A 56472-nucleotide genomic window follows, 5' to 3' on the forward strand; every position below is an offset into this window, starting at 1 on the left:
AGTGGGTGATAGCCCCGTACACGAAAATCTCTTGTCAATGAAATCGAGTAGGACGGAGCACGAGAAACTTTGTCTGAACATGGGGGGACCATCCTCCAAGGCTAAATACTACTGACTGACCGATAGTGAACCAGTACCGTGAGGGAAAGGCGAAAAGAACCCCGGAGAGGGGAGTGAAATAGAACCTGAAACCGTATGCGTACAAGCAGTGGGAGCCTACTTTGTTAGGTGACTGCGTACCTTTTGTATAATGGGTCAGCGACTTATATTCAGTGGCGAGCTTAACCGAATAGGGGAGGCGTAGCGAAAGCGAGTCTTAATAGGGCGTTTAGTCGCTGGGTATAGACCCGAAACCGGGCGATCTATCCATGGGCAGGTTGAAGGTTAGGTAACACTGACTGGAGGACCGAACCGACTACCGTTGAAAAGTTAGCGGATGACCTGTGGATCGGAGTGAAAGGCTAATCAAGCTCGGAGATAGCTGGTTCTCCTCGAAAGCTATTTAGGTAGCGCCTCATGTATCACTCCAGGGGGTAGAGCACTGTTTCGGCTAGGGGGTCATCCCGACTTACCAAACCGATGCAAACTCCGAATACCTGGAAGTGCCGAGCATGGGAGACACACGGCGGGTGCTAACGTCCGTCGTGAAAAGGGAAACAACCCAGACCGTCAGCTAAGGTCCCAAAGTCATGGTTAAGTGGGAAACGATGTGGGAAGGCTTAGACAGCTAGGAGGTTGGCTTAGAAGCAGCCACCCTTTAAAGAAAGCGTAATAGCTCACTAGTCGAGTCGGCCTGCGCGGAAGATGTAACGGGGCTCAAACCATGCACCGAAGCTACGGGTGTCATCTTACGATGACGCGGTAGAGGAGCGTTCTGTAAGCCTGTGAAGGTGAGTTGAGAAGCTTGCTGGAGGTATCAGAAGTGCGAATGCTGACATGAGTAACGACAATGCGAGTGAAAAACTCGCACGCCGAAAGACCAAGGTTTCCTGCGCAACGTTAATCGACGCAGGGTTAGTCGGTCCCTAAGGCGAGGCTGAAAAGCGTAGTCGATGGAAAACAGGTTAATATTCCTGTACTTCCAGTTATTGCGATGGAGGGACGGAGAAGGTTAGGCCAGCCTGGCGTTGGTTGTCCAGGTTTAAGGTGGTAGGCTGAAATCTTAGGCAAATCCGGGATTTCAAGGCCGAGAGCTGATGACGAGTTGCCTCTAGGCGACGAAGTGGTTGATACCATGCTTCCAAGAAAAGCTCCTAAGCTTCAGATAACTGGGAACCGTACCCCAAACCGACACAGGTGGTTAGGTAGAGAATACCAAGGCGCTTGAGAGAACTCGGGTGAAGGAACTAGGCAAAATGGCACCGTAACTTCGGGAGAAGGTGCGCCGGCGAGGGTGAAGGACTTGCTCCGTAAGCCCATGCCGGTCGAAGATACCAGGCCGCTGCGACTGTTTATTAAAAACACAGCACTCTGCAAACACGAAAGTGGACGTATAGGGTGTGACGCCTGCCCGGTGCCGGAAGGTTAATTGATGGGGTTAGCGCAAGCGAAGCTCTTGATCGAAGCCCCGGTAAACGGCGGCCGTAACTATAACGGTCCTAAGGTAGCGAAATTCCTTGTCGGGTAAGTTCCGACCTGCACGAATGGCGTAACGATGGCGGCGCTGTCTCCACCCGAGACTCAGTGAAATTGAAATCGCTGTGAAGATGCAGTGTATCCGCGGCTAGACGGAAAGACCCCGTGAACCTTTACTATAGCTTTGCACTGGACTTTGAATTTGCTTGTGTAGGATAGGTGGGAGGCTTTGAAGTGGGGACGCCAGTTCTCATGGAGCCATCCTTGAAATACCACCCTGGCAACTTTGAGGTTCTAACTCAGGTCCGTTATCCGGATCGAGGACAGTGTATGGTGGGTAGTTTGACTGGGGCGGTCTCCTCCCAAAGAGTAACGGAGGAGTACGAAGGTGCGCTCAGACCGGTCGGAAATCGGTCGTAGAGTATAAAGGCAAAAGCGCGCTTGACTGCGAGACAAACACGTCGAGCAGGTACGAAAGTAGGTCTTAGTGATCCGGTGGTTCTGTATGGAAGGGCCATCGCTCAACGGATAAAAGGTACTCCGGGGATAACAGGCTGATACCGCCCAAGAGTTCATATCGACGGCGGTGTTTGGCACCTCGATGTCGGCTCATCACATCCTGGGGCTGAAGCCGGTCCCAAGGGTATGGCTGTTCGCCATTTAAAGTGGTACGCGAGCTGGGTTTAGAACGTCGTGAGACAGTTCGGTCCCTATCTGCCGTGGACGTTTGAGATTTGAGAGGGGCTGCTCCTAGTACGAGAGGACCGGAGTGGACGAACCTCTGGTGTTCCGGTTGTCACGCCAGTGGCATTGCCGGGTAGCTATGTTCGGAAGAGATAACCGCTGAAAGCATCTAAGCGGGAAACTTGCCTCAAGATGAGATCTCACTGGGATCTTGAATCCCCTAAAGGGCCGTCGAAGACTACGACGTTGATAGGTTGGGTGTGTAAGCGCTGTGAGGCGTTGAGCTAACCAATACTAATTGCCCGTGAGGCTTGACCATATAACACCCAAGCAATTTGCGCGTAAGAAGCCAAATTGTGGTGGTGAAGACGAAAGAACCGAAAGTTCGCAACATCACAAATATCGCATATCCGAATTCGCTGGGCTGTCCATCTGGACATTCTGGCAACAGAATTTCTTGACGACCATAGAGCATTGGAACCACCTGATCCCATCCCGAACTCAGCAGTGAAACGATGCATCGCCGATGGTAGTGTGGGGTTTCCCCATGTGAGAGTAGGTCATCGTCAAGATTCATTTCGCAAAACCCCTATCTGCGCATGCAGGTAGGGGTTTTGTCTTTGTGGTGCAAAAATTCCCGGGCATACGCAGCCCCTGTGGGAGCGGGCGCGCCCGCGAACACCGGCAAAGCCGGTGCCATTCACCGCGTCGCCTGTTTCGCGGCGGTTCGACGCTTCGACTTGCCCGCTCCCACACCGATCATGTCAGCCTGATGGCATTCTTACAGGCTTGTGCGATCCCTGTGGGAGCGGCCGTTCGCCGCCGCCGGCAGCCCTTTTCCTATGCAAGCCAACAGCCCATAGCTATCATGCCTGCCTTATTCCAAGTCGAGACTGGCATGCTGAAGTTGTTGAATCTCCTCAAGGATGGTCGGTTCCATTCCGGAGAAGCTCTGGGGTCGGCCCTCGGGGTAAGTCGCAGCGCCGTTTGGAAGCAGCTGCAGCATCTGGAGAGCGAACTGAACCTCACCATTCACAAGGTTCGTGGGCGCGGCTATCAGTTGGCGGCGCCACTGGCTTTGCTCGATGCACAAGCGATTGCCGGGTTTGCCGAAGGCGAGCAGTGGCCCGTTTTCATCCACGAAACCATCGACTCGACAAATGCCGAAGGCCTGCGGCTCGCCGGGGAAGGGCAGAACGCTCCATTCCTGGTCCTGGCCGAGCGCCAGAGCGCCGGCCGTGGTCGTCGCGGTCGGCAGTGGGTCAGTCCGTTTGCCGAAAACCTCTATTACAGCCTGGTACTCCGTGTGGATGGTGGCATGCGCCAGCTCGAGGGCTTGAGCCTGGTGGTGGGGTTGGCGGTAATGCGTACCCTGCAGGCGTTTGGGGTTAAGGATGTGGGGCTCAAATGGCCCAACGATGTCCTCGTTCGCGGGCAGAAGATCACCGGTATCCTCCTGGAGTTGGTGGGTGACCCGGCAGATGTCTGTCATGTGGTGCTGGGTATCGGCATCAATGTGAACATGCAGGTCAACGATCAGGTCGACCAGGTGTGGACCTCGATGCGCCGCGAAGTAGGGGCGGCAGTCGACCGTAACCGGCTGGTAGCGTTGCTCAGTCAGCAATTGCAGCACGAATTGGCACGGCATCGTCGCTACGGGTTTGCCGCATTCCAGGAAGAATGGGAGCAGGCGCACCTCTGGCAGGGGCGCAATGTTTCTCTGGTTGCCGGTAGCACGCGTATTGATGGCGTGGTTCTTGGCGTCGACGGGCAGGGCGGCTTGCGCCTTGAGGTGGACGGGGTGGAAAAGAGCTTCAGTGGTGGTGAGCTCAGTTTGAGGTTGCGTGATGATTCTTGAGCTCGATTGCGGTAACAGCTTCATCAAGTGGCGGGTAATCCACGTCGCTGATGCAGCGATTGAAAGCGGCGGTATCGTCGACTCCGATCGGGCGCTGGTGGCCGAAGTGGCTGCACTGGCTTCGGTGCGTCTGACCGGCTGCCGCATTGTCAGTGTGCGCAGTGAGGAAGAAACCGATGCGCTTTGCGCGTTGATTGCCCAGGCATTTGCCGTGCAAGCGCGCGTGGCGCACCCGGCTCAGGAAATGGCGGGTGTGCGCAATGGCTATGACGACTACCAGCGCCTGGGCATGGACCGTTGGTTGGCGGCGCTCGGAGCATTTCACCTGGCCAAGGGCGCTTGCCTGGTCATCGATCTGGGCACCGCTGCCAAAGCGGATTTCGTTGCGGCGGACGGTGAGCACCTGGGGGGCTACATCTGCCCGGGTATGCCATTGATGCGTAGCCAGTTGCGTACTCACACCCGACGTATCCGTTATGACGATGCCTCGGCCGAGCGTGCATTGGCCAGCCTGGCGCCAGGTCGCTCGACGGTCGAGGCGGTCGAGCGCGGTTGCGTGTTGATGCTCCAGGGTTTTGCGCGTACCCAGCTCGAGCAGGCGCGTGCGTTGTGGGGGGAGGATTTCACGGTGTTCCTCACAGGTGGCGATGCGCCGCTGGTTAGGGAGGCCGTGCCCCAGGCGCGTGTCGTGCCTGACCTGGTTTTCGTAGGCCTGGCTATGGCCTGCCCATTGGATTGAGGTGCCTATGCGTTGGTTGTTTCTGCTGTTACTGGTGCTCAACGTCTTCTATTACGTGTGGCACCAGCAGGAAGCCCCGCTGAAGGTCAAGGAAGTCGCGCCCCTGTCGCTGTACAAGGGGAATCAGCAAGAAATCCGCCTGTTGCGCGAAACGGGGGTGTCGGCGCCACCCAAGCGCCGGGATGAGTGCCTGGTGGTCGGTGGCGTGATGGGGCAGGGCCAGCTCGATGCACTGCGTCAGCGCCTGTTGAGCCTGGATATTGCCACGCTGCCGGTGGTGGGGCAGCTGCCAGGGGCGGATGGTCGTTGGCTCAAGGTTGCCCCGGAAAGCGAGCGTTTGCTGGACCAAACCGTGCTAGCGACTCTTTCCAACGATTTCAAAGACTTAAAACACAAAATTATTTTCTGCCAGGGTATTGCAACTGGCGAATAGCTTGATAGAATGGCGCCCGCTTCACAGGGAACACCACTCAGGTGGCAGAACTGGAAGCGGTGTCAAAGCAGCTAAGTTTCAGATTTGATTGAAAAAATTTGAAAAAACGCTTGACACCAGGACGGCAGACAAATAGAATGCCGGCCACATCTGGAGGGATTCCCGAGCGGTCAAAGGGGACGGACTGTAAATCCGTTGCGAGAGCTTCGAAGGTTCGAATCCTTCTCCCTCCACCAGTTTTAGCGAGAGCCGCAAGCTCCGCGGGTATAGTTTAGTGGTAGAACCTCAGCCTTCCAAGCTGATGATGCGGGTTCGATTCCCGCTACCCGCTCCAAGTTTGCTGGATTTTGCACAAAGTGTTTCGCTCTTGTAGCTCAGTTGGTAGAGCACACCCTTGGTAAGGGTGAGGTCAGCGGTTCAAGTCCGCTCAAGAGCTCCATATAAACAAGGCAGATATGAAAATATCTGCCTTTGTTTTATCAGCGCAAGACTATTTCTTCTGCGGAGGATTGTATCGATGGCTAAGGAAAAGTTTGATCGTTCCCTTCCCCACGTTAACGTCGGCACTATCGGCCACGTTGACCACGGTAAGACCACTCTGACCGCAGCTCTGACTCGCGTCTGCTCCGAAGTTTTCGGTTCGGCAGTCGTTGAGTTCGACAAGATCGACTCGGCTCCGGAAGAAAAAGCGCGCGGTATCACCATCAACACCGCTCACGTCGAGTACAACTCGAACATTCGTCACTACGCTCACGTTGACTGCCCAGGTCACGCTGACTACGTGAAGAACATGATCACCGGTGCTGCCCAGATGGACGGCGCGATCCTGGTTTGCTCGGCCGCCGATGGTCCGATGCCACAAACCCGTGAGCACATCCTGCTGTCCCGTCAGGTAGGCGTTCCTTACATCGTGGTCTTCCTGAACAAGGCTGACCTGGTAGACGACGCCGAGCTGCTGGAACTGGTCGAGATGGAAGTTCGCGACCTGCTGTCCACCTACGACTTCCCAGGCGACGACACCCCGATCATCATCGGTTCGGCTCGTATGGCCCTGGAAGGCAAAGACGACAACGAAATGGGTACTACCGCTGTCAAGAAGCTGGTAGAAACTCTGGATGCCTACATCCCTGAGCCAGTTCGTGCCGTTGACCAGCCGTTCCTGATGCCGATCGAAGACGTATTCTCGATCTCGGGTCGTGGTACCGTTGTTACCGGTCGTATCGAGCGTGGTATCGTCCGCGTTCAGGATCCGCTGGAAATCGTTGGTCTGCGTGACACCACCACCACCACCTGCACCGGTGTTGAGATGTTCCGCAAGCTGCTGGACGAAGGCCGTGCTGGCGAGAACTGCGGCGTTCTGCTGCGTGGTACCAAGCGTGACGACGTTGAGCGTGGCCAGGTTCTGGTCAAGCCAGGTTCGGTCAAGCCGCACACCAAGTTCACCGCAGAAGTCTACGTTCTGTCGAAGGAAGAAGGCGGTCGTCACACTCCGTTCTTCAAAGGCTACCGTCCTCAGTTCTACTTCCGTACCACTGACGTGACCGGTAACTGCGAACTGCCGGAAGGCGTTGAAATGGTAATGCCAGGTGACAACATTCAGATGACTGTTACCCTGATCAAGACCATCGCAATGGAAGACGGTCTGCGCTTCGCTATCCGTGAGGGCGGTCGTACCGTCGGCGCCGGCGTCGTAGCAAAAATTATTGAATAAGTAGTTGATTTACTTGATCAGGCCGGTATAATGGCCGGCCTGATACAGCGTTACAGGTCAGTAGCTCAATTGGCAGAGCGACGGTCTCCAAAACCGTAGGTTGGGGGTTCGATTCCCTCCTGACCTGCCATTTCACCTCGGTGTGATGGCTTTCTTCTCACAGGATCCTCCTCGATGACTCCCAAAACTGAAGCCCAAGAATCGCGTTTTGATCTGTTCAAGTGGCTGGCTGTAGTGGCTTTGGTGGTTGTCGGTGTAGTGGGTAACCAGTATTACTCCGCCTCCCCGATCCTGTATCGCGTCCTCGCACTTCTCGTCCTGGCTGCTGTCGCGGGCTTTGTAGCTCTGCAGACTGCGAAGGGCAAGTCGTTCTTTGCGCTGGCGAAGGAAGCTCGTACCGAGATTCGTAAAGTCGTGTGGCCGACCCGCCAGGAAACCACCCAGACCACGCTGATTGTCGTGGCTGTCGTGCTGGTTATGGCACTGCTGCTGTGGGGTCTTGATTCCCTGCTCGGCTGGGCGGTCTCCTTGATCGTTGGCTAAAGGTGTCCCGTGGCTAAGCGTTGGTATGTTGTGCATGCTTACTCGGGTTACGAGAAGCATGTAATGCGCTCCCTGATCGAGCGCGTCAAGCTGGCTGGCATGGAAGACGGTTTCGGCGAGATCCTGGTCCCGACCGAAGAAGTCGTCGAAATGCGCAACGGCCAGAAGCGCAAGAGTGAGCGTAAATTCTTCCCTGGCTATGTACTGGTCCAGATGGAGATGAACGAAGGGACTTGGCACTTGGTCAAGGACACCCCTCGTGTGATGGGCTTTATTGGTGGCACCGCAGACAAGCCTGCGCCGATCACCGATAAAGAAGCAGAGGCTATCCTGCGTCGCGTTGCCGACGGTAGCGACAAGCCGAAGCCGAAGACGCTGTTCGAGCCGGGTGAAGTGGTTCGAGTCATTGACGGTCCGTTCGCTGACTTCAATGGTAGTGTCGAAGAGGTTAACTACGAAAAGAGTCGCCTGCAGGTAGCGGTGCTCATTTTCGGTCGCTCTACTCCGGTGGAGCTCGAGTTCAGCCAGGTCGAAAAGGTCTAGGCGGACGAAGCATCCCATACCCCGCAGCCCTGTGTGCTGCGGGGTTTTGTCGTCACTGGGATAAAACGCAAGTCATCCGGGGAGCCAACAGGCGTTCGTACCCGATTTTGGAGTAGCTCATGGCTAAGAAGATTCAGGCTTACATCAAGCTGCAAGTTAAGGCCGGCCAGGCCAACCCAAGCCCACCCGTTGGTCCAGCACTGGGTCAACACGGTGTGAACATCATGGAATTCTGCAAGGCCTTCAACGCCCGTACCCAGGGTCAAGAAGCCGGCCTGCCGACTCCTGTGATCATCACTGTCTACAGCGACCGTAGCTTCACCTTCGAGACCAAGAGCACCCCTGCCTCGGTTCTGCTGAAGAAAGCTGCTGGCCTGACCAGTGGTTCGGCTCGCCCGAACACCGTTAAAGTCGGTACCGTTACCCGTGCTCAGCTGGAAGACATCGCCAAAGCTAAACAGGCTGATCTGACTGCCGCTGACCTGGACGCTGCTGTACGCACCATCGCTGGCTCTGCCCGCAGCATGGGCCTGAACGTGGAGGGTGTGTAATGGCTAAGCTGACCAAACGCCAAAAGGCAATCGCCGAGAAAATCGAAGCAGGCAAGGCCTACAACTTCGAAGAAGCGGCCACTCTGCTGGCTTCGCTGCCGGCTGCCAAGTTCGTAGAGTCCTACGACATCGCCGTTAACCTCGGTGTTGACCCGCGTAAATCCGACCAGGTCGTACGTAGCGCTACCGTGCTGCCGCACGGCACTGGCAAGACCGTTCGCGTTGCTGTCTTCACCCAGGGTCCAGCTGCTGAAGCCGCTCTGGCTGCCGGCGCTGACCGCGTAGGCATGGACGATCTGGCTGCCGAAATGAAAGGCGGCGACCTGAACTATGACGTCGTTATCGCATCGCCTGATGCCATGCGCGTTGTAGGTCAGCTGGGTCAGGTTCTGGGTCCTCGCGGCCTGATGCCTAACCCGAAAGTTGGTACCGTGACCCCAGACGTAGCCGGCGCCGTCAAGAACGCCAAGGCTGGTCAGGTTCGCTACCGTACCGACAAGAACGGTATCATCCACACCTCCGTTGGCAAGGTCGGCTTCGAAGCCGGCAAGCTGAAGGAAAACGTTGAAGCCCTGATCGCTGATCTGAAGCGTATCAAGCCAGCTTCCTCGAAAGGTATCTACGTCAAGCGCGTTACCCTGAGCACCACCATGGGCCCAGGTCTGGTCATCGATCAGAGCTCGCTGAACGTGTAAGAACATGGTGGCGCGACCTGTCGCGCCACCAGCAAAAATTGGGGTCCCTGCCTGGCGGGGGCTATCCAAGACCGTAGGCGGCGCAAGCCTTAAAACACCAGCCCACGCAGATGGTGCTCCCGATTCGTTACCGAATCAGACACCAAAACGACATCCGGCTCCGGCCAGATGAAACGGTAAAAACCAGGAGTAAACCCGTGGCAATTAAACTCGAAGACAAGAAGGCCATCGTCGCTGAAGTCAACGAGGCTGCCAAAGTCGCTCTGTCCGCTGTCGTGGCTGATGCCCGTGGTGTGACTGTAGGCGCAATGACCGGACTCCGTAAAGAGGCCCGCGAAGCTGGCGTTTACGTACGTGTCGTACGTAACACCCTGCTGAAGCGCGCTGTTGAAGGCACCGAATTCTCGATCCTCAACGACGCGTTCAAAGGCCCGACCCTGATTGCTTTCTCCAACGAACACCCGGGCGCTGCTGCTCGTCTGTTCAAAGAGTTCGCCAAGGGTCAGGACAAGTTCGAGATCAAGGCAGCTGCGTTTGACGGCAAGTTCCTTGCCGCTAACCAGATCGACGTGCTGGCAACCCTGCCAACTCGCGACGAGGCTATCGCACAGCTGATGAGCGTAATCCAAGGTGCAACCAGCAAGCTGGCTCGTACCCTGGCAGCTCTGCGCGACCAGAAAGAAGCTGCTGCTGCCTAAGGCACGCGCAACTCTTTCAAAATCATACGTTTAATTTGATGGCTGCGTAGGCTGTCACCCCAATACAGGATTGAAGTCATGTCTCTGACTAACGAGCAAATCATCGAAGCAATCGGCCAGAAAACTGTTCTGGAAATTGTTGAACTGATCAAAGCGATGGAAGAAACCTTCGGCGTTACCGCTGCTGCCGCTGTTGCCGCTGGCCCAGCCGCTGGCGCTGCTGCCGCTGTTGAAGAACAGACCGAGTTCAACGTCGTTCTGACCGAAGCTGGCGACAAGAAAGTAAACGTGATCAAGGCCGTTCGTGAACTGACCGGTCTGGGCCTGAAAGAAGCCAAAGAGAAAGTCGACGGCGCTCCTCAGGTTATCGCTGAAGGCGTTTCGAAAGAAGCCGCTGAAGACGCGAAGAAGAAGCTGGAAGAAGCTGGCGCTAAAGTCGAGCTGAAGTAATCTCGACCTTGCGACTCCAGTCCGAGCGTTGAGCGAAGGGCTGATGGCTGGTGGCTTATGCCACCGGCCTTTTTCCGTTATTGGTGGCCGGTCAGGCCGGCCCCGATAACAAGCTGCAAGACACCCATGTGGGTGGCGCAAACCAAGGGGTTTGCACGATTTTCTGGCTGCTCCCGCCGGGAGAAGCCAAACAAGCAGGTGACCAAGCTGGGGAACGCTGATGGCTTACTCATACACTGAGAAAAAACGTATCCGCAAGGACTTTAGCAAGTTGCCGGACGTCATGGATGTGCCTTACCTCCTGGCCATCCAGCTGGATTCGTATCGCGAATTCCTGCAAGCGGGAGCATCCAAGGATCAGTTCCGCGACGTCGGCCTGCACGCGGCCTTCAAATCGGTATTCCCGATCATCAGCTACTCCGGCAATGCTGCCCTGGAGTACGTAGGCTATCGCCTGGGCGAACCCGCCTTCGATGTGAAGGAATGTGTCCTGCGTGGCGTGACCTTCGCGGTCCCACTGCGGGTCAAGGTGCGCCTGATCATCTTCGACAAGGAATCGTCGAACAAAGCGATCAAGGACATCAAAGAGCAAGAAGTCTACATGGGTGAAATCCCCCTGATGACTGAGAACGGTACCTTCGTTATCAACGGTACCGAGCGTGTGATCGTTTCCCAGCTGCACCGTTCGCCTGGTGTGTTCTTCGACCACGACCGTGGCAAGACTCACAGCTCCGGCAAGCTGTTGTACTCCGCTCGCATCATCCCTTACCGTGGCTCCTGGCTGGACTTCGAGTTCGATCCGAAGGACTGCGTATTCGTACGTATCGACCGTCGCCGCAAACTGCCGGCCTCGGTGCTGCTGCGTGCCCTGGGTTACAGCACTGAAGAAGTGCTGAACACCTTCTACACCACCAACGTGTTCCACATTTCCGGCGAGAAACTCAGCCTGGAACTGGTACCGCAGCGTCTGCGTGGTGAGGTTGCAGTCATGGATATCCATGACGAAACCGGCAAAGTCATCGTCGAGCAGGGCCGCCGTATTACCGCGCGCCACATCAACCAGCTCGAGAAGGCCGGCGTCAAGCAGCTGGACGTTCCTATGGAATACGTCCTGGGCCGCACTACCGCCAAGGCTATCGTGCATCCGGCTACCGGCGAGATCCTGGCCGAATGCAACACCGAGATGACCACCGAACTGCTGATCAAGGTCGCCAAGGCACAGGTTGTCCGTATCGAGACCCTGTACACCAACGACATCGATTGCGGTCCGTTCATCTCCGATACCCTGAAGATCGACACCACCAGCAACCAGCTGGAGGCCCTGGTCGAGATCTACCGCATGATGCGTCCTGGCGAGCCGCCAACCAAGGATGCTGCCGAGACCCTGTTCAACAACCTGTTCTTCAGCGCCGAGCGTTACGACCTGTCCGCCGTTGGCCGCATGAAGTTCAACCGTCGTATCGGTCGTACCGAGATCGAAGGTTCGGGCGTGCTGAGCAAGGAAGATATCGTCGAGGTTCTGAAGACCCTGGTCGACATCCGTAACGGCAAAGGCATCGTCGACGACATCGACCACCTGGGTAACCGTCGCGTACGTTGCGTCGGCGAGATGGCCGAGAACCAGTTCCGCGTTGGCCTGGTGCGTGTCGAGCGCGCGGTCAAGGAACGCCTGTCGATGGCGGAAAGCGAAGGCCTGATGCCGCAAGACCTGATCAACGCCAAGCCGGTTGCGGCGGCGGTGAAAGAGTTCTTCGGCTCCAGCCAGCTGTCCCAGTTCATGGACCAGAACAACCCGCTCTCCGAGATTACCCACAAGCGCCGCGTCTCCGCACTCGGCCCAGGTGGTCTGACCCGTGAGCGTGCCGGCTTCGAAGTCCGTGACGTACACCCGACCCACTACGGCCGTGTGTGCCCGATCGAGACCCCTGAAGGTCCGAACATCGGTCTGATCAACTCCCTGGCTGCCTATGCCCGCACCAACCAGTACGGCTTCCTGGAAAGCCCGTACCGCGTGGTGAAGGAAGGCGTGGTCAGCGACGACATCGTGTTCCTGTCGGCCATTGAAGAAGCGGATCACGTCATCGCCCAGGCTTCGGCCGCGATGAACGAGAAGAAGCAGCTGATCGATGAGCTGGTAGCTGTTCGTCACCTGAACGAATTCACCGTCAAGGCGCCGGAAGACGTCACCCTGATGGACGTTTCGCCGAAGCAGGTTGTTTCCGTCGCTGCGTCGCTGATTCCGTTCCTCGAGCACGACGACGCCAACCGTGCATTGATGGGTTCGAACATGCAGCGTCAGGCTGTACCGACCCTGCGCGCCGACAAGCCGCTGGTAGGTACCGGCATGGAGCGCAACGTTGCCCGTGACTCCGGTGTCTGCGTGGTTGCTCGCCGCGGTGGCGTGATCGACTCGGTCGACGCTAGCCGTATCGTTGTTCGCGTTGCTGACGACGAAGTTGAAACCGGCGAAGCAGGTGTGGATATCTACAACCTGACCAAGTACACCCGTTCGAACCAGAACACCTGCATCAACCAGCGTCCGCTGGTGAGCAAAGGTGACAAGGTTCAGCGTGGCGACATCATGGCCGATGGCCCGTCCACCGACATGGGTGAACTGGCACTGGGTCAGAACATGCGCATCGCGTTCATGGCGTGGAACGGCTTCAACTTCGAAGACTCCATCTGCCTGTCCGAGCGTGTGGTTCAGGAAGACCGCTTCACCACCATCCACATCCAGGAACTGACCTGTGTGGCGCGTGACACCAAGCTTGGCCCAGAGGAAATCACTGCGGACATCCCGAACGTGGGTGAAGCCGCACTGAACAAGCTGGACGAAGCCGGTATCGTCTACGTGGGTGCCGAAGTCGGCGCTGGCGACATCCTGGTCGGCAAGGTAACGCCAAAAGGCGAAACCCAGCTGACTCCGGAAGAAAAACTGCTGCGCGCAATCTTCGGTGAGAAGGCCAGCGACGTTAAGGATACCTCCCTGCGCGTGCCAACCGGCACCAAGGGTACCGTCATCGACGTACAGGTCTTCACCCGTGATGGCGTCGAGCGCGACAGTCGCGCCCTGGCCATCGAGAAGATGCAGCTGGACGAGATCCGCAAGGACCTCAACGAAGAGTTCCGCATCGTCGAAGGTGCAACCTTCGAGCGTCTGCGTTCTGCCCTGAACGGCCAGGTGGTCGACGGTGGCGCGGGCCTGAAGAAAGGCACCGTGATCACTGACGAAGTACTGGACGGTCTGGAGCATGGCCAGTGGTTCAAACTGCGCATGGCCGAAGATGCACTGAACGAGCAGCTGGAAAAGGCTCAGCAGTACATCGTCGATCGTCGCCGTCTGCTGGACGACAAGTTCGAAGACAAGAAGCGCAAGCTGCAGCAGGGTGATGACCTGGCACCGGGCGTACTGAAGATCGTCAAGGTTTACCTGGCAATCCGCCGTCGCATCCAACCGGGTGACAAGATGGCCGGTCGTCACGGTAACAAGGGTGTCGTCTCGGTAATCATGCCGGTCGAAGACATGCCGCACGACGCCAACGGTACTCCGGTCGATGTCGTACTGAACCCGCTGGGTGTGCCTTCGCGTATGAACGTCGGTCAGATCCTCGAAACCCACCTGGGCCTGGCGGCCAAGGGTCTGGGCGAGAAGATCGACCGCATGATCGAAGAGCAGCGCAAGGCCGCTGAACTGCGCGTGTTCCTGACCGAGGTCTACAACGAGATCGGCGGTCGTCAGGAAAACCTGGACGAGTTCACCGACGAAGAGATCCTGGCCCTGGCCCACAACCTGAAGAAGGGCGTGCCAATGGCTACCCCGGTCTTCGACGGTGCCAAGGAGCGCGAGATCAAGGCCATGCTGAAGCTGGCCGACCTGCCAGAGAGCGGCCAGATGGTGCTGTTCGATGGCCGTACCGGCAACAAGTTCGAGCGTCCTGTGACCGTTGGTTACATGTACATGCTCAAGCTGAACCACTTGGTGGACGACAAGATGCACGCGCGTTCCACTGGTTCCTACAGCCTGGTTACCCAGCAGCCGCTGGGTGGTAAGGCGCAGTTCGGTGGTCAGCGTTTCGGGGAGATGGAAGTGTGGGCGCTGGAAGCATACGGCGCGGCATACACCCTGCAAGAAATGCTCACAGTGAAGTCGGACGACGTGAACGGCCGTACCAAGATGTACAAGAACATCGTGGATGGCGATCACCGTATGGAGCCGGGCATGCCCGAGTCCTTCAACGTGTTGATCAAAGAGATCCGTTCGCTCGGTATCGATATCGATCTGGAAACCGAATAACACGTGACGCGAAGGGGAGTGGGGCAGGTAATGCCCGCTCCCTGCTCCGCCAGGAGGAAAGGCCTTGAAAGACCTACTGAATTTGCTGAAAAACCAGGGTCAAGTCGAAGAGTTCGACGCCATCCGCATCGGTCTGGCGTCGCCTGAAATGATCCGTTCGTGGTCGTTCGGTGAAGTTAAGAAGCCGGAAACCATCAACTACCGTACGTTCAAGCCTGAGCGTGACGGCCTGTTCTGCGCCAAGATCTTTGGCCCAGTCAAGGACTACGAGTGCCTGTGCGGCAAGTACAAGCGCCTCAAGCACCGCGGCGTGATCTGCGAGAAGTGCGGCGTTGAAGTTGCCCTGGCAAAAGTTCGTCGTGAGCGCATGGCGCACATCGAACTGGCCTCGCCGGTTGCCCACATCTGGTTCCTGAAGTCGCTGCCGTCCCGTATCGGCCTGCTGATGGACATGACCCTGCGTGACATCGAACGCGTGCTCTACTTCGAGAGCTACGTCGTTATCGACCCGGGCATGACCACCCTGGAAAAAGGCCAGCTGCTGAACGACGAGCAGTACTTCGAAGCGCTGGAAGAGTTCGGTGATGACTTCGACGCCCGCATGGGTGCCGAGGCTGTCCGCGAGCTGCTGCACGCTATCGACCTGGAGCACGAGATCGGTCGCCTGCGCGAAGAGATTCCGCAGACCAACTCGGAAACCAAGATCAAGAAGCTGTCCAAGCGCCTGAAGCTGATGGAAGCGTTCCAGGGTTCGGGCAACCTGCCTGAGTGGATGGTCCTGACCGTCCTGCCAGTGCTGCCGCCGGACCTGCGTCCGCTGGTACCGCTGGATGGCGGCCGCTTCGCGACCTCCGACCTGAACGACCTGTATCGTCGGGTGATCAACCGTAACAACCGTCTGAAGCGCCTGCTGGATCTGTCGGCGCCGGACATCATCGTGCGCAACGAAAAGCGCATGCTGCAGGAAGCGGTCGACGCCCTGCTGGACAACGGCCGTCGCGGTCGCGCCATCACTGGCTCGAACAAGCGTCCGCTGAAGTCCCTGGCCGACATGATCAAAGGTAAGCAAGGTCGCTTCCGTCAGAACCTGCTCGGTAAGCGTGTGGACTACTCTGGCCGTTCGGTAATTACCGTAGGCCCGACCCTGCGTCTGCACCAGTGCGGTCTGCCGAAGAAGATGGCCCTCGAGCTGTTCAAGCCGTTCATTTTCGGCAAGCTGGAAATGCGTGGTCTGGCGACCACCATCAAGGCTGCCAAGAAGATGGTCGAGCGCGAGCTGCCAGAGGTGTGGGATGTGCTCGCCGAGGTGATCCGCGAACACCCCGTGCTGCTCAACCGTGCGCCGACCCTGCACCGTCTGGGTATCCAGGCATTTGAACCGGTTCTGATCGAAGGTAAGGCTATCCAGCTGCACCCGCTGGTCTGTGCCGCGTACAACGCCGACTTCGACGGTGACCAGATGGCCGTTCACGTGCCGCTGACCCTGGAAGCCCAGCTCGAAGCGCGCGCGCTGATGATGTCGACCAACAACATCCTGTCGCCAGCCAACGGTGAGCCAATCATCGTCCCGTCGCAGGACGTGGTACTGGGTCTGTACTACATGACCCGTGAGGCCATCAACGCCAAGGGCGAAGGTCGCGTGTTCGCCGACCTGCAGGAAGTCGACCGCGTATTCCGCGCCGGCGAGGCTGCCCTGCACGCGAAAATCAAGGTTCGTATCAACGAAACCGTGAAAGAGCGTGATGGTTCCGTGGTCAAGAACACCCGCATCGTCGACACCACCGTCGGCCGTGCGCTGCTGTTCCAGGTTGTACCGGCAGGCCTGCCGTACGACGTGGTCAACCAGCCGATGAAGAAGAAGGCGATCTCCAAGCTGATCAACCAGTGCTACCGCGTGGTTGGTCTGAAAGAGACCGTGATCTTCGCTGACCAGCTGATGTACACCGGTTTCGCTTACTCGACCATTTCCGGCGTTTCGATCGGTGTTAACGACTTCGTTATCCCGGACGAGAAAGCTCGCATCATCGGTACCGCTACCGACGAAGTGAAGGAAATCGAGAGCCAGTACGCCTCCGGCCTGGTAACCCAGGGCGAGAAGTACAACAAGGTCATCGACTTGTGGTCGAAGGCGAACGACGAAGTGTCCAAGGCGATGATGGCCAACCTCTCGAAAGAGAAGGTCATTGACCGCGAAGGCAAGGAAGTCGAGCAAGAGTCCTTCAACTCGATGTACATGATGGCTGACTCCGGTGCGCGGGGTTCCGCAGCCCAGATCCGTCAGCTGGCCGGTATGCGTGGCCTGATGGCCAAGCCGGACGGCTCCATCATCGAGACGCCGATCACTGCGAACTTCCGTGAAGGTCTGAGCGTTCTGCAGTACTTCATTTCGACCCACGGTGCTCGTAAGGGTCTGGCGGATACCGCACTGAAGACTGCGAACTCCGGTTACCTGACTCGTCGTCTGGTGGACGTTGCCCAGGATCTGGTGGTTACCGAGATCGACTGCGGTACCGATCAGGGTCTGCTGATGACTCCGCACATCGAAGGCGGCGACGTTGTAGAGCCGCTGGGTGAGCGTGTACTGGGTCGTGTTATCGCCCGTGACGTGTTCAAGCCAGGCACCGAGGACGTCATCGTTCCGGCCGGTACCCTGGTCGACGAGAAGTGGGTCGAGTTCATCGAGCTGAACAGCATCGACGAAGTGATCGTGCGTTCGCCGATCAACTGCGAAACCCGCTACGGCATTTGCGCCAAGTGCTACGGCCGTGACCTGGCTCGCGGTCACCAGGTGAACATCGGTGAAGCTGTCGGCGTTATCGCCGCCCAGTCGATCGGTGAGCCGGGTACCCAGCTGACCATGCGTACGTTCCACATCGGTGGTGCTGCAAGCCGTACTTCGGCTGCCGACAGCGTCCAGGTGAAGAACGGCGGTATGGTGCGTCTGCACAACCTCAAGCAGGTTGAGCGTGCCGATGGCAACCTGGTTGCCGTATCGCGTTCGGGTGAGTTGGCCATCGCCGACGAATTTGGCCGTGAGCGTGAGCGTTACAAGCTGCCTTACGGTGCGGTGATTTCGGTCAAGGAAGGTGACAAGGTCGAAGCTGGCGCCATCGTCGCCAAGTGGGACCCGCACACCCACCCGATCGTTACCGAGCTGAAAGGTACCGTGACCTTCGTGGGCATGGAAGAAAACATCACCATCAAGCGTCAGACCGATGAGCTGACCGGCTTGACCAACATTGAAGTACTGGACGTCAAGGATCGCCCTGCCGCAGGCAAGGAAATCCGTCCGGCAATCAAGATGGTCGACGCCGCTGGCAAGGACCTGTACCTGCCAGGTACTGACGTACCTGCCCAGTACTTCCTGCCGGCTAACGCCCTCGTCGGCGTGGCTGACGGTGCTCAGATCGGCGTTGGTGACGTTATCGCGCGTATCCCGCAAGAAACGTCGAAGACCCGTGACATCACCGGTGGTCTGCCGCGTGTTGCCGACCTGTTCGAAGCGCGCCGTCCGAAAGAGGCCTCGATTCTGGCTGAAGTCAGCGGCACCATCGCGTTCGGCAAGGAGACCAAAGGCAAGCGTCGTCTGGTCATCACCCCGACCGACGGTAGCGATCCGTACGAAGAGCTGATTCCGAAGTGGCGCCACCTGAACGTCTTCGAAGGCGAACAGGTAAACCGCGGCGAAGTTATCTCCGACGGCCCGAGCGATCCGCACGACATCCTGCGTCTGCTGGGTGTGAGCGCGCTGGCGAAGTACATCGTCAACGAGATCCAGGACGTTTATCGTCTGCAAGGCGTTAAGATCAACGACAAGCACATCGAGACCATCCTGCGTCAGATGCTGCGCAAGGTCGAGATCTCCGAGTCGGGCGATTCCAGCTTCATCAAGGGCGACCAGATGGAACTGACCCAGGTACTGGTAGAGAACGAGCGTCTCGCCGCCGAGGACAAGTTCATCTCCAAGTTCACCCGCGTGCTGCTGGGTATCACCAAGGCGTCGCTGTCGACCGAGTCGTTCATCTCCGCGGCTTCCTTCCAGGAAACCACCCGCGTACTGACCGAAGCGGCGGTAACCGGCAAGCGCGACTACCTGCGCGGCCTGAAAGAGAACGTGGTCGTGGGTCGTCTGATCCCGGCCGGTACTGGTCTGGCCTACCACAGCGAGCGTAAGCGTCGCCGTGATGCCGACAAGCCGCTGCGTGTGAGCGCCAGTGAGGTGGAAGCCGCACTGACCGAAGCGCTGAACTCCAGCGGTAACTAAGTACAGGGCAGGGCCCCGGCAAGCCCCGAGCGATCAGTGGCGACATGAAATGTTGCCGATGATCGGGCGGGGAGGGCCGGGGCCTCGTCTTGACTGGGTGCAAGATCCTCTTTAGACTTTTGTACCCTTAAATTTGGTGAGGCTCCGTCTCGCCAATTTTTGGCTTTCTTGCAAGACAATAGAGTCGCAAGACAATCAGTGGAGCTAGTAGATGGCAACTATCAACCAGCTGGTACGTCAGCCGCGTAAGCGTTCGGTCGAGAAGTCCGACGTTCCTGCGCTGCAGAACTGCCCGCAGCGTCGTGGCGTGTGCACCCGCGTGTACACCACCACGCCGAAAAAACCTAACTCGGCACTGCGTAAAGTATGCCGTGTGCGTCTGACCAACGGTTTCGAGGTTTCCTCGTACATCGGTGGTGAAGGCCACAACCTGCAAGAGCACAGCGTCGTCCTGATCCGTGGCGGCCGTGTAAAAGACTTGCCAGGTGTTCGTTACCACACCGTTCGCGGCTCTCTGGATACTTCGGGCGTTAAAGGCCGTAACCAGGGTCGTTCGAAGTACGGTACCAAGCGTCCGAAGTAATCGGCCGTTTGCAGACATCCATTTTTTTGAGTCGATAAGAGTAAGGTCGGGCGTAGGTCGAATGACCTGGTCCCGGGCTAACCTGAAGACCGTTTGAGGGCTTATCATGCCAAGACGTCGTGTAGCAGCAAAACGTGAGATCCTTGACGATCCGAAGTACGGATCCCAGATCCTCGCCAAGTTCATGAACCACGTGATGGAAAGCGGCAAGAAGGCCGTAGCCGAGCGCATCGTTTACGGTGCCCTGGATACCGTCAAAGCACGCAAGAACAGCGATCCCCTGGAAATCTTCGAGAAAGCTCTCGACGCCATCGCTCCGCTGGTCGAAGTTAAGTCCCGCCGTGTCGGCGGTGCCACTTACCAGGTTCCGGTTGAAGTTCGTCCATCCCGTCGTAACGCTCTGGCAATGCGCTGGCTCGTAGACTACGCCCGCAAGCGCGGCGAGAAGTCGATGGCTCTGCGCCTGGCCGGCGAGCTGCTGGATGCTGCTGAAGGCAAGGGTGCTGCAGTCAAGAAGCGTGAAGACGTGCACCGTATGGCCGAGGCCAACAAAGCGTTCTCGCACTACCGCTTCTAATTCAAGCATCAATCATTTTGCGAGGGCTTTATGGCTCGTACTACAGCAATTAACCGCTACCGTAACATCGGTATCTGCGCCCACGTTGACGCGGGCAAGACTACCACTACCGAGCGGATCCTGTTCTACACAGGTCTGAGCCACAAGATGGGCGAGGTGCACGACGGCGCCGCGACCACCGACTGGATGGTGCAGGAGCAGGAGCGCGGTATCACCATTACCTCCGCTGCCGTTACCACCTTCTGGAAAGGTTCCCGTGGTCAGTACGACAACTACCGCGTAAACGTCATCGATACCCCCGGCCACGTTGACTTCACCATTGAAGTAGAGCGTTCGCTGCGTGTACTCGACGGCGCGGTCGTTGTGTTCTGCGGTACCTCCGGCGTTGAGCCGCAGTCCGAAACCGTATGGCGTCAGGCCAACAAGTACGGCGTTCCACGTGTTGTATACGTGAACAAGATGGACCGTGCTGGTGCCAACTTCCTGCGCGTTGTCGGCCAGATCAAGAACCGCCTGGGTCACACCCCGGTTCCGGTCCAGCTGGCTATTGGTGCAGAAGACGACTTCCAGGGTCAGGTCGACCTGATCAAGATGAAAGCCATCTACTGGAACGAAGACGACAAGGGCACCACCTACCGCGAGGAAGAAATTCCTGCGGATATGGTCGAGCTGGCTAACGAGTGGCGCAACAACATGGTTGAAGCCGCCGCCGAAGCCAGCGAAGAGCTGATGAACAAGTACCTTGAAGAAGGTGAGCTGACCGTCGAGGAAATCAAGGCAGGCCTGCGCGCGCGCACCCTGGCCAGCGAGATCGTTCCGGCTGTCTGCGGTTCGTCGTTCAAGAACAAGGGCGTTCCCCTGGTTCTCGACGCCGTGATCGACTTCCTGCCTGCTCCGACCGAAATCCCGGCGATCAAGGGTATCCACCCTGACCTGATCGACGTGCCGAAGGACGAAGTCAAGCCTGAGCAGTTCGACGAGCGTCACGCTGACGACAACGAGCCGTTCTCGGCTCTGGCGTTCAAGATTGCCACCGACCCGTTCGTTGGTACTCTGACCTTCGTTCGCGTTTACTCGGGCTTCCTGACCTCCGGTGACTCCGTCATCAACTCGGTCAAGGGCAAGAAAGAGCGCGTTGGTCGTATGGTGCAGATGCACGCCAACCAGCGTGAAGAGATCAAAGAAGTACGTGCGGGCGATATCGCCGCTCTGATCGGCATGAAGGACGTCACCACTGGTGACACCCTGTGCAACGCCGACAAGCCGATCATCCTCGAGCGTATGGACTTCCCAGAGCCTGTGATTTCGCTCTCCGTAGAGCCGAAAACCAAGGCTGACCAGGAGAAGATGGGTATCGCACTGGGCAAGCTGGCCCAGGAAGACCCGTCGTTCCGCGTCAAGACCGACGAAGAAACTGGTCAGACCATCATCTCCGGTATGGGTGAGCTGCACCTGGACATCCTCGTTGACCGCATGAAGCGCGAGTTCAACGTCGAAGCCAACATCGGCAAGCCGCAGGTTTCGTACCGCGAGAAGATCACCAAGTCCAACGTCGAGATCGAAGGCAAGTTCGTTCGTCAGTCGGGCGGCCGTGGTCAGTTCGGTCACTGCTGGATCCGTTTCTCGGAGCCGGATCAGGACGACAAGGGCAACATCACCGAAGGTCTGGTGTTTGCCAACGAAGTCGTTGGTGGTGTGATTCCTAAGGAATACATCCCTGCGATCCAGAAGGGTATCGAAGAGCAGATGAAGAACGGCGTTGTTGCCGGCTATCCTCTGATCGGCCTGAAGGCCGCGGTATTCGACGGTTCGTACCACGACGTCGACTCCAACGAAATGGCGTTCAAGATCGCTGCTTCGATGGCAACCAAGCAACTGGCCCAGAAGGGCGGTGGCGTGGTTCTCGAGCCGATCATGAAGGTCGAAGTTGTAACCCCGGAAGACTACCTGGGTGACGTGATGGGTGACCTGAACCGTCGTCGTGGTCTGGTCCAGGGTATGGATGAGTCGGTCTCTGGCCGTGTCGTCCGCGCTGAAGTTCCGCTCGGAGAAATGTTCGGTTACGCAACCGACGTTCGTTCCATGTCTCAGGGTCGCGCAAGCTACTCCATGGAATTCTCCAAATACGCCGAAGCTCCGTCGAACATCGTCGAAGCACTCGTTAAAAAACAAGGCTAATCCCCTTTAGGCAAGAGGTTCACTGTCGTGGCTAAAGAAAAATTTGATCGTTCCCTTCCCCACGTTAACGTCGGCACCATCGGCCACGTTGACCACGGTAAGACCACTCTGACCGCAGCTCTGACTCGCGTCTGCTCCGAAGTTTTCGGTTCGGCAGTCGTTGAGTTCGACAAGATCGACTCGGCTCCGGAAGAAAAAGCGCGCGGTATCACCATCAACACCGCTCACGTCGAGTACAACTCGAACATTCGTCACTACGCTCACGTTGACTGCCCAGGTCACGCTGACTACGTGAAGAACATGATCACCGGTGCTGCCCAGATGGACGGCGCGATCCTGGTTTGCTCGGCCGCCGATGGTCCGATGCCACAAACCCGTGAGCACATCCTGCTGTCCCGTCAGGTAGGCGTTCCTTACATCGTGGTCTTCCTGAACAAGGCTGACCTGGTAGACGACGCCGAGCTGCTGGAACTGGTCGAGATGGAAGTTCGCGACCTGCTGTCCACCTACGACTTCCCAGGCGACGACACCCCGATCATCATCGGTTCGGCTCGTATGGCCCTGGAAGGCAAAGACGACAACGAAATGGGTACTACCGCTGTCAAGAAGCTGGTAGAAACTCTGGATGCCTACATCCCTGAGCCAGTTCGTGCCGTTGACCAGCCGTTCCTGATGCCGATCGAAGACGTATTCTCGATCTCGGGTCGTGGTACCGTTGTTACCGGTCGTATCGAGCGTGGTATCGTCCGCGTTCAGGATCCGCTGGAAATCGTTGGTCTGCGTGACACCACCACCACCACCTGCACCGGTGTTGAGATGTTCCGCAAGCTGCTGGACGAAGGCCGTGCTGGCGAGAACTGCGGCGTTCTGCTGCGTGGTACCAAGCGTGACGACGTTGAGCGTGGCCAGGTTCTGGTCAAGCCAGGTTCGGTCAAGCCGCACACCAAGTTCACCGCAGAAGTCTACGTCCTGTCGAAGGAAGAAGGCGGTCGTCACACTCCGTTCTTCAAAGGCTACCGTCCTCAGTTCTACTTCCGTACCACTGACGTGACCGGTAACTGCGAACTGCCGGAAGGCGTTGAAATGGTAATGCCAGGTGACAACATTCAGATGACTGTTACCCTGATCAAGACCATCGCAATGGAAGACGGTCTGCGCTTCGCTATCCGTGAAGGCGGTCGTACCGTCGGCGCCGGCGTCGTAGCCAAAATCATCGAGTAATCACTCGACCGATTGAAAAAACCCCCGCTCAGCGGGGGTTTTTTTTATTGGGTTGACACTAAATTGGGGCGTCTATAGAATCACGCCTCCTTTTAGCGGGCGTAGTGCGTCCGTTGGGAACAGCCTGGAGTCTGAAATCCAATGCAAAATCAGCAAATCCGTATCAGGTTGAAGGCTTTCGACCATCGCCTGATCGACCAATCCACCCAGGAAATCGTGGAAACCGCGAAACGTACTGGTGCACAAGTGCGTGGTCCAATTCCACTGCCTACCCGCAAAGAGCGTTTCACCGTTCTGGTCTCCCCGCACGTCAACAAAGACGCGCGTGACCAGTACGAGATTCGCACTCATAAGCGTGTTCTGGACATCGTCCAGCCAACGGATAAAACCGTTGACGCGCTGATGAAGCTTGATCTGGCGGCAGGTGTGGAAGTACAGATCAGCCTCGGCTAAGACTTCGGTCTGGTCGTGTAACGCTCTGAAATGGGCGGCCATAGCGGGTGAAAGCCCCGTACACTCATGAGGTTTACAACATGACTATTGGTGTAATCGGTCGCAAGTGCGGTATGACCCGCATTTTCACCGAAGAAGGTGTCTCCATTCCGGTCACGGTCATCGAGATCGAGCCGAATCGTGTCACCCAGTTCAAAACTGAAGAAACCGATGGCTACCGTGCAGTGCAAGTCACTGTCGGCGAGCGTCGTGCTTCGCGTGTGACTGCCGCTCAGGCAGGTCACTTCGCCAAGGCCAACGTTGCCGCTGGTCGCGGTGTCTGGGAGTTCCGTCTTGAAGAAGGCGATTTCCAGGCTGGCGATCTGATCAAAGCTGAACTCTTCACTGCAGGCCAGCTGGTAGACGTTACTGGTCAGTCCAAAGGTAAAGGCTTCGCCGGTACCATCAAGCGCTGGAACTTCCGTGGCCAGGACAACACCCACGGTAACTCCGTGTCGCACCGTGTCCCAGGTTCCATCGGCCAGTGCCAGACTCCTGGTCGTGTGTTCAAGGGCAAGAAAATGTCCGGTCACATGGGCGCCGAGCGCGTGACTGTTCAGTCCCTGGAAGTAGTTCGCGTAGACGCTGAGCGCAACCTGCTGCTGGTCAAGGGTGCCGTTCCAGGCGCTACTGGCGGCGACGTGGTTGTACGTCCAGCTGTCAAGGCTCGCGGTTAAGGGGAAACTGACATGCAACTCAATGTAAATGACGCTCAGGCGATCGAAGTTTCCGAACTGACTTTCGGTGGCGAATTCAACGAGACGCTGGTACACCAAGCAGTCGTGGCCTACATGGCCGGCGGCCGTCAGGGCACCAAGCAGCAGAAGACCCGTTCCGACGTGGCTGGTGGCGGTAAGCGCCCATGGCGTCAGAAGGGTACTGGCCGTGCTCGTGCTGGTACCACTCGTGGTCCGATCTGGCGTGGCGGTGGTGTAACCTTCGCAGCTCGCCCTCAAGATCACTCGCAGAAGCTCAACAAGAAGATGTATCGCGCAGCCCTGCGCTCCATCCTCGCTGAGCTGGTGCGTAGCGACCGTCTGGTCGTGGTTCAGGACTTCGCTGTTGAAGCACCGAAAACCAAAGATCTGCTGAACAAGCTGAACGGCATGGGTCTGAACGACGTACTGATCGTTTCCGACGCTGTTGATCAGAACCTGTACCTGGCTGCTCGCAACCTGCCGCACGTCGACGTACGTGACGTACAAGGTTCCGACCCGGTCAGTCTGATCGCATACGAGAAAGTGTTGATCACTGTCTCGGCCGTGAAGAAATTCGAGGAGCTGCTGGGATGAACCAGGAACGCGTATTCAAAGTCCTCCTTGGCCCGCACGTTTCCGAGAAGGCTACCGTTCTGGCTGAGAAAAAAGGCCAGTTCGTATTCAAGGTTGCTACTGATGCAACCAAGCTGGAAATCAAGAAAGCTGTCGAAGGCCTGTTCAACGTAAAAGTTGAAAACGTGTCGACTGTTAACGTTCTGGGTAAAACCAAGCGTACCGCACGTGGTCTGGGCAAGCGTAATGACTGGAAGAAGGCGATCGTCTCCCTTCAGCCAGGCCAAGATCTCGATTTCAGCAGCAGTGCTGAGTAAGGAAGGGGTGCATCATGGCAATCGTTAAATGCAAACCGACTTCCCCTGGCCGCCGTTTCGTGGTCAAGGTGGTCAACCAGGAGCTGCACAAAGGCGCTCCTCACGCACCGCTGATCGAGAAGAAATCGAAGTCTGGTGGTCGTAACAACAATGGCCGCATCACCACTCGTCACGTTGGTGGTGGTCATAAGCAGCATTACCGTCTGGTCGACTTCCGTCGCAACGACAAAGATGGCATCCCAGCCACTGTCGAGCGTATCGAATACGACCCGAACCGTACTGCTCACATCGCCCTGCTGTGCTACGCAGACGGTGAGCGTCGCTACATCATCGCCCCTAAAGGCGTGAGCGCTGGCGACCAGCTGATCGCAGGTGCCCTGGCCCCAATCAAGGCCGGTAACTCCCTGCAGCTGCGCAATATCCCAGTAGGTAGCACCATTCACGGCATCGAACTGAAGCCGGGTAAAGGTGCTCAGATCGCTCGTTCCGCTGGTGCTTCGGCTCAGCTGATCGCTCGTGAAGGCGTCTACGTGACTCTGCGTCTGCGTTCCGGTGAGATGCGTAAAGTGCTGGCTGAGTGCCGTGCGACCCTGGGCGAAGTCTCGAACTCCGAGCACAGCCTGCGTTCGCTGGGTAAAGCTGGTGCCAAACGCTGGCGCGGCGTTCGCCCAACCGTTCGTGGTGTTGCCATGAACCCGGTTGACCACCCACATGGTGGTGGTGAAGGTCGTACCTCCGGTGGTCGTCATCCGGTATCGCCATGGGGCTTCCCAACCAAGGGTGCGAAGACCCGTGGTAATAAGCGTACCGACAACATGATCGTCCGTCGTCGCAAGTAACTAGAGGGATACGACAGTGCCACGTTCTCTGAAAAAAGGTCCTTTTATCGATCTTCACCTGCTGAAGAAGGTCGAAGTGGCGGTGGAGAAGAACGATCGCAAGCCAGTTAAAACCTGGTCGCGCCGTTCGATGATCCTGCCACAAATGGTCGGTCTGACCATCGCGGTACACAACGGTCGTCAACATGTCCCAGTTCTGGTGAACGAAGACATGGTCGGCCACAAACTGGGCGAGTTCGCCGGTACCCGCACCTATCGCGGGCACGTGGCTGACAAGAAAGCCAAGCGTTAAGGGGTAAGGAAATGGAAGTAGCCGCTAAGTTGTCGGGCGCTCGCATCTCCGCCCAGAAAGCCCGCTTGGTCGCCGACCAGATCCGCGGGAAGAAGGTGGGCGAAGCGCTCAACCTGTTGGCCTTCAGCAGCAAAAAAGCCGCTGAAATCATGAAGAAAGTCCTCGAGTCGGCCGTTGCCAACGCCGAACACAACGAAGGCGCAGACGTTGATGACCTGAAGGTCTCCACCGTTTTCGTCAACGAAGGGCGTTCGCTGAAGCGCATCATGCCACGTGCCAAAGGCCGTGCTGATCGCATCGTCAAGCGGTCTTGCCATATCACTGTCAAGGTTGCGGACAAGTAACGGAGTCGATCAGATGGGTCAGAAAGTACATCCCACTGGCATTCGCCTGGGAATCGTCAAGGAGCACACCTCCGTCTGGTACGCAGACGGTGCTACTTACGCAGATTACCTGTTGAAGGATCTGAAAACGCGTGAGTACCTCCAGGACAAACTAAAAAGCGCGTCCGTAAGCCGTATCGATATTCATCGTCCGGCTCAAACTGCACGCATCACCATCCACACCGCTCGTCCCGGTATCGTTATCGGTAAGAAAGGTGAAGATGTCGAGAAGCTGCGTCAGGACCTGACCAAGCAGATGGGTGTGCCTGTGCACATCAACATCGAAGAGATCCGCAAGCCGGAACTCGACGCTATGCTGGTTGCGCAGAGCGTAGCTCAGCAGCTGGAACGCCGCGTAATGTTCCGTCGCGCCATGAAGCGCGCCGTACAGAACGCCATGCGTATTGGTGCCAAGGGCATCAAGATCCAGGTGAGCGGTCGTCTCGGCGGTGCTGAGATTGCTCGTACCGAGTGGTATCGCGAAGGTCGTGTGCCTCTGCACACCCTGCGTGCCGATATCGACTACAACACCTACGAAGCTCACACCACTTACGGTGTGATCGGTGTGAAGGTTTGGATCTTCAAAGGCGAAGTTATTGGTGGTCGCCAAGAAGAACTGAAACCACAAGCACCAGCGCCTCGTAAAAAAGCTGCTAAGTAAGGGGTACGCCAAATGTTGCAACCAAAGCGTACAAAATTCCGCAAGCAGATGACTGGCCACAACCGTGGTCTGGCACTGCGCGGTAGCAAAGTCAGCTTCGGCGAATTCGCCCTGAAAGCTGTTGCTCGCGGTCGCCTCACCGCTCGCCAGATCGAGTCCGCACGTCGTGCGCTGACCCGTCACGTAAAACGTGGCGGTAAGATCTGGATCCGTGTGTTCCCGGACAAGCCGATCTCCAAGAAGCCTCTCGAGGTTCGTATGGGTAAAGGTAAGGGTTCCGTGGAATACTGGGTTGCCCAGATTCAGCCAGGCAAAGTCCTGTATGAAATCGAGGGTGTTTCTGAAGAGCTGGCGCGCGAAGCTTTCGCCCTGGCTGCTGCAAAGCTGCCTCTCGCCACCTCCTTTGTTAAGCGGACGGTGATGTGATGAAAGCGAATGAACTTCGTGAAAAATCGGCACAGCAACTGAATGAGCAACTGCTCGGCTTGCTGCGCGACCAGTTCAATCTGCGTATGCAGAAAGCAACTGGCCAGTTGGGGCAGTCGCACCTGCTCTCGCAAGTTAAGCGTGACATCGCTCGCGTGAAAACTGTGCTCAACCAGCAGGCAGGTAAGTGATCATGGCTGAAGCTGAAAAAACCGTCCGTACGCTGACTGGCCGTGTCGTCAGCGACAAAATGGACAAGACCATCACCGTTCTGATCGAGCGTCGCGTAAAGCACCCGATCTACGGTAAATACGTTAAGCGTTCGACTAAGCTGCACGCGCACGACGAAGCCAACCAGTGCAAGATCGGCGACAAGGTTTCCATCCGTGAAACCCGTCCGCTGGCCAAGACCAAGTCCTGGGCACTGGTTGAAGTCCTCGAACGCGCTGTTGAAGTCTAAGGGCTAGGGGTCGGAGAAATTTTATGATTCAGACTCAATCCATGCTCGATGTGGCCGATAACAGCGGCGCTCGTCGCGTCATGTGCATCAAGGTGCTCGGCGGTTCGCACCGCCGTTACGCCGGCATCGGTGACATCATCAAGGTAACCGTCAAGGAAGCAATTCCGCGCGGTAAGGTCAAGAAAGGCCAAGTGATGACCGCTGTTGTCGTGCGCACCCGTCACGGTGTTCGTCGCGCTGACGGTTCCATCATTCGTTTCGACGGCAACGCTGCTGTTCTGCTGAACAACAAGCAAGAGCCGATCGGCACTCGCATCTTCGGGCCAGTGACCCGTGAACTTCGTACTGAGAAGTTCATGAAGATCGTCTCGCTCGCCCCTGAAGTGCTGTAAGGAGATCCGACATGCAAAAGATTCGTCGTGACGACGAGATCATCGTGATCGCCGGCAAAGACAAAGGTAAGCGCGGTAAGGTGCTGAAGGTTCTGGCTGATGACCGTCTGGTCGTTGGTGGTGTGAACCTGGTCAAGCGTCATACCAAGCCTAACCCGATGGCGGGCGTACAGGGCGGTATCGTCGAAAAAGAAGCGCCTCTGCACGCTTCCAACGTTGCCATCTTCAACGGCGAAACCAACAAGGCTGACCGCGTTGGTTTCAAAGTAGAAGACGGTAAAAAAATTCGTGTCTTCAAGTCGACCCAAAAAGCGGTTGATGCTTGAACACTGCTAGGTAGAAGACCATGGCACGACTGAAAGAGATTTACCGGAACGAAATCGCTCCTAAGCTTAAGGAAGAACTTAAGCTGTCGAACGTGATGGAAGTTCCGCGCGTTACCAAGATCACCCTGAACATGGGTCTGGGCGAAGCGATCGGCGACAAGAAAGTCATCGAGCACGCTGTTGCCGACCTGGAAAAGATCACCGGTCAAAAGCCGGTCGTGACTTTCGCTCGTAAATCCATCGCGGGCTTCAAAGTCCGTGAAGGCTGGCCGATCGGTGTCAAGGTGACCCTGCGTCGCGACAAGATGTACGAATTCCTGGACCGCCTGCTGGCGATCTCCCTGCCTCGGGTTCGCGACTTCCGCGGCCTGAATGCCAAGTCCTTCGATGGCCGTGGCAACTACAGCATGGGCGTGAAAGAGCAGATCATCTTCCCGGAAATCGACTACGACAAGATCGATGCTCTGCGCGGTTTGGACATCACCCTGACCACCACTGCTCGTTCGGACGACGAAGGCCGCGCTCTGCTGCGTGCTTTCAAGTTCCCGTTCCGCAACTGATTGGAGTAGGAAAATGGCCAAGAAGAGCATGAAAAACCGCGAGCTGAAGCGTCAGCTCACGGTAGCCAAGTACGCCAAAAAGCGTGCCGAGCTGAAAGCGACCATCGTCAACCTGAACGCCTCTCCTGAAGAGCGTTTCGCTGCCGTTGTCGCCCTGCAGAAGCAGCCACGTGATGCCTCCGCTTCGCGTCTGCGCAACCGTTGCCGCCTGACCGGTCGTCCTCACGGTGTATACCGTAAGTTCGGCCTGGGCCGTAACATGCTGCGTCAAGCTGCAATGCGCGGTGACGTACCAGGTCTGGTCAAGGCCTCCTGGTAATCGCTGCAGGCTGGATCCCGGCGGAAGGGGAGCAATCTTCCGACCGCCGGTGACCTCGCCAACAAACAAGCCCCTATATGGGGCTTGTTTCGTTTCTACCTTGTGTCTAGAATGACCGGCTCACCTGAGCCTGGGTTTTTTGCCCTGTCCGCTCGGGTGGTTGTGATAGCCGCAAGGCTAATAATTCTTGTATCAGGAGCATCTAGCCCATGAGTATGCAGGACCCGTTAGCGGACATGCTAACTCGCATCCGTAATGCCCAGATGGCTGAAAAGTCCGTCGTAAGCATGCCTTCCTCCACCCTGAAGGTCGCGGTTGCCAAAGTTCTGAAAGACGAAGGTTACATCGCCGGCTACCAGGTAACTGGTGAGGCCAAGCCTTCCCTGTCGATCGAACTGAAGTACTTCGAAGGCCGTCCGGTCATCGAGGAACTGAAGCGCTCCAGCCGTCCAGGCCTGCGCCAGTACAAGTCCGTCGCAGAACTGCCGAAAGTACGTGGCGGTCTGGGCGTGTCTATCGTCTCCACCAACAAAGGTGTGATGACTGATCGCGCTGCACGCGCTGCCGGTGTCGGCGGCGAAGTTCTGTGCACAGTGTTCTAAGGGGAGATAGGCATGTCTCGCGTCGCTAAGAACCCCGTTAAGCTGCCAGCAGGCGTCGAAGTCAAATTCGCCGGCCAGCAGCTTTCGGTGAAGGGTGCCAAAGGCACTCTCGAACTGAACGTTCACTCGTCTGTTGAAGTTACCGAAGAGTCTGGCGAGCTGCGTTTCGTCGCTCGCAACGGTGACCAGCAAGCTCGCGCCATGGCCGGTACCACCCGCGCTCTGGTGAACAACATGGTCCAGGGCGTAAGCCAAGGCTTCGAGCGCAAGCTCCAGCTGGTCGGTGTTGGTTACAAGGCACAGGCCAAGGGCACCGTCCTGAACCTGGCCCTGGGCTTCTCGCACCCAGTGGACTACGAACTGCCAGCCGGTATCACCGCTGAAACCCCAAGCCAGACCGACATCCTGATCAAGGGTATCGACAAGCAGCTGGTGGGTCAGGTGGCCGCTGAAATCCGCGACTTCCGTCCGCCAGAGCCTTACAAAGGCAAGGGTGTGCGTTACGCGGACGAAGTAGTCCGTCGTAAAGAAGCCAAGAAGAAGTAGGGCCTAGCAAATGACCGACAAAAAAGTTACTCGACTGCGTCGCGCTCGCAAAGCACGTCTCAAGATGCACGAACTCGAAGTCGTGCGCCTGTGCGTGTTCCGCTCCTCGCAGCACATCTACGCCCAGGTCATTTCGGCCGACGGCAGCAAGGTTCTGGCAAGCGCCTCGACCTTGGACAAAGAACTGCGTGATGGCGCCACTGGCAACATCGACGCGGCCACTAAGGTTGGCAAGCTGGTAGCTGAGCGTGCGAAAGCCGCCGGTGTATCTCAAGTTGCCTTTGACCGTTCCGGCTTCAAGTACCATGGCCGCGTCAAAGCGCTGGCTGATGCTGCTCGTGAAGGCGGGCTGGAGTTCTAAGTTATGGCAAATAACGATCAAAAGCGCGACGAAGGCTACATCGAGAAGCTGGTTCAAGTTAACCGCGTTGCCAAAACCGTAAAAGGCGGCCGTATCTTCACCTTCACCGCGCTGACCGTGGTAGGTGATGGTAAAGGTCGTGTTGGCTTCGGCCGTGGCAAGTCGCGCGAAGTACCTGCCGCGATCCAGAAAGCCATGGAAGCTGCTCGCCGCAACATGATCCAGGTTGACCTGAAGGGCACCACCCTGCAGTACGCCACCAAGGCTGCCCACGGCGCCTCGAAGGTTTACATGCAGCCTGCCTCGGAAGGTACCGGTATCATCGCCGGTGGCGCAATGCGTGCTGTCCTGGAAGTTGCTGGTGTTCAGAACGTTCTGGCCAAGTGCTACGGTTCGACCAACCCAGTGAACGTGGTTTACGCCACCTTCAAGGGTCTGAAAGCCATGCAATCTCCTGAATCCATTGCTGCCAAGCGCGGCAAGAGCGTCGAGGAGATCTTCTGATCATGGCAACCGTAAAAGTAACGCTGATCAAGAGCGTCTCGGGCCGTCTGCCTAACCACAAGCTGTGCGTTAAGGGCCTGGGTCTGCGTCGCATCGGTCACACTGTAGAAGTCCAGGATACTCCCGAAAACCGCGGGATGATCAACAAGGCTTACTACATGCTGAAGGTCGAGGGTTAATCGATGAAACTCAATGATCTGAGTCCAGCGCCGGGTTCCCGTCGCGAGAAGCATCGTCCAGGTCGTGGTATCGGTAGCGGTCTGGGTAAGACCGGCGGCCGTGGCCACAAAGGTCAGACTTCCCGTTCGGGTGGTTCGATCGCTCCTGGCTTCGAAGGCGGTCAACAGCCGCTGCACCGTCGTCTGCCGAAGTTCGGCTTCGTTTCCCTGAAAGCCATGGACCGCGCCGAAGTGCGTCTGTCCGAGCTGGCCAAGGTGGAAGGCGACGTGATCTCCGTGCAATCCCTGAAGGATGCCAACGTGATCGGCCAGAACGTACAGCGCGTGAAAATCATGCTGTCTGGCGAAGTCACTCGCGCAGTCACCATCAAGGGTATCGCAGCCACCAAGGGTGCGCGTGCGGCTATCGAAGCAGCTGGCGGCAAGTTCGAGGAATAAATGGCTAAGCAAGGTGCTCTCTCTTCGCTCGGTAAGGGCGGGATGTCGGAACTCTGGGCTCGTCTGCGCTTTCTGTTCATGGCGATCATCGTCTATCGGATAGGTGCGCATATCCCGGTTCCTGGCATCAATCCAGACCGTCTGGCGGATCTGTTTCGGCAGAATGAGGGGACCATTCTTAGCTTGTTCAACATGTTTTCCGGTGGCGCGCTCGAGCGCATGAGCATCTTTGCACTGGGGATCATGCCGTACATCTCGGCATCGATCATCATGCAGTTGATGACGGCGGTCAGCCCGCAACTGGAGCAGTTGAAGAAGGAAGGTGAAGCTGGCCGTCGCAAGATCAGCCAGTACACCCGCTACGGCACCGTTATCCTGGCACTGGTTCAAGCCATTGGCATGTCCATTGGCCTGGCCAACCAGGGCGTGGCGTTTTCTGTAGGCCTGGGCTTCCATGTCGTTGCCGTCTCCACCTTCGTGGCGGGCGCGATGTTCATGATGTGGCTGGGCGAGCAGATCACCGAGCGCGGTGTGGGCAACGGTATCTCGATGTTGATCTTCGCGGGTATCGTTGCCGGTCTTCCGAGAGCAATCGGGCAGTCTTTCGAGTCTGCACGCACAGGCGATATCAACATTTTCGCCCTGGTCGCTATCGGTTTGCTGGCAGTAGCGATTATCGGCTTCGTGGTGTTCATTGAGCGTGGTCAGCGTCGTATCGCCGTTCACTACGCCAAGCGTCAGCAGGGCCGCAAGGTCTTCGCTGCGCAGACCAGCCACTTGCCGCTGAAGGTGAACATGGCGGGGGTTATCCCGGCCATTTTCGCGAGCAGCATTCTGCTGTTCCCGGCTTCGCTGGGTGCCTGGTTCGGTCAGTCCGAAGGTATGGGCTGGCTGCAGGACATCTCGCAGTCGATCGCTCCTGGTCAGCCGTTGAACATTCTGCTGTTTAGTGCAGGGATCATTTTCTTCTGCTTCTTCTACACAGCGCTGATGTTCAACCCGAAAGACGTAGCGGAAAACCTGAAGAAGTCCGGTGCCTTTATTCCGGGTATCCGTCCTGGTGAGCAGTCGGCACGCTACATTGATGGCGTTCTGACCCGTCTGACCATGTTCGGTGCTCTTTACATGATGGCCGTCTGCCTTCTGCCCCAGTTCCTGGTGGTGGCTGCAAATGTGCCGTTCTACCTTGGCGGGACCTCGTTGCTGATTGTGGTAGTGGTTGTGATGGACTTCATGTCCCAAGTACAATCGCACCTCGTTTCGCACCAGTACGAATCCCTGATGAAGAAAGCCAACCTGAAAGGCTACGGTGGCAGCGGTCTGCTGCGCTGATACGCCCCTAAGGTTCGAGGAGTCGGTAATGAAAGTTCGTGCATCGGTGAAAAAGCTGTGCCGTAACTGCAAGATCATCCGTCGCGAAGGCGTCGTACGAGTGATCTGCAGCGCGGAACCGCGTCACAAACAGCGCCAAGGCTGAGTGTGATCTGCGCTTCAAACCCAGCAGCTAGTGTGCTGCTGGGTTGATTATTCGTTTCTACAGCGATATTATCTCGCGCCCTATTTCTTGGCTTCCGGGGCGTAGGTAGCTGTCAATTGGAGTCCCACTGAATGGCCCGTATTGCAGGCGTCAACATTCCAGATAACAAGCATGCTGTTATCTCGCTGACCTACATCTATGGTGTCGGTCGCACTACTGCACAGAAGATCTGTGCAGACGCTGGTGTAAACCCAGCCGCTAAGATCAAGGATCTGAGCGACGAGCAAATCGAAACCCTGCGTGGCGAAGTCGCGAAGTTCACCACCGAAGGTGACCTGCGTCGTGACATCAACATGAAGATCAAGCGCTTGATGGACCTGGGCTGCTACCGCGGCCTGCGTCATCGTAAAGGTCTGCCGGTTCGCGGTCAGCGCACCAAGACCAACGCACGCACCCGTAAGGGCCCGCGTAAGCCGATCCGCAAGTAATCGCCCAGGAATATAGACATGGCAAAACCTGCTGCTCGTCCTCGTAAGAAAGTCAAAAAGACAGTGGTTGATGGCATCGCCCACATCCATGCCTCTTTCAACAACACCATCGTGACCATCACCGACCGTCAGGGCAACGCTTTGTCCTGGGCGACCTCCGGTGGTTCGGGTTTCCGTGGTTCGCGCAAATCCACCCCGTTCGCAGCCCAGATCGCTGCTGAGCGTGCTGGTCAAGCTGCGCTGGAATACGGTCTGAAGAACCTCGACGTAAACGTCAAGGGTCCAGGTCCAGGTCGTGAGTCCGCCGTTCGTGCACTGAACAGCTGCGGCTACAAGATCGCCAGCATCACCGACGTGACGCCAATCCCGCACAACGGGTGCCGTCCGCCGAAGAAGCGTCGCGTGTAATCAGGAGACAGATAAATGGCACGTTACATTGGTCCAAAATGCAAACTGTCTCGTCGTGAAGGCACTGACCTGTTCCTGAAGAGCGGCGTTCGCGCTCTGGAATCGAAGTGCAACATCGAAGCAGCCCCAGGTATCCACGGCCAGCGCCGTGGCCGTCAGTCCGACTACGGTACCCAGCTGCGCGAGAAGCAAAAAGTTCGTCGTATCTACGGTGTTCTGGAGCGTCAGTTCCGCGGTTACTACCAGGCTGCAGCCTCGAAAAAAGGCGCAACCGGTGAAAACCTGCTGCAACTGCTCGAGTGCCGTCTGGATAACGTCGTCTACCGTATGGGCTTCGGCTCGACTCGTTCCGAGTCCCGTCAGCTGGTTTCGCACAAAGCGATCAGCGTCAACGGTAAGACTGTAAACATTCCATCCTACCAAGTTCGTCCGGGTGACGTGGTCGCGGTTCGCGAGAAGTCGCTGAACCAGCTGCGCATTGTTCAAGCCCTTGAACTGTGCGCCCAGCGTGGCCGCGTTGAGTGGGTTGACGTGGATGCTGCTAAAAAGTCGGGCGTTTTCAAGAACGTTCCTGCTCGCAGCGACCTGTCTGCCGACATCAACGAGAACCTGATTGTCGAGCTCTACTCCAAGTAAGGGCTAGAAAATAGGTGCATCCATGCAGATTTCGGTAAATGAGTTCCTGACTCCCCGCCACATTGATGTGCAGGTAGTCAGTCCGACCCGCGCCAAGATTACGCTCGAGCCTCTCGAGCGTGGTTTCGGCCATACCCTGGGCAACGCGCTGCGCCGCATCCTGTTGTCCTCCATGCCTGGCTGTGCAGTAGTCGAGGCCGAGATCGACGGCGTACTCCACGAGTACTCCGCGATCGAAGGTGTTCAGGAAGACGTCATTGAAATCCTGTTGAACCTGAAAGGCCTGGCTATCAAACTGCACGGTCGTGACGAAGTTACGCTGACCTTGTCGAAAAAGGGTTCGGGGGTGGTTACCGCTGCCGATATTCAGCTGGATCACGATGTCGAGATCGTCAACCCCGATCACGTAATCGCGAACCTGGCGTCGAACGGCGCCCTGAACATGAAGCTCACTGTAGCTCGTGGTCGTGGTTACGAGCCGGCCGACTCCCGTCAAACCGACGAAGACGAAAGCCGTAGCATTGGCCGTCTGCAGTTGGACGCTTCGTTCAGCCCGGTGCGTCGTATCGCCTATGTGGTCGAGAACGCCCGTGTTGAACAACGTACCAACCTGGACAAGCTGGTCATTGATCTGGAAACCAACGGCACCCTGGATCCTGAAGAGGCTATCCGCCGCGCTGCGACCATCCTGCAACAGCAGCTGGCCGCGTTCGTCGACCTCAAAGGTGACAGCGAGCCTGTCGTAGTCGAGCAGGAAGACGAGATCGATCCGATCCTGCTGCGTCCGGTTGACGACCTGGAACTGACTGTACGTTCGGCCAACTGCCTCAAGGCGGAGAACATCTACTACATCGGCGACCTGATTCAGCGTACCGAAGTAGAGCTGTTGAAGACTCCTAACCTGGGCAAGAAGTCCCTGACTGAAATCAAGGACGTCCTGGCCTCTCGTGGTCTGTCTCTCGGCATGCGCCTCGACAACTGGCCGCCTGCAAGTCTTAAGAAAGACGACAAGGCGACCGCCTGATCGTCGTAATCACCGAACGTAGTGTTTGGTAAGGAATGAATCATGCGTCATCGTAAAAGTGGACGTCACCTGAGCCGTACCAGCTCTCACCGCAAGGCTATGTTCCAGAACATGGCAGTGTCGCTGATCGAGCACGAGCTGATCAAAACCACCCTGCCGAAAGCCAAGGAACTGCGCCGCGTTGCCGAGCCGCTGATCACCCTGGCCAAGGAAGACAGCGTAGCTAACCGCCGTCTGGCCTTCGATCGTACCCGTTCGAAGTCCGCTGTTGGCAAGCTGTTCAACGACCTGGGCAAGCGTTACGCCACCCGTCAGGGCGGCTACCTGCGCATCCTGAAGTGCGGTTTCCGCGCTGGCGACAACGCTCCTATGGCGTACGTCGAGCTGGTTGATCGTCCGGTCGGCGGTGCTGTAGAAGCTGCTGAGTAAGACGTTCTGTCTGCTACAAAGAACCGGGCCTAGTGCCCGGTTTTTTGTTTCAGGATGTATTGTTTATTTCTATTGATACAAGTCATGTAATGCATTTGTTCTTGTAACCTTGCTCGTCAATACTCTCTCCAGAGCCGATTAGCCGGCGCTTGAAGACCGATAAGGAGAGCCCATGAGCAAGATTCTCACCACCGCCAGCGGTGCACCTGTAGCAGACAACCAGAATTCCCGTTCCGCCGGCCCGCGCGGCCCGCTGCTGCTCGACGACTTCCACCTGATCGAGAAGCTCGCCCACTTCAACCGCGAGAACATTCCTGAGCGCCGCGTACACGCAAAAGGCTCGGGTGCCTACGGCACCTTTACCGTCACCCGCGATATCACCGATTACACCAGTGCCAAGTTGTTTGAACAGGTTGGCAAGCAGACCGAAACCTTCCTGCGCTTCTCCACCGTTGGTGGTGAGCGTGGCTCCGCTGATACCGAGCGCGATCCCCGTGGTTTTGCCGTCAAGTTCTACACCGAGGAGGGCAACTGGGACATCGTCGGCAACAACACGCCGGTGTTCTTCATCCGCGACCCACTGAAGTTTCCGGACTTTATCCACACCCAGAAGCGTCACCCGCAATCCAACCTGAAGAACGCTCAGATGATGTGGGACTTCTGGTCGCACTCTCCCGAGGCGCTGCATCAGGTCACCATTCTGTTCTCCGATCGCGGCATTCCGGACGGCTACCGCCACATGCACGGTTTCGGTAGCCATACCTACAGCCTGATCAATGCCAAGGGTGAACGCACCTGGGTCAAATGGCACTTCAAGACCCAGCAAGGCATCAAGAACCTCGCACCGGCAGATGCCGCGCGCCTGGCAGGTACTGACCCGGACTACGCCCAGCGCGACCTGTTCGAAGCCATCGAGCGGGGCGATTACCCACGCTGGACCGTATGCATCCAAGTGATGAGCGAAGCCGAGGCTGCCAGCCGCGACGAAAACCCCTTCGACGTGACCAAGACCTGGTCGCAGAAGGACTACCCGCTGATTGAAGTGGGCGTGCTGGAGCTCAACCGTAACCCGCTCAACTACTTTGCCGAGGTCGAGCAAGCTGCGTTTGGCCCGAGCAACATGGTGCCGGGTGTTGGCCTGTCGCCGGACCGCATGCTGCAAGGGCGGGTATTCGCCTACGCCGACGCGCATCGCTACCGGGTGGGTACCAACCACCAGCAGCTGCCGGTGAACGCACCACGTTGCCCGGTCAACAGCTACCAGCGTGATGGATCCATGGCCGCTGGCAGTTACGGCAGCGCGCCGAACTATGAGCCCAACAGCTACAGCGATGCACCGAAGCAGTCGCCACGCCACGCCGAGCCTGCGCTGGCCCTGAATGGTTCCGCAGACCGTTACGACCACCGCGAAGACACCGACTACTACAGCCACGCCGGCGCGCTGTTCCGCCTGATGAACGATGAGCAGAAAGCCCTGCTGATAAACAACATTGCCGGCACCATGGCAGGCGTAAGCGAAGACGTGATCCAGCGTCAGCTGCAATACTTCTTCAAGGCCGATCCTGCCTATGGCGAAGGGGTTGCCAAGGCCTTGGGCGTCAATCTCGCCTAAGTCGAAGTGATAAGAAGAACCGCCCTCATTTGGGCGGTTTTTCAATGAATATCACTACTGTTTAACCGATTTTTTGCTTCTAATTGCGCGGTTTTCAGTGACCACAGGCAAAAGCTGGTTCACACTATGTGGCATAGACGTTTTCCCATGGAGAAGCAGGGCGATGCAAGGTCACCCGGACGTAATCAACTACCTCGTTACGCTGCTGAAGGGCGAACTGGCGGCGCGTGACCAGTACTTCATTCACTCGCGTATGTACGAAGACTGGGGCCTGTCCAAGCTCTACGAGCGCATCAACCACGAAATGGAAGAAGAGACGCAGCACGCAGATGCCCTTATGCGTCGCATCCTCATGCTCGAAGGCACCCCTGACATGCGCGCGGACGACCTGGAAGTGGGCAGCACCGTGCCGGAAATGATCGAGGCTGACCTCAAGCTCGAGTACAAGGTACGCGGCGCGCTGTGCAAAGGCATCGAGCTGTGCGAGTTGCACAAGGACTACATCAGCCGCGACATCCTGCGCGCTCAGTTGGCTGATACCGAAGAAGATCACACCTACTGGCTGGAGAAGCAGCAGGGGCTGATCAAGGCCATTGGCCTCGAGAATTACCTGCAGTCGCAGATGTAAAAGCCTGGGGCTGCTTTGCAGCCCTATCGCGACACAAGGCCGCTCCTACATTTGAACGCGTCAATCCGGAGATTACGCGATCGCCTGTAGGAGCGGCCTTGTGTCGCGAAAGGGGCGCAAAGCGCCCCCAGGGCCTTACGCCCGATCCCGCTCCAGCAACGGTTTCAGGTAGTGCCCGGTATACGACTGTTTCATCGTACTCAGTTCTTCTGGCGTACCGCAGGCAATGATCTGCCCACCTTTCGAGCCACCCTCCGGCCCCAGATCCACCAGCCAGTCCGCGGTCTTGATCACATCCAGGTTGTGCTCGATCACCACCACGGTATTGCCGTGGTCGCGCAGGCGATGCAGCACGTCCAGCAACTGCTGGATATCGGCAAAGTGCAGGCCCGTGGTCGGCTCATCGAGGATGTACAGGGTCTTGCCGGTGTCACGCTTGGACAGTTCGCGCGATAGCTTGACTCGCTGGGCCTCACCACCCGACAGGGTGGTCGCCGACTGCCCCAGCTTGATGTACGACAGCCCCACATCCATCAACGTCTGCAGCTTGCGCGCCAGCGCCGGCACTGCGTCGAAGAACTCGCGGGCATCCTCGATGGTCATCTCCAGCACCTCGTGAATGTTCTTGCCCTTGTACTTGATCTCCAGGGTTTCGCGGTTGTAGCGCTTGCTCTTGCACACGTCGCACGGCACGTAGATGTCCGGCAGGAAGTGCATCTCCACCTTGATCAGGCCATCGCCCTGGCAGGCCTCGCAACGGCCCCCCTTGACGTTGAACGAGAAACGCCCCGGACCATAGCCGCGCGAACGCGATTCCGGCACACCGGAGAACAGCTCGCGGATCGGGGTGAAGATGCCGGTGTAGGTTGCCGGGTTAGAGCGAGGGGTACGGCCGATCGGGCTCTGGTCGATATCCACCACCTTGTCCAGGTGCTGCAGGCCATCCATGCTGGCATGCGGCGCCGCTTCCAGGCTGCTTGCGCCATTCAGGGCGGTGGCGGCCAGTGGGAACAGGGTGTTGTTGATCAGCGTCGACTTGCCCGAGCCGGACACCCCGGTCACGCAGGTCAGCAGGCCGATCGGGACTTCCAGGTCGACGTTTTGCAGGTTGTTGCCACGCGCGCCCTTGAGCTTGAGTTGCAGCTTCTTGTTGCGCGGCGTGCGCTTGGCCGGCACGACGATCTTCTTGCGCCCGGACAAGTACTTGCCGGTCAGCGAGTCGGGGTGCTCCATGACCTCCTGCGGCGAGCCCTCGGCAACGATCTGCCCACCGTGCACCCCGGCTCCCGGGCCGATGTCCACCACGTAGTCGGCCAGGCGGATGGCGTCCTCGTCGTGTTCCACCACGATCACCGTGTTGCCCAGGTCGCGCAGGTGGTTGAGGGTGGCCAGCAGGCGGTCATTGTCACGCTGATGAAGGCCGATGGACGGCTCATCGAGGATGTACATCACTCCCACCAGGCCAGCGCCGATCTGGCTGGCCAGGCGGATACGCTGCGCTTCACCACCGGACAGGGTATCGGCGCTGCGGTCCAGGGTGAGATAGTCGAGACCGACGTTGACCAGGAACTGCAGGCGCTCGCAGATTTCCTTTAGGATCTTCGCCGCAATCTCGCCACGGCGACCGGTCAGGGTCAGCTCGCCGAAATAGTTGCTGGCTTCACCGATAGGCAGGTTGGTCACCGCCGGCAGGGTTTTTTCGCCCACCCACACGTGCCTTGCCTCACGGCGCAGGCGGGTGCCGCGGCAATCCGGGCAGGGCTGGGTGCCGAGGAATTTGGCCAGTTCTTCGCGCACGGTGGCCGACTCGGTCTCGCGGTAGCGGCGCTCCAGGTTCGGCACGATGCCTTCGAACGGGTGCGAGCGCTTGACGATGTCGCCACGGTCGTTGAGGTACTTGAAGTCGACGCTCTGCTTGCCGCTGCCCTGAAGGATCACCTTCTGGTGCTCGGCCGAAAGCTGGCCGAATGGTTCCTCCAGGCTGAAGCCGTAATGCGCGGCCAGCGAGCCGAGCATCTGGAAGTAGTACACGTTGCGCCGGTCCCAGCCGCGGATCGCGCCTTCGGCCAAGGTGAGCTCGGCATTGACCAGGCGCTTGGTGTCGAAGAACTGCTTCACCCCCAGGCCATCGCAGGTCGGGCAGGCGCCAGCGGGGTTGTTGAAGGAGAACAGCTTCGGCTCCAGCTCGCTGATGGCATGGCCACAGACCGGGCAGGCGAAACGCGCGGAGAAGATCGTCTCTTCGCCTTGTTCGTCATCCATCGGTGCCACCAGGGCGATGCCGTCGGCCAGCTTGAGCGCGGTCTCGAACGACTCGGCCAGGCGCTGTTGCAGGTCGGCGCGGACCTTGAAACGGTCCACCACCACATCGATGCTGTGTTTTTTCTGCTTGTCCAGCTTGGGCAGTTCGTCGAGTTCGTAGAGCTTGCCGTTGACCCGGGCGCGCACAAAGCCCTGGGCGCGCAGCTCGTCGAACACTGCCAGGTGCTCGCCCTTGCGCTCGCGCACCACCGGCGCCAGCAGCATCAACTTGCTGCCTTCCGGGCGCTCCAGCACCAGGTCGACCATCTGGCTTATCGTTTGCGCCTCCAGCGGAATATCGTGATCCGGGCAGCGTGGGGTGCCGACGCGGGCGTACAGCAGGCGCAGATAGTCGTAGATTTCGGTGATGGTGCCGACCGTGGAGCGGGGGTTGTGCGAGGTCGACTTCTGCTCGATGGAAATGGCTGGCGACAGGCCTTCGATGGTATCGACGTCGGGCTTTTCCATCATCGACAGGAACTGCCGGGCGTAGGCCGACAGCGATTCCACATAGCGGCGCTGGCCTTCGGCGTACAGGGTGTCGAACGCCAGGGACGACTTGCCGGAACCGGACAGGCCGGTGATCACGATCAGCTTGTCCCGGGGCAGGGTCAGGTCGATGTTCTTCAGGTTGTGGGTACGTGCCCCACGAATCAGGATCTTGTCCACTGCGGCCTCGCTCGGCGGGCATAAACAAGGAAGTATACGGCGCGCTGCCAGTACGCGGCAAAGCGTCGCGTAGATGCCGTCAAGCTGTCGGACTGATAGAATCGCCGCCGGTTCACACGAGATTAATCCATGCACGACACCCACAACGAACGCATGAGTGGCAGCGAAACCCGCGCCGCTGGCGGCCTGGCCCTGGTCTTTGCCTTTCGTATGCTGGGCATGTTCATGGTCTTGCCGGTGCTGGCCACCTACGGGATGGACCTGGCCGGTGCCACGCCTGCGCTGATCGGCCTGGCCATTGGTGCCTATGGCCTGACGCAGGCCGTATTGCAGATCCCGTTCGGGATGATTTCCGATCGCATCGGCCGCCGGCCGGTGATTTACCTGGGGTTGGTCATCTTTGCCCTGGGTAGTGTATTGGCGGCCCAGGCCGACTCCATCTGGGGAGTGATCGCCGGGCGTATCCTGCAGGGCGCCGGGGCGATTTCCGCTGCGGTCATGGCGCTGCTGTCCGACCTCACGCGCGAGCAGCACCGGACCAAGGCCATGGCCATGATCGGCATGAGCATCGGCCTGTCGTTTGCTGTCGCCATGGTCGTTGGCCCATTGCTGACTCGTGCCTTTGGCTTGTCAGGATTGTTCCTCGCCACGGCAGGACTTGCCCTGGTCGGCATCCTGCTGATCGCCTTTGTGGTGCCCAATACCCACAGCATCCTGCAGCACCGTGAGTCGGGTGTGGCGCGCCAGGCCATCGGCCCGACCCTGCGTCATCCGGACCTTCTGCGCCTGGATGTGGGCATCTTCATTCTCCACGCCATCCTCATGGCCAGCTTCGTCGCATTGCCACTGGCCTTTGTCGAGCGCGGCGGCCTGCCGAAGGAGCAGCACTGGTGGGTGTACCTGACCGCGTTGTTCATCTCATTTTTTGCAATGGTCCCGTTCATCATCTATGGCGAAAAAAAGCGCAAGATGAAACGCGTGCTGGCCGGGGCGGTCAGTGTGTTGCTGCTGGTGGAGGTGTTCTTCTGGCAGTGGGCTGACGGTTTGCGCGGACTGGTGATCGGCACCGTGGTATTCTTTACTGCATTCAACTTGCTGGAGGCATCGCTGCCTTCACTGGTGAGCAAGGTGTCGCCTGCAGGTGGCAAGGGGACGGCAATGGGGGTCTACTCCACCAGCCAGTTCCTCGGCGCTGCCCTGGGAGGAATCCTCGGTGGCTGGTTGTTCCAGCACGGCGGGCTGAACATGGTGTTCCTCGGTTGTGCGGTACTGTGTGCCATCTGGTTGGTCGTCGCCTTGCGCATGAACGAGCCGCCCTATGTGACCAGCCTGCGCATGCCGCTGACGCCAGAGGCAGTCCGGGAAGCCGGCCTGACCGAGCGCCTGATGGCTGTGCCAGGTGTGACCGACGCCGTCGTGGTGGCGGAAGAAGCCGCCATCTATATCAAACTGGATACGAAAATTTTGGACCGTACGACCCTCGAGCGCCTGGTGAACCCGGCCTCTTCGGCGTGCGAAGCCTAGGAGAACGTTATGGCCCGTGGGGTTAACAAAGTCATTCTGGTCGGCACCTGTGGCCAGGATCCCGAAGTCCGCTACCTGCCCAACGGTAACGCCGTGACCAACCTGAGCCTGGCTACCAGCGAGCAGTGGACCGACAAGCAGTCGGGCCAGAAGGTCGAGCGTACCGAGTGGCACCGTGTGTCGCTGTTCGGCAAGGTTGCCGAAATCGCCGGCGAATACCTGCGCAAGGGTTCGCAGTGCTACATCGAAGGCAAGCTGCAGACCCGCGAGTGGGAAAAAGACGGCATCAAGCGCTACACCACCGAGATCATCGTCGACATCAACGGCACCATGCAGCTGCTCGGCGGTCGTCCGCAGGGCCAGCAGCAGGGCGGTGACCCGTACAACCAAGGTGGCGGCAACTATGGTGGCGGCCAGCAGCAGTACAACCAGGCCCCACGCCAGCAGGCCCCGCGCCCGCAACAGGCTCCTCAGCGCCCGGCACCGCAGCAGCCAGCCCCGCAGCCGGCGGCTGACTTCGACAGCTTCGATGACGATATTCCGTTCTGATCCAAGCCGTTAAGCCGCTGGCAAAAAACTAAAAACCCAAGGCAGATGTCTTGGGTTTTTTTATGAGCAAACAGTGGTAGTGCTGTGCGGGCTTTCCTCTAAAAAGAAAGCGGCGAGGATAGGGCGCCAGCTTCGCGATATCGCGGGAATCTCGGCAGCCCATTGAGTAGGAAAAATGCCATAAGATATTGCCAATTTTATATGGTTATAGGAAACGCTGATCGTAAATGTCAGAGACTTCTGAAGTTCTAGTGGGGCGCACTTTTTCCTATCCTGATCGCTTAGTATTCACTTTTTAAAGGAGTGGATCATGAAAAGTGCTGAGAAGGAATGCCTGTTAGGTCAAATAAACCTGAAATCAGACGCGCGAAACTACGATGTCTCTGGTTTTTCCGAGATGTATGCAGCTCATCTTGAGGGGCCTGCTGGGGACGCTGCGTTTTACGGTCGAGTACTAATAGGCATTGGTTTCGCAATTTCCGCACTGGGCCTTGGCATCTTCCTGTTTGGTCCTGAGGTTATTTATTATGACCGGTTTTCAGGCCCCACTCTGATTCAACACATACAAGCGAACTCCGGCCTCGTTGCAATGGCCGGCGGGTTGATAATGGCGTGGGGCGGGAAGCGGCGGGATGACGGCATTGTTTATCGGGAGGATTTTCTCCTGTCCCATTACAAGTTTGTAACGGAAGATGGGCAAGATGTTAGCGGTCAGGTTTCTGTCCGATACCTGGAAGGAGATAATTTCAGTGTATTCATCGACTTGTAGTCGAGCGAGTATGTTCGAGCCTTGTTAGAGTCATATTCGTCATTGATTCAAGTTATGCCTCTTACTTGACAGTCTGCCCTCAGATCTTTTGGCTGGTGCAGTTCTACTGTACCGGTTTGGTTGACGGCTACAAATCAAGCCATGTGACACCGAGTGCCGTTTGGAGTGGCCTCGCGTCGCGAAACGGGCGCATAGTGCCCCAATGGCACGACTACACCAATACCAGTCCAGTTCAATAAAACAACCGCGGCTCCGGCGAGTCCAGCAAGCTGACCAGCTTGGTCAGGGCAAAGCCCAGTTCCTGGCGGCTGGGGGCCATCAGGGCGATGCGCACGCCGCAGTTGGCGTGGCTGCGTTCTGGCAGGAACTGGCTGCCACTGACTACCGTGACGCCGTTGTTACGCGCCAGGTTGGCGAATTCGTCGCTGGTCCACGGCTCCGGCAACTCCAGCCAGATGTGGAAGCTGTTGGGCTGGCTGCGGATCTTGTACTTGTCAAGGATCTCCCGGGCCATTTGCTGGCGCGCGGCCGCCTCTTCCTGTTGTTCTCGCACCAACTGGTCGGCCATGCCGCTGTTGATCAGGTTGCTGGCCAGTTGTGCCATCAACGGCGATGGCATCCAGACGCTGCTGCGTACCATCGACGATAGCCGCGAGAGGGTTTGCGGTGGGGCGTAGAGGTAACCGATACGCAGCGCGGGCAGCACACTTTTGGACAGGCTGGTGAGATACACCGAACGTTCTGGCGCATACGCCGCCAGTGGCTGGTAATCCGGTGCGGGTTCAAGGAAGCCGTAGATATCGTCATCGACGATGAACAGGTCGAACTCGCGGGCGATCTCTGCGATGGCCTGGCGCCGTGCGTGGGGCATGATCGAGTTGGTGGGGTTCTGGTGGGTGGTGACACACACCAACAGGGAAGGGCGATGCTCCAGGCAGGCCGCGCGCAATGCCTCGGGAATAAGGCCATGCTCGTCCATGGCCACGCCACGCAGGCGTCGGCCCATGCTGTGGGCCAGGGAGATGATGCCTGGGTAGCAGAACGATTCGCACAGCACCACATCGTCGCTCTTCGACAGGCTGCTGATGGCCACCAATAGTCCATGCTGGGCGCCAGAGGTCAGTACAACCTGTTGCCAGCGGGCATCAGGCAGCCAGCGCCGAATCCAGGCTGCACCTGCTTGTTTGTGGGAGGTGTGACCACCTTCTGTCACATAGTCGAGTACCTGTCCCAGGTCCGCAGAGGTGGCCAGCTCGCTGATCGCCGCACCCAGCCACTCACTCATGTGGGCGTCGTTGGGTTTGATGATCGAGAGATCGATCTGGCTGCTTTCGCCAGTAACTGGTGTGGGCACCGACGGGGCGGATAACCGCTGTCGCAACTGCCTGACAAATGTGCCACGGCCTACCTCTCCAACCACCAGGCCGCGCTTGGCGGCTTCGTCGTAGGCTCTTCCAACGGTGCCGGGGGTTACATTCAGTGCCTCGGCAAGGTCTTTGAGGGTGGGCAAGCGATCGCCTGCTGCAAGCCGACCACTTTCGATGTCCTGTTCAAGGGCATTAGCGATCATTAGGTAAACCGGCTGGGTTTGATCGCCGTATTGAGGGACCCACATGGAAATGGCACCAGATTCTGCAAGTGCGCGCAGCCTAGCATGAAAGCCAAGATACGGGTAATGATGGTAATCCTCGCTATTGAATCGATTTAATTTATGATTGAATCGATTCAATTGTTTTAATTACAATCACCGCGCTGATTGGGGCAAGCGCAATCGCGTTGTGCTTGGCATGACACTCCACTGGATGGACTTTGCTATGGAAATTCTGGGCGCATTCTGGGCGGAACACTGGTTGCTGGCGATCCTCATGCTCGGGGCGATTGCCTTCGTTGCCGGCTTCGTCGATAGCATTGCCGGTGGCGGCGGGCTGTTCCTGGTACCGGGCTTTCTGCTGGTTGGCATGCCACCCCAGGTTGCCCTCGGCCAGGAAAAACTCGTCAGTACCCTCGGCACGCTGGCGGCCATCCGCAACTTCCTGGCCAACAGCAAGATGGTCTGGAAGGTGGCGCTGGTCGGCGTGCCATTCTCGCTGCTCGGTGCCTACCTGGGGGCGCACCTGATCGTGTCGATCTCCCAGGAAACCGTGGGCAAGATCATCCTGGCGCTGATCCCCTTCGGCATCCTCATCTTCCTCACCCCCAAGGACCGCCCGGTCGAGGAGCGCGAACTGTCATCGCGCATGCTGTTCACCGTGGTCCCGCTGACCTGCCTGGCCATCGGTTTCTATGACGGCTTCTTCGGCCCCGGTACCGGCAGCATGTTCATCATCGCTTTCCATTACCTGCTGCGCATGGACCTGGTCTCCAGCTCGGCCAACTCCAAAACCTTCAACTTCGCGTCCAACATCGGCGCCCTGGTGGCCTTCGTCATTGCCGGCAAGGTCGTCTACCTGCTGGCGTTGCCGCTGGTGGCCTGCAACATCCTCGGTAACCATCTGGGCAGCGCACTGGCCCTGCGCAAGGGCAACGAAGTGGTGCGCAAGGCGCTGGTATTTTCGATGCTCTGCCTGTTCACCAGCCTGGGTGTGAAGTACCTGGCCTGACCCTTCCATAGGAGACAACTGATGAAAACCGCATTCGTAACCGGCGCCTCCTCGGGCTTTGGCCGCGCCATCTGCCGTACCTTGATCGGCAAAGGCTACCGCGTGATCGGTGGCGCCCGGCGCATGGACAAGCTGCAAGCGCTGGAGGCCGAGCTGGGCGTCAATTTCATTCCGCTGGCGCTGGACGTCACCGACCCGGTGTCGCTCGAGACGGCGGTCGAGCAGATTCGTGATGCTTCGCTGCAGATCGACCTGCTGGTCAACAATGCCGGGCTGGCGCTGGGCGTGGACCGTGCCCAGGCCAGCAGTGCGGAAAACTGGCAGCGGATGATCGACACCAACATCACCGGCCTGGCCATGGTCACCCACAAGATCCTGCCGCAGATGGTGGAAGCCGACAGCGGCATGATCATCAACATCGGCTCGATCGCCGGCACCTACCCCTACCCGGGCGGTAACGTGTATGGCGCCAGCAAGGCCTTTGTCCGCCAGTTCAGCCTCAACCTGCGCGCCGACCTGGCGGGTACCCGCGTGCGAGTGAGCAACATCGAGCCAGGGCTGTGCTCGGGGACCGATTTCTCGGTGGTGCGCCTGAACGGTGACCTGGATGCCGTGCAGGCGCTGTATCGGGATGTGGAGGCTATCCTGCCCGAGGACATCGCGGCCACGGTGGCCTGGATTGCCGAGCAGCCGGCGCATGTGAACATCAATACCATCGAGATCATGCCGGTGGCCCAGAGCAGTGCGGCGCTGAACGTGGTGCGCAACCTGCCGCTTTGCTGATCGGCTGGTGGTGGATGGCACCGGCGTTACCGGTGTTCGCGGGCACGCCCGCTCCCACAGGAATAGCGCCCTGCTTCGGGCATGTGCAGTACCTGTGGGTTTACCCGCGAATCTGGCAACACAGCGCCTTCAGCTGACCCATGTCATCGCACCTTCTCGATTCTTGGCTAGTCTTAACTGTTGGCGGCCATCAATTGGCCGCCACCGTGACTACCAAGAGGCGCCGGCCATGTTCCGTGCGTCCACCACCTGATCAGGAGTGCACGATGGACCTGAACCGTCGGCAGTTCTTCAAGGTCGCCGCCGTCGGCCTTGGAGGCTCGAGCCTTGCGGCGTTGGGCATGGCCCCGACACCAGCATTCGCCGAGCAGGTGCGTCACTTCAAGCTGGCGCATACCAAAGAAACCCGTAACACCTGCCCCTACTGCTCGGTCGGCTGCGGCCTGATCATGTACAGCCAGGGCGATGCGGGCAAGAACGTCAAACAGAACATCATCCATATCGAAGGTGACGCCGACCACCCGGTCAACCGCGGCACCCTCTGCCCGAAAGGCGCTGGCCTGCTGGACTTCATCCACAGCCCGAGCCGCCTGCAGTACCCCGAGGTACGCAAGCCTGGCAGCAAGGAGTGGGTGCGGGTCAGCTGGGACGAGGCGCTCGATCGCGTCGCCGACCTGATGAAGCAGGACCGCGACGCCAACTTCATCGAAAAGAACGCCCAGGGGCAAACGGTCAACCGCTGGCTCACCACCGGTTTTCTCGCTGCTTCCGCCGCCTCCAGCGAGGCTGGCTACCTGACCCACAAGGTCGTCCGCGCAACAGGCATGCTGGGGTTCGATAACCAAGCTCGTGTCTGACATGGCCCGACGGTGGCAAGTCTTGCCCCGACGTACGGCCGTGGCGCCATGACCAACCACTGGTCCGATATCGCCAACGCGAATCTGGTCCTGGTGATGGGTGGCAACGCAGCAGAAGCGCATCCGTGCGGCTTCAAGTGGGTGACCGAGGCCAAGGCGCACAACAAGGCGCGGCTGATCGTGGTCGACCCGCGGTTTACCCGTACCGCTTCGGTGGCGGATTACTACGCACCGATCCGTACCGGTACCGACATCGCCTTCATGGGCGGGCTGATCAATTACCTGCTGAGCAACGACAAGATCCAGCACGAGTACGTGCGCAACTACACCGACGTGTCGTTCATCGTCAAAGAGAACTATGGCTTCGAGGATGGCCTGTTCAGCGGTTACGACGAGGCCAAGCGCGTGTATGCCGACAAGTCCGGCTGGGGTTACGAGCTGGGTGAGGACGGTTTTGCCAAGGTCGACCCGACCCTGCAGCACCCGCGCTGCGTGTTCCAGCTGATGAAGCAGCACTACAGCCGCTATACCCCGGAACTGGCGAGCATGACCTGTGGCATGCCGCAGGACGCCATGTTGAAGATCTGGGAAGAGATCGCTACCTGCTCGGTACCGGGCAAGACCATGACGATCCTCTATGCGCTTGGCTGGACGCAGCACTCGATCGGCGCACAGATCATCCGCAGTGCGGCCATGGTGCAATTGCTGCTGGGTAACGTCGGCATGCCGGGTGGCGGGGTCAACGCCTTGCGCGGGCACTCCAACATCCAGGGCCTGACCGACCTCGGCCTGCTTTCCAACTCGTTGCCGGGCTACCTGACCCTGGCCGGTGATGCCGAGCAGGACTATGCCGCCTATATCGACAAGCGTGCCTCCAAGCCGCTGCGCCCAGGGCAACTGTCGTACTGGCAGAACTACGGCAAGTTCCACGTCAGCCTGATGAAAGCTTGGTACGGCGCCAATGCCACCGCAGAGAACAACTGGGGCTACGACTGGCTGCCCAAGCTCGATGTGCCGGCCTACGACGTGCTGCGCATGTTCGAGATGATGGGCCAGGGCAAGGTCAACGGCTACATGTGCCAAGGTTTCAACCCGATAGCCGCGCTGCCGGACAAGAACCGCGTCACCGCGGCCCTTGGCAAGCTCAAGTGGTTGGTGATCATGGACCCGCTGGCCACCGAGACCTCGGAGTTCTGGCGCAACGCCGGGCCGTTCAATGATGTAGACACGGCCAACATCCAGACCGAAGTGATCCGCCTGCCCACCACCTGCTTCGCCGAGGAAGACGGCTCGCTGGTCAACAGCAGCCGCTGGCTGCAGTGGCACTGGAAGGGCGCCGACGGCCCGGGCGAGACCCGCACCGACGTTCACATCATGAGCGAGCTGTTCCTGCGCCTGCGCCAACGCTACCAGGCCGAGGGCGGCGCCTACCCTGATGCGCTGATGAACATCAACTGGCCATACAAGGTCCCTGAAGAGCCATCCCCGGAGGAACTGGCCAAGGAAATGAACGGCTGGGCGGTGGCCGACGTCACCGACCCGACTGGCGCAGTGCTCAAGGCCGGCCAGCAACTGGCGGGCTTTGGCCAGCTCAAGGACGACGGCAGCACCGCGTCCGGCTGCTGGATCTTTGCCGGCAGCTGGACCGAGCAGGGTAACCAGATGGCTCGCCGTGACAACAGCGACCCGTACGGCATGCACCAGGTGCAGAACTGGGCCTGGGCCTGGCCGGCCAACCGCCGCATCCTCTACAACCGTGCCTCCAGCGACCCGCAAGGCAAGCCGTGGGACCCGGAGAAAAAGCGCCTGGTGTGGTGGAACGGCAAGGCCTGGACCGGCACCGACGTGCCCGACTTCAAGGTCGACTCGCCGCCCGAGGCGGGGATGAACCCGTTCATCATGAACCCCGAAGGCGTGGCGCGGTTCTTCGCCATCGACAAGATGGCCGAAGGCCCGTTCCCCGAGCACTACGAGCCGTTCGAGACGCCGATTGGCATCAACCCGCTGCACCCGCAGAACAAGAAGGCCACCAGCAACCCGGCCGGGCGGGTCTTCGACTCGGTGTGGGACAGCCTCGGCAAGCACGACGAGTTCCCGTACGCGGCGACCACGTACCGGCTGACCGAGCACTTCCACTTCTGGAGCAAGCATTGCCGGCTTAACGCCATTGCCCAGCCCGAGCAGTTCGTCGAAATCGGCGAGGTGCTGGCCAGCGAGAAAGGTATCAAGGCCGGTGACCGGGTGCGGGTGTCGAGCAAGCGCGGGCACATCGAGGCGGTGGCAGTGGTGACCAAGCGGATTCGCCCGCTCAAGGTCAACAACCAGACCGTGCACCAGATCGGTATCCCGCTGCACTGGGGCTTCACCGGGGCTACGCGGCATGGCTACCTGACCAACACCCTGGTGCCTTTCCTGGGTGACGGCAATACCCAGACGCCAGAGTCCAAGTCGTTCCTCGTCAAAGTGGAGAAACTCTGATGGCCAGCCAAGACATCATCGCCCGCTCGGCCACCACCACCGTACCGCCTTCGGTACGCCAGCAGCAGGAAGTCGCCAAGCTGATCGACACCACCAAGTGCATCGGCTGCAAGGCCTGCCAGGTGGCGTGTTCGGAGTGGAACGAACTGCGTGACGAGGTCGGCCACAACCACGGCACCTACGACAACCCCCAGGACCTCACCGCCGAGACCTGGACCCTGATGCGCTTCACCGAGCACGAGCGCGACGACGGCAACCTGGAGTGGCTGATTCGCAAGGACGGCTGCATGCACTGCGCCGAGCCAGGTTGCCTGAAGGCCTGCCCGAGCCCGGGGGCGATCATCAAGCACGCCAACGGCATCGTCGACTTCAACCAGGACCACTGCATTGGTTGTGGCTACTGCATCACCGGTTGCCCGTTCAACATCCCGCGCATCTCGCAGAAGGACCACAAGGCGTACAAGTGCACCCTGTGTTCCGACCGCGTGACCGTGGGCCTGGAGCCGGCCTGCGTGAAAACCTGCCCGACCGGGGCCATCGTGTTCGGCACCAAGGATGAGATGAAGGTGCATGCCGCCGAGCGCATCGTCGACCTCAAGTCGCGGGGTTACGACAAGGCCGGGCTGTACGACCCGGACGGCGTCGGTGGCACCCATGTGATGTACGTGCTGCACCATGCCGACACGCCGAAGCTGTACGCCGGCCTGCCGGACCAGCCGGTGATCAGCCCGCTGGTGGGGCTGTGGAAGGGCTTCACCAAGCCGCTGGCGCTGCTGGCCATGGGCGCGGCGGTGCTGGCCGGGTTCTTCCACTATGTGCGGGTCGGGCCACAGCGGGTGGAGGAGGACGAACACCCGGCACCTGCGGATGAAAGCGTGCACCAGGTGGACCCGTCGGTCCATGTCTATGATCCGACCAAGCCCGGTGGGCAAGGGGAGCAGCGACCATGAACGACAACAAACCCATCCTGCGCTACAACGCCAACGAGCGCAGCAACCACTGGGTCGTCGCGATCCTGTTCGTCCTGGCTGGTCTGTCGGGGCTGGCGCTGTTCCATCCGGCGCTGTTCTGGCTCAGCAACCTGTTCGGCGGTGGGCCGTGGACACGCATCCTGCACCCCTTCATCGGGGTGGCGATGTTCGTGTTCTTCCTCGGCCTGGTGCTGCGTTTCTGGCGGGCCAACTTCATCACTGCCAACGATCGCCTGTGGCTGCGCCGCGTGGACCGGGTGATGCTCAACAAGGAGGAGGGTGTGCCACCGATCGGCAAGTACAACGCCGGGCAGAAGCTGTTGTTCTGGACCCTGCTGGTGTGCATGCTGGTTCTGCTGGTCAGCGGCGTGGTGATCTGGCGCGCATACTTCAGCCATTTGTTCGGCATCGAGGTCATTCGGCTGTCCGCTCTGCTCCACGCCCTGGCGGCGTTCGTGCTGATCCTCAGCATCATCGTGCACATCTACGCCGGCATCTGGATCAAGGGCTCGATCGGCGCCATGCTGCATGGCTGGGTCAGCCGCGCCTGGGCGCGCAAGCACCATGAGTTGTGGTACCGCGAAGTGACCGGTGACAAGACGCCGGGCAATCACGGACGAAAAGAAGGATGAGCGCTTGAGCACGATACTCGAACCCGGGCAGATCGAAGCGTCGGCAGTGATGCCGCCGTTTCTGCACCTGCCCCCTGCCAACCTGTTCGAACTGCGCGCTGCGCGCCTGGAGCAGCTGGCCGAGGGCAATGCCCTTGGCGAATACCTGAAGCTGGTGGCTCGTTTGTGCCGTATCCAGCAGCAGCTTGTGGATAACCCGCCCGCTGGCATGCCGGTGGCCGAGGAGCGTCAGCGCCTGTGCATAAATCATGGTTTGCCGCCATTGGCGGCGGACAGCCTGGTGCGTGAAGGGCCGTGGCTGGTCTGGTTGCAGGCCTTGCTTGAGCACCTCGACGCGGACACTAGCGGTCCGTTGGGGGAGGCGCTGCAAGTCCTGCGCAGCAGTGACGACCATCAACGCAAGGGTTGGGGCATCGCCTTGCTCGCCGGCCAGTACGATGCCGTGCCCGCGGCGCTGGTGCCGTTCATCGGGGCGGCTTTGCAGGCGGCCTGGTCCAGCTGGTTGCTGGCGCTGCCCGCGCCAGAGCTCAAGCCCGCCGGCAGCCTGGCCCAGTGCCCGGCCTGCGGTTCGCCGGCGATGGCCGGGGTGGTGCGCAACCGCGGCAAGCACAATGGCCTGCGCTACCTGGCTTGTTCGCTGTGTGCCTGCGAATGGCATGTGGTGCGGGTCAAATGCGTGTACTGCGAGTCGAGCAAGGACCTGCGCTATACCAGCCTTGACGATGACCGCCATGCGCCGGGCAAGGCGCCGCTACGGGCGGAGTGCTGCCCGGAGTGCGAGAGCTACCTGAAGCAGAACTACCTGGAAAACGATGCGGCGGCCGAGCCGCTGGCCGATGACCTGGCCAGCCTGGCACTGGACATTCGCCTGGACGAGGAGGGCTTCCATCGGTTGGCACCGAACCTGATGCTCGCACCCGGGTAATGGAGAGTGTCTACACTGTAAGACCGAGTCGCCTTCTTCGCGGGTAAACCCGCTCCCACAGGGCCCGCGCAGCTTTTGAGGCTTGCACGGCCCTTGTAGGAGCGGTTTACCCGCGAAGAGGCCAGTACAGACAACGGATCAGTCCAAGGTAGTACCGCATGTCCTCCAGCCTAGCCAGCGACACCCCACGCCTGCCCTCCATCGACACCCTTTTGCGCCACTCGGCCTGCCTCCCGCTGATCGACCGCCACGGCCGCGACGCGGTCCTGGCCACCCTGCGGCAACTGCTCGACGATTTGCGCGACCCCGCCCGCACCGGCCAACTCAGTGCCGCCGAACTGGCCGCTGAAGTCCTGCTGGGCCGCACTGGCGAACGTTTGGCCACCCAGCAACGCAGCCAGGTCCGCCGTGTGTTCAACCTCACCGGCACTGTGTTGCACACCAACCTCGGCCGCGCCTTGTTGCCAGAGGAGGCCATCGAGGCCATGCAGACCGCCGCCCGCTACCCGCTCAACCTGGAATTCGACCTGGCCACCGGCAAGCGCGGCGACCGTGACGACCTGATCGAAGGCCTGATCCGCGAGCTGACCGGCGCCGAAGCCGTCACGGTGGTCAACAACAACGCCGCCGCCGTGCTGCTGGCGCTCAACAGCCTGGGCGCGCGCAAGGAGGGGATCATCTCCCGCGGTGAACTGATCGAGATCGGCGGTGCCTTCCGCATCCCCGACATCATGGCTCGCGCCGGCGTGAAGCTGCACGAAGTCGGCACCACCAACCGCACCCACGCCCGTGACTACGAGGCCGCCATCAGCCCACGTACCAGCCTGCTGATGCGGGTGCATTTCAGCAACTACAGCATTCAGGGCTTCACTACCCAGGTGCCCACCGCCGAGCTGGCGCGCATCGCCCACCAACATGACTTGCCGTTGCTTGAAGACCTTGGCAGCGGCAGCCTGCTTGACCTTACCCGCTGGGGCCTGCCCGCCGAGCCGACCGTGCGCCAGGCCCTGGCTGACGGCGCCGATATCGTCACCTTCAGCGGCGACAAACTGCTGGGCGGGCCGCAAGCCGGAATCATCGTCGGGCGCAAGGAGCTGATCGCCAGGATCAAGAAGAACCCGCTCAAGCGCGCGCTGCGGGTCGACAAGATCACCCTGGCCGCACTCGAAGCGGTGCTGGCGCTGTACCGCAACCCCGACCGCCTGGCCGAGCGCCTGCCCAGTCTGCGCCTGCTGACCCGCAGCCAGGCCGAAATCCAGACCCAGGCCGAGCGCCTGGCGCCAGAGCTCAAGGCCCGCCTCGGCGAACAATGGGCGGTCAGCGTGGAACCGGCGTTGGGCATGATTGGCAGTGGCAGCCAACCGGTGGCCCGCCTGCCGAGCGCGGCGTTGTGCCTGCGCCCGCAGGTGTCGAAGAAGCTGCGCGGGCGCAGCCTGCATGTGCTGGAGCGGGCCTTGCGTGACTTGCCGGTGCCGGTGCTCGGCCGTATCGCCGATGACGCATTGTGGCTGGACCTGCGCCAGCTGGATGACGAAGCCCAGTGGCTGGCGCAGTTGCCCGCCCTGCAATTGGGGCCGGTACAGTGATCGTTGGTACCGCCGGCCACATCGACCACGGCAAGACCGCATTGCTCCAGGCCCTGACCGGCCAGGCCGGTGACCATCGCCAGGAGGAGCGCGCCCGTGGCATGACCATCGACCTTGGCTACCGCTATGCGGCGTTGACCGAGGGGGCAGCGCTGACCGGC

At 58.9% G+C, this 56472-nt stretch carries 59 protein-coding genes, 4 tRNA genes and 2 rRNA genes (2 of these 65 only partly in view); 63 read left to right on the plus strand and 2 right to left on the minus strand.

Annotated elements, in window-relative coordinates; all coding sequences use genetic code 11:
• The 52 genes from ABX298_RS12840 to bfr form a co-directional block, all read left to right on the plus strand.
• Nucleotides 1–2578, plus strand: a 23S ribosomal RNA gene (locus tag ABX298_RS12840); it begins 315 nt to the left of the window's first position.
• 137 nt (nt 2579–2715) lie between these two features.
• A 5S ribosomal RNA gene (gene rrf / locus ABX298_RS12845) occupies nt 2716–2831 on the plus strand.
• 326 nt (nt 2832–3157) lie between these two features.
• Nucleotides 3158–4117 (plus strand): bifunctional biotin--[acetyl-CoA-carboxylase] ligase/biotin operon repressor BirA, encoded by a 960-nt coding sequence (gene birA, locus ABX298_RS12850; protein ID WP_025337485.1) that lies wholly within the window; start codon nt 3158–3160, stop codon nt 4115–4117.
• A complete protein-coding gene (locus ABX298_RS12855; protein WP_367394460.1) occupies nt 4107–4856 on the plus strand; it encodes a pantothenate kinase in 750 nt (249 codons plus the stop codon). Before birA ends, ABX298_RS12855 begins: the two co-directional genes overlap by 11 nt.
• A 7-nt stretch (nt 4857–4863) precedes the next feature.
• Nucleotides 4864–5289 (plus strand): hypothetical protein, encoded by a 426-nt coding sequence (locus ABX298_RS12860; RefSeq protein WP_025337487.1) that lies wholly within the window; start codon nt 4864–4866, stop codon nt 5287–5289.
• 152 nt (nt 5290–5441) lie between these two features.
• A tRNA-Tyr gene (locus tag ABX298_RS12865) sits at nt 5442–5525 on the plus strand.
• 24 nt (nt 5526–5549) lie between these two features.
• A tRNA-Gly gene (locus ABX298_RS12870) sits at nt 5550–5623 on the plus strand.
• 29 nt (nt 5624–5652) lie between these two features.
• Nucleotides 5653–5728: transfer RNA gene (locus ABX298_RS12875), tRNA-Thr, on the plus strand.
• Nucleotides 5729–5806: 78 nt separating this feature from the next.
• Entirely contained in the window at nt 5807–7000 is a 1194-nt protein-coding gene (gene tuf, locus ABX298_RS12880; RefSeq protein ID WP_013970626.1) for an elongation factor Tu, read from the plus strand.
• Between the two features lie 54 nt (nt 7001–7054).
• Nucleotides 7055–7130, plus strand: a tRNA-Trp gene (locus ABX298_RS12885).
• A gap of 44 nt (nt 7131–7174) precedes the next feature.
• A complete protein-coding gene (secE, locus tag ABX298_RS12890; RefSeq protein ID WP_003257081.1) occupies nt 7175–7543 on the plus strand; it encodes a preprotein translocase subunit SecE in 369 nt (122 codons plus the stop codon).
• Nucleotides 7544–7552: 9 nt separating this feature from the next.
• Entirely contained in the window at nt 7553–8086 is a 534-nt protein-coding gene (gene nusG, locus ABX298_RS12895) for a transcription termination/antitermination protein NusG (RefSeq protein ID WP_003255501.1), read from the plus strand.
• Between the two features lie 119 nt (nt 8087–8205).
• On the plus strand, nt 8206–8637 hold the full coding sequence (gene rplK, locus ABX298_RS12900; protein WP_003255500.1) for a 50S ribosomal protein L11: 432 nt from the start codon (nt 8206–8208) through the stop codon (nt 8635–8637).
• The gene (rplA, locus tag ABX298_RS12905; protein ID WP_013970629.1) at nt 8637–9332 is read left to right on the plus strand and encodes a 50S ribosomal protein L1; all 696 of its coding nucleotides are present in this window, start codon (nt 8637–8639) and stop codon (nt 9330–9332) included. The genes rplK and rplA overlap by 1 nt, the downstream gene beginning before the upstream one ends.
• A 197-nt stretch (nt 9333–9529) precedes the next feature.
• Complete coding sequence (gene rplJ / locus ABX298_RS12910) at nt 9530–10030, plus strand: 50S ribosomal protein L10 (protein WP_003257082.1); 501 nt, start codon at nt 9530–9532, stop codon at nt 10028–10030.
• Nucleotides 10031–10108: 78 nt separating this feature from the next.
• A complete protein-coding gene (gene rplL, locus ABX298_RS12915; protein ID WP_013970630.1) occupies nt 10109–10480 on the plus strand; it encodes a 50S ribosomal protein L7/L12 in 372 nt (123 codons plus the stop codon).
• Nucleotides 10481–10700: 220 nt separating this feature from the next.
• Nucleotides 10701–14774, plus strand: coding sequence for a DNA-directed RNA polymerase subunit beta (gene rpoB, locus ABX298_RS12920; protein ID WP_013970631.1), 4074 nt, complete (start codon nt 10701–10703; stop codon nt 14772–14774).
• Between the two features lie 64 nt (nt 14775–14838).
• Nucleotides 14839–19038, plus strand: coding sequence for a DNA-directed RNA polymerase subunit beta' (gene rpoC, locus ABX298_RS12925; RefSeq protein WP_075044428.1), 4200 nt, complete (start codon nt 14839–14841; stop codon nt 19036–19038).
• A gap of 211 nt (nt 19039–19249) precedes the next feature.
• Complete coding sequence (gene rpsL, locus ABX298_RS12930; protein ID WP_003255492.1) at nt 19250–19621, plus strand: 30S ribosomal protein S12; 372 nt, start codon at nt 19250–19252, stop codon at nt 19619–19621.
• Nucleotides 19622–19727: 106 nt separating this feature from the next.
• A complete protein-coding gene (gene rpsG / locus ABX298_RS12935; RefSeq protein WP_003246741.1) occupies nt 19728–20198 on the plus strand; it encodes a 30S ribosomal protein S7 in 471 nt (156 codons plus the stop codon).
• 30 nt (nt 20199–20228) lie between these two features.
• Complete coding sequence (gene fusA, locus ABX298_RS12940) at nt 20229–22376, plus strand: elongation factor G (RefSeq protein ID WP_075044429.1); 2148 nt, start codon at nt 20229–20231, stop codon at nt 22374–22376.
• 27 nt (nt 22377–22403) lie between these two features.
• A complete protein-coding gene (gene tuf, locus ABX298_RS12945) occupies nt 22404–23597 on the plus strand; it encodes an elongation factor Tu (RefSeq protein WP_013970626.1) in 1194 nt (397 codons plus the stop codon).
• 141 nt (nt 23598–23738) lie between these two features.
• Nucleotides 23739–24050 carry a 30S ribosomal protein S10 gene (rpsJ, locus tag ABX298_RS12950; protein WP_003186070.1) on the plus strand — a complete coding sequence of 104 codons (312 nt, stop codon included), beginning with the start codon at nt 23739–23741 and terminating at the stop codon, nt 24048–24050.
• Nucleotides 24051–24130: 80 nt separating this feature from the next.
• Complete coding sequence (gene rplC / locus ABX298_RS12955) at nt 24131–24766, plus strand: 50S ribosomal protein L3 (protein WP_003257089.1); 636 nt, start codon at nt 24131–24133, stop codon at nt 24764–24766.
• A gap of 12 nt (nt 24767–24778) precedes the next feature.
• The gene (gene rplD / locus ABX298_RS12960; protein ID WP_008089819.1) at nt 24779–25381 is read left to right on the plus strand and encodes a 50S ribosomal protein L4; all 603 of its coding nucleotides are present in this window, start codon (nt 24779–24781) and stop codon (nt 25379–25381) included.
• Nucleotides 25378–25677: a 50S ribosomal protein L23 gene (gene rplW, locus ABX298_RS12965; protein ID WP_003255484.1), complete on the plus strand. Its 300-nt coding sequence runs from the start codon at nt 25378–25380 to the stop codon at nt 25675–25677. The genes rplD and rplW overlap by 4 nt, the downstream gene beginning before the upstream one ends.
• 14 nt (nt 25678–25691) lie before the next feature.
• Entirely contained in the window at nt 25692–26516 is an 825-nt protein-coding gene (gene rplB / locus ABX298_RS12970) for a 50S ribosomal protein L2 (RefSeq protein WP_015268750.1), read from the plus strand.
• A 16-nt stretch (nt 26517–26532) separates the two neighbouring features.
• Nucleotides 26533–26808 carry a 30S ribosomal protein S19 gene (rpsS, locus tag ABX298_RS12975; protein WP_003255482.1) on the plus strand — a complete coding sequence of 92 codons (276 nt, stop codon included), beginning with the start codon at nt 26533–26535 and terminating at the stop codon, nt 26806–26808.
• A gap of 11 nt (nt 26809–26819) precedes the next feature.
• The gene (gene rplV / locus ABX298_RS12980) at nt 26820–27152 is read left to right on the plus strand and encodes a 50S ribosomal protein L22 (RefSeq protein WP_003103908.1); all 333 of its coding nucleotides are present in this window, start codon (nt 26820–26822) and stop codon (nt 27150–27152) included.
• A 13-nt stretch (nt 27153–27165) separates the two neighbouring features.
• Nucleotides 27166–27852: a 30S ribosomal protein S3 gene (gene rpsC / locus ABX298_RS12985; RefSeq protein ID WP_003255481.1), complete on the plus strand. Its 687-nt coding sequence runs from the start codon at nt 27166–27168 to the stop codon at nt 27850–27852.
• A gap of 12 nt (nt 27853–27864) precedes the next feature.
• The gene (rplP, locus tag ABX298_RS12990; RefSeq protein ID WP_003255479.1) at nt 27865–28278 is read left to right on the plus strand and encodes a 50S ribosomal protein L16; all 414 of its coding nucleotides are present in this window, start codon (nt 27865–27867) and stop codon (nt 28276–28278) included.
• Nucleotides 28278–28469 (plus strand): 50S ribosomal protein L29, encoded by a 192-nt coding sequence (gene rpmC / locus ABX298_RS12995; RefSeq protein WP_002555481.1) that lies wholly within the window; start codon nt 28278–28280, stop codon nt 28467–28469. The genes rplP and rpmC overlap by 1 nt, the downstream gene beginning before the upstream one ends.
• Before the next feature lie 2 nt (nt 28470–28471).
• Nucleotides 28472–28738 carry a 30S ribosomal protein S17 gene (gene rpsQ / locus ABX298_RS13000; RefSeq protein ID WP_003255478.1) on the plus strand — a complete coding sequence of 89 codons (267 nt, stop codon included), beginning with the start codon at nt 28472–28474 and terminating at the stop codon, nt 28736–28738.
• Nucleotides 28739–28761: 23 nt separating this feature from the next.
• Nucleotides 28762–29130 (plus strand): 50S ribosomal protein L14, encoded by a 369-nt coding sequence (rplN, locus tag ABX298_RS13005; protein ID WP_002555479.1) that lies wholly within the window; start codon nt 28762–28764, stop codon nt 29128–29130.
• An 11-nt stretch (nt 29131–29141) separates the two neighbouring features.
• Nucleotides 29142–29456, plus strand: a complete 315-nt coding sequence (gene rplX, locus ABX298_RS13010) for a 50S ribosomal protein L24 (RefSeq protein WP_016715319.1) — start codon at nt 29142–29144, stop codon at nt 29454–29456.
• A 20-nt stretch (nt 29457–29476) separates the two neighbouring features.
• Nucleotides 29477–30016: a 50S ribosomal protein L5 gene (gene rplE / locus ABX298_RS13015; protein ID WP_003257095.1), complete on the plus strand. Its 540-nt coding sequence runs from the start codon at nt 29477–29479 to the stop codon at nt 30014–30016.
• A gap of 13 nt (nt 30017–30029) precedes the next feature.
• On the plus strand, nt 30030–30335 hold the full coding sequence (rpsN, locus tag ABX298_RS13020; RefSeq protein WP_013970638.1) for a 30S ribosomal protein S14: 306 nt from the start codon (nt 30030–30032) through the stop codon (nt 30333–30335).
• A gap of 209 nt (nt 30336–30544) precedes the next feature.
• The gene (rpsH, locus tag ABX298_RS13025) at nt 30545–30937 is read left to right on the plus strand and encodes a 30S ribosomal protein S8 (RefSeq protein ID WP_009681971.1); all 393 of its coding nucleotides are present in this window, start codon (nt 30545–30547) and stop codon (nt 30935–30937) included.
• 12 nt (nt 30938–30949) lie between these two features.
• Nucleotides 30950–31483, plus strand: a complete 534-nt coding sequence (rplF, locus tag ABX298_RS13030; protein ID WP_009681972.1) for a 50S ribosomal protein L6 — start codon at nt 30950–30952, stop codon at nt 31481–31483.
• Nucleotides 31484–31493: 10 nt separating this feature from the next.
• Entirely contained in the window at nt 31494–31844 is a 351-nt protein-coding gene (rplR, locus tag ABX298_RS13035; protein ID WP_009397496.1) for a 50S ribosomal protein L18, read from the plus strand.
• A gap of 3 nt (nt 31845–31847) precedes the next feature.
• Nucleotides 31848–32348, plus strand: coding sequence for a 30S ribosomal protein S5 (gene rpsE, locus ABX298_RS13040; protein ID WP_003255465.1), 501 nt, complete (start codon nt 31848–31850; stop codon nt 32346–32348).
• A gap of 2 nt (nt 32349–32350) precedes the next feature.
• Nucleotides 32351–32527, plus strand: a complete 177-nt coding sequence (gene rpmD, locus ABX298_RS13045; protein ID WP_003255463.1) for a 50S ribosomal protein L30 — start codon at nt 32351–32353, stop codon at nt 32525–32527.
• 3 nt (nt 32528–32530) lie between these two features.
• On the plus strand, nt 32531–32965 hold the full coding sequence (gene rplO, locus ABX298_RS13050) for a 50S ribosomal protein L15 (protein ID WP_003257107.1): 435 nt from the start codon (nt 32531–32533) through the stop codon (nt 32963–32965).
• Entirely contained in the window at nt 32966–34297 is a 1332-nt protein-coding gene (secY, locus tag ABX298_RS13055) for a preprotein translocase subunit SecY (protein WP_003257108.1), read from the plus strand.
• A 28-nt stretch (nt 34298–34325) separates the two neighbouring features.
• Nucleotides 34326–34442: a 50S ribosomal protein L36 gene (gene rpmJ / locus ABX298_RS13060; protein ID WP_002555468.1), complete on the plus strand. Its 117-nt coding sequence runs from the start codon at nt 34326–34328 to the stop codon at nt 34440–34442.
• A gap of 131 nt (nt 34443–34573) precedes the next feature.
• Nucleotides 34574–34930, plus strand: coding sequence for a 30S ribosomal protein S13 (gene rpsM / locus ABX298_RS13065; RefSeq protein WP_003257112.1), 357 nt, complete (start codon nt 34574–34576; stop codon nt 34928–34930).
• A gap of 18 nt (nt 34931–34948) precedes the next feature.
• Entirely contained in the window at nt 34949–35338 is a 390-nt protein-coding gene (rpsK, locus tag ABX298_RS13070; RefSeq protein WP_003255454.1) for a 30S ribosomal protein S11, read from the plus strand.
• A 15-nt stretch (nt 35339–35353) separates the two neighbouring features.
• The gene (rpsD, locus tag ABX298_RS13075; protein WP_003257114.1) at nt 35354–35974 is read left to right on the plus strand and encodes a 30S ribosomal protein S4; all 621 of its coding nucleotides are present in this window, start codon (nt 35354–35356) and stop codon (nt 35972–35974) included.
• A 22-nt stretch (nt 35975–35996) separates the two neighbouring features.
• Nucleotides 35997–36998: a DNA-directed RNA polymerase subunit alpha gene (gene rpoA / locus ABX298_RS13080; RefSeq protein WP_003255452.1), complete on the plus strand. Its 1002-nt coding sequence runs from the start codon at nt 35997–35999 to the stop codon at nt 36996–36998.
• Nucleotides 36999–37040: 42 nt separating this feature from the next.
• On the plus strand, nt 37041–37427 hold the full coding sequence (gene rplQ, locus ABX298_RS13085) for a 50S ribosomal protein L17 (RefSeq protein ID WP_003255451.1): 387 nt from the start codon (nt 37041–37043) through the stop codon (nt 37425–37427).
• A gap of 172 nt (nt 37428–37599) precedes the next feature.
• Nucleotides 37600–39039: a catalase gene (locus ABX298_RS13090; RefSeq protein ID WP_075044430.1), complete on the plus strand. Its 1440-nt coding sequence runs from the start codon at nt 37600–37602 to the stop codon at nt 39037–39039.
• A 163-nt stretch (nt 39040–39202) separates the two neighbouring features.
• Nucleotides 39203–39667 carry a bacterioferritin gene (gene bfr, locus ABX298_RS13095; RefSeq protein WP_003257116.1) on the plus strand — a complete coding sequence of 155 codons (465 nt, stop codon included), beginning with the start codon at nt 39203–39205 and terminating at the stop codon, nt 39665–39667.
• A gap of 135 nt (nt 39668–39802) precedes the next feature.
• Here the strand turns inward: bfr and uvrA are convergent, their stop codons facing one another.
• Nucleotides 39803–42637 carry an excinuclease ABC subunit UvrA gene (gene uvrA, locus ABX298_RS13100; RefSeq protein ID WP_025337492.1) on the minus strand — a complete coding sequence of 945 codons (2835 nt, stop codon included), beginning with the start codon at nt 42635–42637 and terminating at the stop codon, nt 39803–39805.
• Between the two features lie 129 nt (nt 42638–42766).
• Here uvrA and ABX298_RS13105 point away from each other — a divergent pair, with 129 nt between their 5' ends.
• The 3 genes from ABX298_RS13105 to ABX298_RS13115 all read left to right on the plus strand — a co-directional run bounded on the left by ABX298_RS13105 (nt 42767) and on the right by ABX298_RS13115 (nt 45479).
• Nucleotides 42767–44161 carry an MFS transporter gene (locus tag ABX298_RS13105; RefSeq protein WP_025337493.1) on the plus strand — a complete coding sequence of 465 codons (1395 nt, stop codon included), beginning with the start codon at nt 42767–42769 and terminating at the stop codon, nt 44159–44161.
• A 9-nt stretch (nt 44162–44170) separates the two neighbouring features.
• Nucleotides 44171–44710 (plus strand): single-stranded DNA-binding protein, encoded by a 540-nt coding sequence (locus ABX298_RS13110; RefSeq protein WP_087503317.1) that lies wholly within the window; start codon nt 44171–44173, stop codon nt 44708–44710.
• 310 nt (nt 44711–45020) lie between these two features.
• Nucleotides 45021–45479, plus strand: a complete 459-nt coding sequence (locus ABX298_RS13115; RefSeq protein ID WP_170929319.1) for a hypothetical protein — start codon at nt 45021–45023, stop codon at nt 45477–45479.
• Nucleotides 45480–45711: 232 nt separating this feature from the next.
• On the opposite strand, the gene ABX298_RS13120 is transcribed toward ABX298_RS13115, so the two are convergent.
• The gene (locus ABX298_RS13120) at nt 45712–47094 is read right to left on the minus strand and encodes a PLP-dependent aminotransferase family protein (RefSeq protein WP_317410069.1); all 1383 of its coding nucleotides are present in this window, start codon (nt 47092–47094) and stop codon (nt 45712–45714) included.
• Nucleotides 47095–47293: 199 nt separating this feature from the next.
• Here ABX298_RS13120 and ABX298_RS13125 point away from each other — a divergent pair, with 199 nt between their 5' ends.
• From ABX298_RS13125 to selB, 8 genes are all read left to right on the plus strand, one after another.
• The gene (locus tag ABX298_RS13125) at nt 47294–48079 is read left to right on the plus strand and encodes a TSUP family transporter (RefSeq protein WP_025337496.1); all 786 of its coding nucleotides are present in this window, start codon (nt 47294–47296) and stop codon (nt 48077–48079) included.
• Nucleotides 48080–48100: 21 nt separating this feature from the next.
• On the plus strand, nt 48101–48862 hold the full coding sequence (locus ABX298_RS13130) for an SDR family NAD(P)-dependent oxidoreductase (protein WP_075044435.1): 762 nt from the start codon (nt 48101–48103) through the stop codon (nt 48860–48862).
• A 266-nt stretch (nt 48863–49128) separates the two neighbouring features.
• Entirely contained in the window at nt 49129–52197 is a 3069-nt protein-coding gene (gene fdnG, locus ABX298_RS13135) for a formate dehydrogenase-N subunit alpha (RefSeq protein WP_367394461.1), read from the plus strand.
• A complete protein-coding gene (gene fdxH, locus ABX298_RS13140; RefSeq protein ID WP_025337500.1) occupies nt 52197–53147 on the plus strand; it encodes a formate dehydrogenase subunit beta in 951 nt (316 codons plus the stop codon). Before fdnG ends, fdxH begins: the two co-directional genes overlap by 1 nt.
• Entirely contained in the window at nt 53144–53800 is a 657-nt protein-coding gene (locus tag ABX298_RS13145; protein ID WP_075044437.1) for a formate dehydrogenase subunit gamma, read from the plus strand. Before fdxH ends, ABX298_RS13145 begins: the two co-directional genes overlap by 4 nt.
• A gap of 4 nt (nt 53801–53804) precedes the next feature.
• Nucleotides 53805–54725 carry a formate dehydrogenase accessory protein FdhE gene (gene fdhE, locus ABX298_RS13150; protein ID WP_075044438.1) on the plus strand — a complete coding sequence of 307 codons (921 nt, stop codon included), beginning with the start codon at nt 53805–53807 and terminating at the stop codon, nt 54723–54725.
• A 158-nt stretch (nt 54726–54883) separates the two neighbouring features.
• A complete protein-coding gene (selA, locus tag ABX298_RS13155; protein ID WP_367394462.1) occupies nt 54884–56311 on the plus strand; it encodes an L-seryl-tRNA(Sec) selenium transferase in 1428 nt (475 codons plus the stop codon).
• Nucleotides 56308–56472 carry the start of a selenocysteine-specific translation elongation factor gene (gene selB, locus ABX298_RS13160; RefSeq protein ID WP_075044440.1) on the plus strand. The gene runs 1758 nt beyond the window's last position, so 165 of the gene's 1923 nt are visible here — the first part of the coding sequence; the start codon lies at nt 56308–56310; its stop codon lies beyond the right edge, outside the window. Before selA ends, selB begins: the two co-directional genes overlap by 4 nt.

This window comes from Pseudomonas sp. X4, from assembly GCF_040784925.1.
Taxonomy (GTDB): Bacteria; Pseudomonadota; Gammaproteobacteria; order Pseudomonadales; family Pseudomonadaceae; genus Aquipseudomonas; species Aquipseudomonas putida_Z.

Coding starts and splice junctions, on each gene's coding strand:
- rpsG (WP_003246741.1), top strand. CDS start 19,728: ATGCCAAGACGTCGTGTAGCAGCAAAACGTGAGATCCTTGACGATCCG.
- rplB (WP_015268750.1), top strand. CDS start 25,692: ATGGCAATCGTTAAATGCAAACCGACTTCCCCTGGCCGCCGTTTCGTG.
- rpsM (WP_003257112.1), top strand. CDS start 34,574: ATGGCCCGTATTGCAGGCGTCAACATTCCAGATAACAAGCATGCTGTT.
- ABX298_RS12860 (WP_025337487.1), top strand. CDS start 4,864: ATGCGTTGGTTGTTTCTGCTGTTACTGGTGCTCAACGTCTTCTATTAC.
- rplL (WP_013970630.1), top strand. CDS start 10,109: ATGTCTCTGACTAACGAGCAAATCATCGAAGCAATCGGCCAGAAAACT.
- rplK (WP_003255500.1), top strand. CDS start 8,206: ATGGCTAAGAAGATTCAGGCTTACATCAAGCTGCAAGTTAAGGCCGGC.
- ABX298_RS13130 (WP_075044435.1), top strand. CDS start 48,101: ATGAAAACCGCATTCGTAACCGGCGCCTCCTCGGGCTTTGGCCGCGCC.
- ABX298_RS13120 (WP_317410069.1), bottom strand. CDS start 47,094: ATGTGGGTCCCTCAATACGGCGATCAAACCCAGCCGGTTTACCTAATG.
- rplA (WP_013970629.1), top strand. CDS start 8,637: ATGGCTAAGCTGACCAAACGCCAAAAGGCAATCGCCGAGAAAATCGAA.
- rpsL (WP_003255492.1), top strand. CDS start 19,250: ATGGCAACTATCAACCAGCTGGTACGTCAGCCGCGTAAGCGTTCGGTC.
- ABX298_RS13115 (WP_170929319.1), top strand. CDS start 45,021: ATGAAAAGTGCTGAGAAGGAATGCCTGTTAGGTCAAATAAACCTGAAA.
- rpsD (WP_003257114.1), top strand. CDS start 35,354: ATGGCACGTTACATTGGTCCAAAATGCAAACTGTCTCGTCGTGAAGGC.
- rpsK (WP_003255454.1), top strand. CDS start 34,949: ATGGCAAAACCTGCTGCTCGTCCTCGTAAGAAAGTCAAAAAGACAGTG.
- rpoB (WP_013970631.1), top strand. CDS start 10,701: ATGGCTTACTCATACACTGAGAAAAAACGTATCCGCAAGGACTTTAGC.
- fdxH (WP_025337500.1), top strand. CDS start 52,197: ATGGCCAGCCAAGACATCATCGCCCGCTCGGCCACCACCACCGTACCG.
- rpsQ (WP_003255478.1), top strand. CDS start 28,472: ATGGCTGAAGCTGAAAAAACCGTCCGTACGCTGACTGGCCGTGTCGTC.
- ABX298_RS13105 (WP_025337493.1), top strand. CDS start 42,767: ATGCACGACACCCACAACGAACGCATGAGTGGCAGCGAAACCCGCGCC.
- birA (WP_025337485.1), top strand. CDS start 3,158: ATGCTGAAGTTGTTGAATCTCCTCAAGGATGGTCGGTTCCATTCCGGA.
- rpmJ (WP_002555468.1), top strand. CDS start 34,326: ATGAAAGTTCGTGCATCGGTGAAAAAGCTGTGCCGTAACTGCAAGATC.
- rpsN (WP_013970638.1), top strand. CDS start 30,030: ATGGCCAAGAAGAGCATGAAAAACCGCGAGCTGAAGCGTCAGCTCACG.
- rplR (WP_009397496.1), top strand. CDS start 31,494: ATGACCGACAAAAAAGTTACTCGACTGCGTCGCGCTCGCAAAGCACGT.
- fusA (WP_075044429.1), top strand. CDS start 20,229: ATGGCTCGTACTACAGCAATTAACCGCTACCGTAACATCGGTATCTGC.
- ABX298_RS13145 (WP_075044437.1), top strand. CDS start 53,144: ATGAACGACAACAAACCCATCCTGCGCTACAACGCCAACGAGCGCAGC.
- rpmD (WP_003255463.1), top strand. CDS start 32,351: ATGGCAACCGTAAAAGTAACGCTGATCAAGAGCGTCTCGGGCCGTCTG.
- rplV (WP_003103908.1), top strand. CDS start 26,820: ATGGAAGTAGCCGCTAAGTTGTCGGGCGCTCGCATCTCCGCCCAGAAA.
- tuf (WP_013970626.1), top strand. CDS start 5,807: ATGGCTAAGGAAAAGTTTGATCGTTCCCTTCCCCACGTTAACGTCGGC.
- rpoA (WP_003255452.1), top strand. CDS start 35,997: ATGCAGATTTCGGTAAATGAGTTCCTGACTCCCCGCCACATTGATGTG.
- rplF (WP_009681972.1), top strand. CDS start 30,950: ATGTCTCGCGTCGCTAAGAACCCCGTTAAGCTGCCAGCAGGCGTCGAA.
- rpsC (WP_003255481.1), top strand. CDS start 27,166: ATGGGTCAGAAAGTACATCCCACTGGCATTCGCCTGGGAATCGTCAAG.
- bfr (WP_003257116.1), top strand. CDS start 39,203: ATGCAAGGTCACCCGGACGTAATCAACTACCTCGTTACGCTGCTGAAG.
- rplC (WP_003257089.1), top strand. CDS start 24,131: ATGACTATTGGTGTAATCGGTCGCAAGTGCGGTATGACCCGCATTTTC.
- rpsH (WP_009681971.1), top strand. CDS start 30,545: ATGAGTATGCAGGACCCGTTAGCGGACATGCTAACTCGCATCCGTAAT.
- rplP (WP_003255479.1), top strand. CDS start 27,865: ATGTTGCAACCAAAGCGTACAAAATTCCGCAAGCAGATGACTGGCCAC.
- rplE (WP_003257095.1), top strand. CDS start 29,477: ATGGCACGACTGAAAGAGATTTACCGGAACGAAATCGCTCCTAAGCTT.
- secY (WP_003257108.1), top strand. CDS start 32,966: ATGGCTAAGCAAGGTGCTCTCTCTTCGCTCGGTAAGGGCGGGATGTCG.
- ABX298_RS12855 (WP_367394460.1), top strand. CDS start 4,107: ATGATTCTTGAGCTCGATTGCGGTAACAGCTTCATCAAGTGGCGGGTA.
- rplN (WP_002555479.1), top strand. CDS start 28,762: ATGATTCAGACTCAATCCATGCTCGATGTGGCCGATAACAGCGGCGCT.
- rplD (WP_008089819.1), top strand. CDS start 24,779: ATGCAACTCAATGTAAATGACGCTCAGGCGATCGAAGTTTCCGAACTG.
- ABX298_RS13090 (WP_075044430.1), top strand. CDS start 37,600: ATGAGCAAGATTCTCACCACCGCCAGCGGTGCACCTGTAGCAGACAAC.
- ABX298_RS13110 (WP_087503317.1), top strand. CDS start 44,171: ATGGCCCGTGGGGTTAACAAAGTCATTCTGGTCGGCACCTGTGGCCAG.
- rplW (WP_003255484.1), top strand. CDS start 25,378: ATGAACCAGGAACGCGTATTCAAAGTCCTCCTTGGCCCGCACGTTTCC.
- ABX298_RS13125 (WP_025337496.1), top strand. CDS start 47,294: ATGGAAATTCTGGGCGCATTCTGGGCGGAACACTGGTTGCTGGCGATC.
- rpsJ (WP_003186070.1), top strand. CDS start 23,739: ATGCAAAATCAGCAAATCCGTATCAGGTTGAAGGCTTTCGACCATCGC.
- selA (WP_367394462.1), top strand. CDS start 54,884: ATGTCCTCCAGCCTAGCCAGCGACACCCCACGCCTGCCCTCCATCGAC.
- rpsE (WP_003255465.1), top strand. CDS start 31,848: ATGGCAAATAACGATCAAAAGCGCGACGAAGGCTACATCGAGAAGCTG.
- rplO (WP_003257107.1), top strand. CDS start 32,531: ATGAAACTCAATGATCTGAGTCCAGCGCCGGGTTCCCGTCGCGAGAAG.
- secE (WP_003257081.1), top strand. CDS start 7,175: ATGACTCCCAAAACTGAAGCCCAAGAATCGCGTTTTGATCTGTTCAAG.
- rplX (WP_016715319.1), top strand. CDS start 29,142: ATGCAAAAGATTCGTCGTGACGACGAGATCATCGTGATCGCCGGCAAA.
- rplQ (WP_003255451.1), top strand. CDS start 37,041: ATGCGTCATCGTAAAAGTGGACGTCACCTGAGCCGTACCAGCTCTCAC.
- rpmC (WP_002555481.1), top strand. CDS start 28,278: ATGAAAGCGAATGAACTTCGTGAAAAATCGGCACAGCAACTGAATGAG.